This window comes from Nocardioides sp. DN36 (assembly GCF_055380375.1).
Genome location: NZ_AP043823.1, coordinates 504898 through 561227, shown reverse-complemented (window position 1 = coordinate 561227; position 56330 = coordinate 504898). Strand labels below are relative to the sequence as shown.

The following is a 56330-nucleotide window of genomic DNA, read 5'->3' as shown; positions in this document are numbered from 1 at the left end:
GCGCCACTTCGGCGAGCAACCGGCGCAGCAGGCCGAGCCGCGGGCCCAGGCGGTGGCGACCGGCCAGGACCACGACGCGGACCGGACCCACCCCGGCGATCGTCTCGCTGCCGTGGAAGACGGTCCGGGCCGTGTCGCCGAGCGCGCCGAGGCGCAAGGAGCCGGTCAGCCCGGCGACCGCGTCGGCGCGCCGGGTCCTGGTCTCCCGGGGCACGTCGAGCACCACGAGCGTGTGGCTGCCCTGCACTGGCACCCCCCGGGGGACCTCACCCCGGTAGAGGTCCCCCAGGCGTGCGCGCAGGTGGGCCTGGGTCGCCAGCCCCGTCAGCGGGTCCTCGCAGGAGAGCCCGTGCAGGTAGCCGAGCGTGGCGTCCGCCCAGCCCAGGGCGACGGCACGGGTGGCGCCGTGCCCGGGGCCGTGGCCGCGCACCAGCCGGTACGTCGCGACCAGGCCCGCCAGTCCCTCCTCCAGCGAGGTGCCCTCCCGGGCGAGGTCGCCGCCGGCCGCCGTGCAGGCCTCCTCGACCCCGGACCCCGAGCCGAGGGCCTCCCCCACCGCCTCGAAGTGCGGCGGCAGCGCCGGCCGCAGCTCCTCGGGCAGCCCTGCCCTCGCCCCGGGTCCGTCCACGGGTCGGCGCACCCTCGTCGCGAACCTGCCCACGCCGACCCTCCCTCCGCGGACGGTGTCCTGCTCCGTCACCGGCGTTGGGACGGGCGTCCCGGGGGCTCGTGATGCGGTCCGCCGGAACTCGTTCGTGATCTTTGGGCACCTCGCGCGTTGGACCTGCGTGAGCACCACGCTGCCCAGGCTCGACGAGCCCGCGGACGCCGAGCTGATCTCGGCCGTCCGGGGCGGCGACGTCGACGCCTACGGCGAGCTGTACCGCCGGCACGTGGAGTCCGCACGCCGGTTGGCGCGGCAGCTGGTCGGAGGGCCTGACGTCGACGACCTCGTGTCGGAGGCGTTCGCCAAGGTGCTGGTCGTGCTGCAGCGCGGCGGCGGCCCCGACCTGGCGTTCCGTGCGTACCTGCTCACCGCCGTCCGCCGGCTGCACGTGGACCGGTTCCGCGCCACGGCGCGGCTGCGCCCCACCGACGACCTGACCGCGTTCGATCCCGGGGTCCCCTTCCGGGACACGGCCGTGGAGGGCTTCGAGAGCGGCGCGGCCGCGCGCGCGTTCGCCTCGCTGCCCGAGCGCTGGCAGCTCGTGCTGTGGCACACCGAGGTGGAGGGGCAGAAGCCCGCCGAGGTCGCCCCGCTGCTCGGTCTCTCCCCCAACTCGGTGTCCGCGCTCGCCTACCGTGCCCGGGAGGGGCTGCGGCAGGCCTTCCTCACCATGCACGCGCAGGACACGGTCGACGCCGCGTGCCGCGAGACCCAGGGCAGGCTCGGTCCCTACGTCCGTGGCGGCCTCGCGCGCCGCGACGCCCGTCGGGTCGAGGAGCACGTCGCCGGGTGCCGGCGGTGCGCCGCGGTCCTCCTCGAGCTCAGCGAGATCAACTCGGGCCTCGCCGCGCTGCTGGCCCCGGCGCTCCTCGGCACGGCGGCCGCGGCGTACGCCGGGTCCGCCGGCGGGTCCGCCGCGCCCGGGGCGCTGCTCGGCCTGCTCGGTCGGGCTCGTGACCTGCTCGTGGCGCACGCACCCGCCTCGGCGGTGGCCGGCGTCGCGGCCGGATCGGTGGTCGTCGGCGTCGCCGTCCACTCGACCGACCGGCCCGAGGCGACACCCGACGCCGGCGCCGGAGGCCCGGCCGCGAGCGCACCGGCGCGTCCGCCACGGGCCGACGGCACCCGCGAGCACCACGTCGAGCGGCACCGGACCCGCCAGCCCCGAGACGGCGCCGCGGAGCCCGCGACGGTCTCCCCGGTCGCGGACGCTCCGACGGTGGACGTGCCCGGGCCGACCACGACGGCTCCGCCCGTGCCGCCCCTGCCCGCGGGGCCGGGGTCCCCGACGAGCCAGCCTCCCGTGCCGCCCACCGGCCCCCACACCGACGAGGTGGACCTGACCGTCGCCGCCGGCGAGTCCCGGTCCGCCGGCGCCGCCCACGTGGTCCGGGTGACGGTGACCGGTCAGGGCGACGGCCCGGCGCCCACCCTGGAGGTCGACGCCGACCGGGCCGTGGTGTCCCTGACGCCCGACCCGAGGTGCGGCGGCGTGCAGGTCGGCAGCGGTCGCTGCTCGGTGACCGGTGCAGCCGCGACGTACACGTTCGTGGTCGGCGCGCTGCCCGACGCGCCGACCACGCTGACCTTCACGGTCCGCCCCGGGCCGGGCAGCCGCGAGAGCGACCCGGCCGACAACACCGCCTCCGTGGTGCTGGCCCCCTGAGCGAGGCTTCGGCCGCGGAAGATCGGGTATGAAGGTGTCATGACCGTCAGCCGAATGATCGCCCGTCCGATGCTCGCGTCCATGTTCGTCGTCGGAGGGGTCAACGCCCTGCGCAACGCCCCTGCCCTGGCCCAGAAGGCCGGCCCCGTCGCGGAGCGCGTCGTGCCCCTGGCCAAGAAGGCGGTGCCCACCGCGCCGTTCCCGGAGGACCCGGTCACGCTGGTCCGGCTCAACGCGGCCGTCCAGCTCGGCGCCGCCGCCGCGCTCGCCACCGGTCGCGCTCCCCGCCTGTCCGCGTCGGTGCTGGCGGCGACGCTGGTGCCCACCACGCTCGCCGGTCACCGGTTCTGGGAGGCCGGCGACAAGCAGGAGCGCCAGCAGCAGCAGCTGCACTTCTTCAAGAACGTCTCGATGCTCGGCGGCCTGATCATCGCCGCGGGCGACACCGACGGGAAGCCGGGCGTCGCGTGGCGCGCCCGCCGGGCCGCGAAGGACGCCCGCCGCGAGGCGAAGCGCCTCGCCCAGTCCGCCCGCCAGGAGGCGAAGCTCGCCAAGGCCAAGGTGGGCTGACCCCGGACCCGGTTTGGGACCTGCGGTGCCGCGGCAGCGCCCGTCGCTAGGGTGAGACGGGTGACGACGCCTCCCTCGACGACTCCCCCGACGCCGGCCGACCCGTGGCCGGCCCCGCGCGCCGCCGCGCCGGTGGACGCCGTCGTGTCGCTGCCCGGCAGCAAGTCGTTGACGAACCGGGCGCTGGTGCTGGCCGCCGTCGCCGACGGCCCGTCCGTCGTCCGGCGGGCGCTGCGCTCCCGCGACACCACGCTGATGGCGCGGGCGCTCACCTCGCTCGGGTCGAGCGTGGACACCTCGACCGACGACTGGGTGGTCACGCCGGGGCCGTTCGAGGGCGACGCGCTCGTGGACTGCGGCCTGGCCGGGACCGTCATGCGGTTCGTGCCGCCCGTCGCTGCCCTGTCCCGTGGTGACGTGGGCTTCGACGGCGACCCGCACATGCGCACCCGCCCCATCGGCGGGGTGCTCGGTGCACTGCGCACCCTCGGGGTGGCGATCGACGACGGGGGCCGCGAGGCGCTCCCCTTCACGGTGCGTGGGCGTGGCGCCGTCCCCGGGGGCACGGTCGTCATCGACGCCTCGGCGTCCTCGCAGTTCATCTCGGCGCTGCTGCTGGCCGGCGCCCGCTACGAGCACGGGGTCGACGTGCGCCACGACGGCAAGCCCGTCCCGTCGCTTCCCCACATCGACATGACCGTGGCGATGCTGCGCGAGCACGGGGTGCAGGTCGACGACTCGGACGCGAACCGCTGGACGGTGGCACCCGGTCCGGTGCGTCCGGTCGACCACCTCATCGAGCCCGACCTGTCCAACGCGGCGCCGTTCCTGGCACTGGCCGCCGTCTCGGGAGGGTCGGTGACGGTGCGCGACTGGCCGCAGCACACCACGCAGGCCGGTGACGCGCTGCGCGAGATCCTGTCCCGCATGGGCTGCACGGTGGAGCGCGTCGACGAGGGCCTGCGGGTCACCGGCAGCGGGACGCTCGAGGGGATCGACGTCGACCTGCACGACGTGGGCGAGCTGGCACCGGCCGTCGCCGCGCTGGCCGCCCTGGCCTCCTCGCCCTCCCACCTGCGCGGCATCGCCCACATCCGTGGTCACGAGACCGACCGGCTGGCCGCGCTCGCGACCGAGCTCGGCGCCCTCGGCGCCGACGTGGTCGAGCACGCGGACGGGCTCAGCCTCGCCCCCAGCACCCTGCACGGCGGCGTCTTCCACACCTACGCCGACCATCGGATGGCCCACGCGGGCGTCATCGTCGGCGCCGCCGTGGACGGGGTGCTGGTCGAGGACGTCGCCACCACCAGCAAGACCTTTCCCGACTTCGCCGACTTCTGGTCGCGGCTCCTGGTCCCCGCGGACGCCCGTCGATGAGCGGGCGCTACTCCGAGCACGACCACGAGCACTACGAGCGTCCGCGCCGCCACACCCGCCCGCGCACCAAGGAGCGGCCGTCGTACGACGACGCCGTCGACGGCGTGGTCGTCACCGTCGACCGGGGCCGGTTCACGCTGCTGATCGACGGACGAACGGTGATGGCCATGAAGGCCCGGCCCCTGGGCCGCAAGGGCGTCGTCGTCGGGGACCGTGTCCGGGTCGTGGGCGACACCTCCGGATCCCCCGGCTCGCTGGCCCGCATCGTCGAGGTCAACGATCGCCTGACGACGCTGCGACGCACCGCCGACGACGACGACCCCGTGGAGCGGGTGATCGTCGCCAACGCCGAGCAGCTGGTCGTGGTGACTGCCCTGGCCGACCCCGAGCCGCAGCCGCGGCTGATCGACCGCGCCCTGGTGGCGGCGTACGACGCCGGCATGCAGCCGTTGCTGTGCCTGACCAAGTCGGACCTCGCGGACCCGGAGACGCTGCTGGGCACGTACCGGTCGCTGGGCGTGCCCTGGGTGGTGACCCGGCGCGGCGGCGACCTGTCCGCGGTCCGCGAGCGGCTCAGCGACAGGACCAGCGTGCTGGTCGGGTCCAGCGGCGTCGGGAAGTCGACGCTGGTCAACGCGCTGGTGCCCGACGCGGGACGCGACGTCGGCCACGTCAACGCGGTCACGGGCCGCGGCCGGCACACGTCGACGTCGGCGTTCATGCTGGAGCTGCCCGAGTCCCCCGAGGGCCACCGAGGCTGGATCATCGACACCCCCGGCATCCGCTCCTTCGGGCTCGCGCACGTCCAGCCCGAGCACCTGATCGAGGCCTTCCCCGACCTCGACGAGATGACCGAGGAGTGCCCGCGCGGCTGCACCCACGGGACCGACGAGCCCGAGTGCGGCCTCGACGAGGCGATCGCCGCCGGCCACGCCGACGCCGAACGCGTCGAGTCCTTCCGGCGCCTGCTGGCCGCCCGCAGCGCCCCGGCGTACTAGTCGCCCGGCCGGTTAGCCCCAGACCGAGCGGGCGCCGGCGTCGCCGGTCAGCACGACCAGCACCAGGACCGCCAGCGCCGCCGCACCGAGCAGGACGTCGAGGACCACGCGCAGGCCGCCGGTGCGGAGGTGCTGCCAGCCGGCGACCACGGCGAGAGCCGCGAATGGCAACGTCACCCAGAACAGGATCCGACCGCGGGTGCGGTGGGTCGCCAGGCTGGGCAGCTGGTGCAGGTCGGGTCGGCTGTTGTAGAAGCTGTTGCCGGTCACGAAGGCCGCCGCGATCGCTGCCGCCGCCAGCAGGGCCAGCGCGACCATGGGCCAGCGGAGCCGGTCCCGCCACCCCGGGAGGGCCACGTAGCCGAGGGCGGACAGCGCCCCGACCGGGCCGAACACCACGGCCGCGTGCACCACCAGCGGGTGCAGCGGGAGCCCGTTGATCTCCATGTACCGACGGTAAGCCCCCCGGGCCCGGATCGTCGCTGGGCATAGCCTGTGCGCATGCCGACCACCGGTTCGACCGACTACACCGACGACCTGCGCCTCGCGCACGTCCTGGCCGACGACGCCGACTCGCTCACCATGGCCCGCTTCAAGGCGCTGGACCTGCACGTGATGAGCAAGCCCGACCTCACGCCGGTCACCGACGCGGACCAGGCCGTCGAGGAGGGCATCCGGCGGACGCTCTCCCGCGTGCGCTCCCGCGACGCGGTCCTCGGTGAGGAGCAGGGGTCGACCGGCCACAGCCAGCGGCGCTGGGTGGTCGACCCGATCGACGGCACCAAGAACTTCGTCCGCGGGGTGCCGGTCTGGGCGACGCTGATCTCGCTGGTCGTCGACGACGAGGTCGTGCTCGGCGTCGTGTCCGCTCCGCAGCTGCAGCGGCGCTGGTGGGCGTCGATCGGCAACGGGGCCTGGACCGGGCGGTCCCTGCTCAAGGCCATCCGCTGCCAGGTCTCCGACGTGCGCCGCCTCGAGGACGCGTCTTTCGCCTACTCCTCCCTGTCCGGCTGGGACGAGCGCGGCCGGCTGGAGGACTTCGTGTCGCTGACCCGGCGCTGCTGGCGCACGCGGGCCTACGGCGACTTCTGGTCCTACATGCTCCTCGCCGAGGGGGCGGTCGACCTGGCCGCCGAGCCCGAGCTGGAGCTCTACGACATGGCCGCGCTGGACGTCATCGTGCGTGAGGCCGGCGGCCGGTTCACCTCGCTGGACGGCACCGACGGACCGTTCGGCGGCAACGCGCTCGCCTCCAACGGCCACCTCCACGACGCCGCGCTGGCCTTCCTCGGCTCGCTCCCCCACGACGAGGACGACCCCGACTCCCAACCCCACCGGCCCGGCTCGGTCCACGAGCTCCGGTCCCGGCGCCTCCGCCAGGAGGCGGCCGACGAGGAGCAGCCGCAGCTCGACTGAGGTCTCTCGCCACCCACCGGCGCGCACGTCTGTACGACCTAGCCACGGCGCGAGTAGCGTTTTCAGTGACCCCGGACACACCGGGGCCGACGGAGGTGGAGCGATGCGGATCGGCGACGTTCTCAGGGCCAAGGCCAGCCACGACGTGGTGACGATCAGCCCCGACTCCGGGGTGCGCGACCTGATCGCGATGCTCGCCGAGCACAACATCGGTGCGCTCATCGTCAGCACCGACGGTCGTGCCGTGGACGGGATCGTCAGCGAGCGCGACGTCGTGCGCCGCCTCCACCACGACGGCACCGTCATCAACAACACCGTCGGCGCGATCATGACCGCCGAGGTCGAGACCTGCGACCAGGACACCCCGCTCGACGACCTGATGAAGATGATGACCGAGCGCCGGATCCGGCACGTGCCGGTGATGCACGACGGCAGCCTGGTCGGCATCATCAGCATCGGCGACGTGGTCAAGCACCGCATCGACCAGCTGCAGTTCGAGCGGGACCAGCTCGACCACTACGTGCACCAGACCTGAGCCGCCCGCGCCCCGCTCGCTAGGGTGACGGCCATGGACAAGCCCGAGATCGAGTTCTTCGACCCCGAACCCCCCACCGACCTCGTCGTCACCGACATCACCGTGGGCGACGGCCCCGAGGCCGCCGCCGGCAACACCGTCTCCGTGCACTACGTGGGCGTCGCCCACTCCACCGGCGAGGAGTTCGACGCGTCGTACAACCGCGGCACCCCGCTGCAGTTCCGCCTCGGCATCGGCCAGGTCATCTCGGGCTGGGACCAGGGCGTGCAGGGCATGAAGGTCGGCGGCCGCCGCCAGCTCGTCATCCCGCCGCACCTCGGGTACGGCGACCGCGGCGCCGGCGGCGTGATCAAGCCCGGCGAGACGCTGATTTTCGTCGTCGACCTGCTCGGCATCAGCTGATAGGTCGTGAGCTGTAGCTGAGAGGACTCTGGACGGGTCCGCTCACAAGGAGGCAGCTCATGGGCATGTTGGAGGTTGCCCTGGATCCGGCGACGGTGGTCGTGGCCGTGGATCCGGGGAAGGTGATGAACCGGGTCTGGGTCAGCAATGGGACCGGTCTCCTGGAGGAACCGGTGTCGTTGCCGGTCGCCCGGTCGGGGATCGCGGCGCTGGAGAAGATGCTTGCCGCCCACGCTGGCGAGCGGGTGATCGCGATCGAGGCGACCGGCAGTCTGCACCGCGCATGGGCCGCCGAGCTCGAGCGGCTGCATCCGGGCTCGCTGCGGCTGTTCGCGCCATCGGAAACCAAGGCCGCCCGCACTCAGCTGGGGTCGGGTCGGTTCAAGACCGACGACCGAGACTGCGCCGCGCTGACCTACCTGGCTCGCCAGGGCGCCGGCCGACGCCAGGCCGAGCAAGCCGTGGCCGAGGAACTGCGCGCTGCGGTCAGGCATCGCCGCGGGCTGGTCGCTGACCGGAAGAAGGCCCAGCAGCGACTCCACGACCAGCTCAACGCCCTGTGCCCCGGCCTGTCCGCACCTGACGGCCACGCCGCGACGCTGGGTCGGGCGCTGCCGATCGAGACACCGACCGGCCAGGCAGTGCTCGCGTGCGCGGTCCGCTTCGCCGGGCGAGCACCGTCAACGCGTTCGCTGATCGCCAGGTCACCGGGCAGGCTGACCAAAGCGACCGCCGAGTACTGGGTCAGTCGGTGGCGCGATTGCCTCCCGCCGCCGCCGGACGCGGCTGCGCGAGCCGAGCGGATGGGCCGGGACCTGGATCGCTACCGCCGGCTGCTGGTCGACGTGGCGGCCGTCGAGGACGAGGTCGCGGCCCTGCTCGCTCGTACCGATGGCCAGGTCCTGACCAGCCTGCCGGGTGTGGCCGTGAACCGCGCTGCTGCATTCGCTGCGCACAGCCTGGCCATCAGCCGGTTCCCCGACGCCGAGCACCTCTACTCAGCCACCGGCCTGGCGCCAGCGATGTACGAGTCCGCCACGATCCGCCGCCGCGGCCGAATCTCTCGTCAGGGTCTGGCCGAGCACCGCGACGCCCTGATGGGCATCGCCTGGGGCCTGTCGCTGTACTCGCCCTCGTTCGCCGACCGCAACGCCGAGCTGCGTGCCCGCGGAATGACGCCGATCCAGGCCCGCGTCGCGCTCGCCCGCAACGCCTGCCGACTGATCTACCGCATGCTCGTGACCCAACAACCCTTCGACGAAGAGGCGTATCGTCGAGGAAGGCTCAGCCGCGGACGGTGACGGCCACGTTAGCTATGCCGCTCGACGGCGCAACCTAGCTTGCCGCCCGTGCGCGCTGGGCCGCCTTCTACGGCGAACACGAAAGCCTGCCGACCACGGCGCCTGATCAGCCTGCCGACACCAGCGGCCCGCACCGGACTCCTCGATCCCGCTTCGTCGCGAACCCAAGCCGAGGTCCCCATCGACGCCCTCGGCCGATCCCGCACGCCCGCCGTCACACTTGACCGCTCGCGCGAAAGCTAGGCGTCGCCCTGCGGGCGCCTGGCGGCGTTGTCGTCGCTCTACGGCCCGCTCCGCTCAATAGGCCGCCTTCGCTCCTCCGCCTTGCCAGGCATCCCGCAGGACGACGCCTCACCGGGACAGGTCGTCGCTCGACGGCCCTCCGCTCAAAGGCCGCCTTCGCTCCTCCGCCTTGCCAGGCATCCCGCAGGACGACGCCTCACCGGGACAGGTCGTCGCTCGAGGGCCCGCTCCGCTCAAAGGCCGCCTTCGCTCCTCCGCCTTGCCAGGCATCCCTCAGGACGACGCCTCACCAGGGCAGGTCGTCGCCCGCGCTCTCGTCGGAGACGCGGGCCGACTGGCCGCCGAGCGTGACGACGTCCCCCAGCACCAGCTGACGGCCGCGCCGGGTCTCGACCTCGCCGTTCACGCGGACGGCACCGTCGGCGATCACCGGCTTGGCCTCGGCGCCGGTCTCGACGAGGTTCGCCAGCTTCAGGAACTGCCCGAGTCGGATCGACTCGTCACGGATCGGGACGTCGAAGGGTTCGCTCACCCGCGCATTCTCCTCCATCGGATAGTCCGGCACGTTCTCGACGTCCCACGTCAGAAACGTGCCGGACTATCCGACTTGTCAGGCCCTAACCGCCGATCAGGACGCTGCCGGTGTGGATGAGCACGCCCACGAGGCCACCGACGATGGTGCCGTTGATCCGGATGAACTGCAGGTCGCGCCCGACGTGCAGCTCGATGCGGCGGGCCGCCTCCTTGCCGTCCCACCGCTCGATGGTGTGCGTGATGACGGTCGTGAGCTCGGTGCCGTAGCGCTCGACGGCGAACACCGTGACGTCGGCGATGAACCCGTCGAGCCGCCAGCGCAGCTCCTCCTCGGCCTCGAGCCGCTCCGCGAAGTGCCGGACCTCGGCGAGCAGGCGCTGGCGCACCGCCCCCTCGGGGTCGCCGAGCGAGGTCAGCAGCGCGCGTCGCAGGGCGTTCCACAGCGAGATGCTCGAGGCGATCACCTGGGGGTGGTCGAGCAACCGCTCCTTGAGCCGCTCGGTGCGCGCCTGGGTCTCGGGGTCCTCGAGCAGGTCGCTCGCCAGCTGGGCCAGCATCGAGTCCAGGGCCCGGCGGGCGTGGTGCCTCGGGTCGTCGCGGATGTCGCCCACCCAGCGGACCAGCTCGAGGTGGATCCGCGACGTGACCGCCTCGTTGAGCCGCGCCGGCGACCACCACGGGGCCCGCTCGCCCAGGATCTCCGCGACCGTCTCGGGGTTGCGCTCCAGCCACTCGTGCAGCTCGCCGAGGGCCAGGTCGACGAGGCCGTGGTGGAGGTCGTCGCGCACCACCTCACCGAGCAGGCCGCCCAGCAGCGGGGCGATCGGCTCCTCCCGGAACCGTGGCACCAGGGCCTCGGTCACCAGGTCGGCGACGTGCTCGTCGCGCACCTTGCCGAGGCCGATCGCGGCGACGTCGGCCACCTCGTCCACGACGCGGCGGGCGTGAGCGGGGTCGGAGAGCCAGCGGCCGACGCGCTGCGCGATGGTCGCGGCCGCGATCCGCTCCCGGATCACGTCCTCGGCCAGGAAGTTCTCCCCCACGAACTCCTGCAGGCCGCGGCCGAGCTCGTCCTTGCGCCGCGGGATCAGCGCCGTGTGCGGGATCGGCAGGCCGAGCGGGTGCCGGAACAGCGCGGTGACCGCGAACCAGTCCGCGATCGCACCCACCATCGAGGCCTCGGCACCGGCGTTCACGAACCCCCAGAACCCGGCGCGGTCGAGCGTGGCGACGTACACCACGGCGGCGAGCGCGAGCAGGCCGAGCGCGAGCGTGCGCATCCGGCGCAGGCCGCGCCGGCGCACCTCGTCGGCGTCGGAGTCGGGCATGGTCATCGACATGGTGGCGGTCATCCCGGCCGATTGTTCCGCACCGGCGGTCACCGCCCGCGAGTCGGAGCGCCGACGGTGGACGTGCCAGAATCCCGGGCATGGCTCGCACCGTCATCACGTTCGGCACCTTCGACGTCTTCCACGTCGGCCACCTCCGGGTGATCGAGCGTGCCGCAGCGCTGGGCGACCGGCTGGTCGTCGGGGTCTCCGCCGACGAGCTGAACCTGCGCAAGAAGGGCCGCGAGCCCGTCTTCAGCCAGGCCGAGCGGCTGGCCATCGTGGCGGCCCTCAAGCCCGTCGACGAGGTGTTCGTCGAGGAGAGCCTCGAGCTCAAGCGCGACTACATCCAGCAGTACGCCGCCGACGTGCTCGTCATGGGCGACGACTGGTCGGGCCGCTTCGACGAGCTCGAGGACATCTGCGAGGTGGTCTACCTGCCCCGCACACCGGCCATCTCCACCACCGCGCTGATCGAGAAGATCTCGGCCACCAGCTGATCACCCCGTCGAAGCCCCTGCGCCGGTCGGTTTAGGGTGGCCACTGGTCTGGGCAGGCTCGGGTCGGCCCACCGGCGGCCTCCTGCCGGACACACACGACATCAAAGGGGACACACATGCGTCGTTCGATCGCCGCCGCCGCGGCGGCCCTGGCCACGGCTCTGTCCGTGCTGCCTGCCACCGCCGCCATCGCCTCGGACGGGACCCTCCCACCAGTGGCGTCGGACCCGGGCCCGTCGGCGCGGGTCCAGGCGAGGCAGGCGCTCGAGCGGGCCCAGGACGTGCTGTCCGGGACCGTGCAGCCGGCCACCGGCGTCCGCCCGGAGGGCACCCTGGCGCTGCGTGACCTCTTCGCCGCGCTGCCCGACCTGGCACCCGCCGACCGGGCCGAGGCCGAGGACGTGCTGGCCCGCCCGACCGACGGCGCCAACGACCCCAACGGCGACGGCTACACCGTGCCGGCGCAGCGCAAGTGCCGCGGTCACATCTGCATCCACTGGGTCCCCACCACCGCGGACGCCCCGCCCAGCAAGGCGTGGGTGAACAAGAACCTCAAGACCATGAACAAGGTGTGGGCCCTCGAGGTCGGCAAGCTCAACTACCGGCACCCGGTCAAGGACGGCCAGCGCGGCGGCAACAGCAAGCTCGACGTCTACCTCAAGGACGTGGGCTCGGAGTACCTCTACGGCTACTGCGCCCCCGAGTACCTCAAGCCGGGCCGCAAGCGTGAGGCCTCGGGCTACTGCGTGCTCGACAACGACTTCTCCCAGAGCCAGTTCGGCGCCCCGCCGGCGAACAGCCTCCGCGTCACCGCCGCCCACGAGTTCTTCCACGCCGTGCAGTTCGCGTACGACTACCGGGAGGACCACTGGATGATGGAGGCGACCTCCACCTGGATGGAGGAGCGCTTCGCCGACGCGGTGAACGACAACCGGCAGTACCTCCCGGCCGGCCAGGTCGCCCGTCCCAGCACCCCTCTGGACACCTTCAACCCCAACGGTGTCGAGCAGTACGGCAACTGGGTCTTCTTCGAGTACCTCAGCAGCCGCTACGGCAAGGGGATCGTGCACAAGATCTGGAACCGCGCCGGCTCGTTCCCCGGCGCCGGTAGGGAGTACTCCACGCAGGCCGTCAAGGGCGCGCTGAAGCCCCACGGCGGGTTCGCCTCCGTCTTCGCCAAGTACGCCGCCGGCAACACCATCCCCGGGCGCACCTACGCCGAGGGCTCGGCGTGGCCGAGCGCGGCGATCTCGAAGAGCTTCGCGCTCTCCAAGGGCGCCCGCAAGGACCACACCAGGCTGCGGGTCAACCACATGGCCTCGCGCAACGTGGCGGTCTCCCCGGACTCCTCGCTCGCCGGCAGGAAGTGGCGCGCCCGCATCATCATCGACGGCCCCAACCGGGCCAAGAGCCCGCGGGTCGTCGTGGTGGTCAAGCGCAAGCACGGCCACCCGCTCAAGAAGGTCCTGAACCTGAGCCGCCACGGTCACGGCAAGCTGGCGGTGCCGTTCTCTGACGGCCGCGTCGGCCGGGTGACGGTCACGCTGGCCAACGCCTCGACCCGGTTCAACTGCAACGAGAACACCTACTTCTCCTGCCAGGGCAACCCGAAGGACAACGGCAGCCGCTTCAAGGTGAAGGTCGTGGCCTTCAAGCGCTGACCCGACCAAACTGCCCGGGGTCGGCCTCCCTCAGGAGGCCGACCCCGGGCAGTTGTCGTCCAGGAGCAGTTGTCGTCCAGGGCCCATGTCGCTCAGGGGCGGCGGGGTGTGAACAGCTGGTCGGGGCTGGCCACCCAGCGGCGGGTCCGGCCCTCGGGCGTCGACCGCCGCTCGAGCTCGTCGAGCAGCAGCGTGCGGACCTGCACGATGCGGGCCTTGGTCGCCACGTCCGTGGTCGTCTGCAGGGCCGCGTAGCTCGACTGCCACGCCAGCGCGAGGTCCCGGTCGCTGATCCGGGCGGCGAAGGACGGCCGCGCCTTCCACGACGGCCCGCGGCCGCCGTACCGCTGGTGGAACCAGGTCACGGCCGCCGGCGAGAGCGCCAGGAAGCCACCGAGCGGCACCAGCGACCCCGGACCGAGCGGGCCGAGCAGCCCGACGACGGCGGGGATCCCGACCCCGATGCGCAGCGCCCACCGGATCACGTGCCCGGGGCCGCCCCCACCCTCGGGTGCGTAGAGGTACGCGTACAGGCCGGCGATCCCGGCCAGGGGCACCGCGATCGCCAGGATGTCGGTGAAGCCGATCCGGTGGACGGCCAGCGACAGCCCGACGGCCACGAGCAGGCCGGCGACGGTGTTCCACACGGCCCGGTAGGCGTTCATGACCCGGACCCCGGGGCGACCAGGACGAGCACCTCGTGGACCGTCAGCGCGAGCACCTTGCCCAGCAAGGTGCCGACCAGGACGCCGATCGCGACCAGCCAGAGGACGGTGATCACCACGCCGGCCAGCGGCCTGCGCTCGCCGAACGTCGGCGCGGACGCCGCACGACGGGCGCGCCGGTGCACGACGGCCGGCAGCGGCAGGTGCGGCAGCACGTTGCGCCACTCGAGCCCGCGTCCCCCCGAACCGTGCCACGCCCAGCGATGGCGATGTGTCACGTGCGTCGTCATGGCGACCACCTCCCTGGTCTCCACGGTCGCCCGTCCCGCGGCCGGCCAAGCAGGGCCGGAGGTCCCCGCCGCCCGGTGCCGTGGGTCCCGCGTGGATGGCCCTCGGCGATGGCCCTTCCGGATACCCGGGCGATTGGTCCCTCGGCGTGGGCCTTTGGTCACTGTCAGGGCCCGCCCGGGCCGGGAAGTGTGGGCCCCGTCCAGACCAGACGACCGGTGAGGTGTGCCCAGTGCGTACTGACCTGCCCGTGCTCGTGGCCGTGGAGGACGAGTTCGAGCCCGCCGTGCGCCACGCCGTCGAGGCAGCGGTGCGGGCCGGCTGCCCCGTGCACCTGCTGCACGTCGTGGAACCCGGCGACGGACTGGCGGCGCACGCCGACGGCGAGCGGCTCCTGCACGACGTCGCGCTCCGGGCCGAGGAGCTGGCCGATCGCCGGGTGCCCGTGAGCACCGAGCTCGCGCACGCCGGTCCGGTGGTCGACGTGATCGTGGAGCGCGCCGGCCGGGCCCGCCAGGTCGTGCTCCAGCGGCACGACGGCGGTGGGCTCTCCACCACTCCCCCCTCGACCCGGCCCGGATCGACCTGCACCGAGGTCGCCCTGCGGGCCACCTGCCCGGTCGTGCTCGTCCCCGGCACCGCCCGCGCGGCCGCGGCACCACCCGAGGCCCACCCCGGGCTCGACGTGACGCCGGTGCTGCCGGGGGTGCTGCCGTGAGCGGCGCCGTCATCGTCGGGGTCGACGGCTCGCCGGCCAGCGTCCGCGCCCTGAGGTGGGCCGTGTCCGTGGCCGCCGGGCAGCAGTGGGACGTGGAGGTGGTGACGGCCTGGCCGCACACCGGGCCCGTCTTCGTCCGGGAGGTCCCCGGCCACCACAGCGATGCCCGCGAGCGCGCCCGCTCGGCCCAGCGCGACGCCGTGCACGCCGCGCTGGGCGACGCTCCCGCCGACGTCCGGGTCACGACGGTGCTCGAGAACGCCCGGCCCGGGGACGCCCTGTCCCTCCACGCCACCGGCAGCCCGCTCCTGGTGCTCGGTGACAGCGGCGCCGCGGTCGGCGCCCACGACCGGCCCGACAGCCTGGCCGGCTGGTGCCGGACCCGCCTCGGGTGCGCGGTCGCCCTGGTCCCCGCCGACGGGGCGGTCCACGTCCTCACCCCGTCCCCGGTCCGGTCCTGATGCGCGCGTGGGTGGTCGATCGGCCCGCCCCGGTCGAGGACCACCCGCTCGCGACCGCGACGCTCCCCCGCCCGGAGCCCGGCCCCGACGAGGTCCTGGTCCGGGTCCGGGTCTGCGGCCTGTGCCGCACCGACGTGCACCTCGCCGAGGGCGACCTCCCACCACGCGGGGCCCGGATGACGCCCGGGCACCAGGCCGTCGGAGTGGTGGAGGGGACGGGGAGCGCCGCCAGCCGCTTCGCGATCGGCGACCGTGTCGGCATCGCCTGGCTGCGCCGGACGTGCGGGACCTGCCGGTGGTGCCGGCGTGGGTCGGAGAACCTGTGTCCCGACTCGTCGTACACCGGATGGGACGAGCACGGCGGGCTCGCTGAGCTCGCGGTGGTCCCGCAGGGCTTCGCCTACCGGCTTCCCGAGGAGTACGACGACGTGCACGTCGCGCCGCTGCTGTGCGCCGGGATCATCGGGTACCGCGCCCTGCGGCGGGCCGCCGTGCCACCCGGCGGCCGGCTGGGGATCTACGGCTTCGGGTCCAGCGCGCACATCACCGCCCAGATCGCGCTGGCCCAGGGCGCCGAGCTGTACGTGATGACCCGCGGCGAGGGCAACCGCCGGCTCGCCGAGGAGGTCGGCGCGACGTGGGTCGGGGGTGAGGTCGACGCTCCCCCGGTGCCGCTGGACTCGGCGATCGTCTTCGCACCGGCGGGCACGCTGGTGCCGGTCGCCCTGGCGGCCCTGGACCGCGGCGGCACGCTGGCGCTCGCCGGCATCCACATGAGCGGGGTGCCCGCGCTCGACCACGACCGGCACCTGTTCCGGGAGCGGGACCTGCGCACGGTCACGTCGAACACCCGCCGCGACGGCGAGGAGCTGCTGCGGCTCGCGGGCCGGCTCGGCGTGCGGGTGCACGCCACGGCGTACCCCTTCGAGGAGGCGGACCGCGCCCTCGAGGACCTCGCGGCGGGCAGGGTCAGCGGGTCGGTGGTCGTGACCATGGACCCTGAGCCCGCGGGGGACCCTGAGCCCTCGGGCTGAGCACCCTCAGGAGGTCACGTACGGCTCGTGCGTGCTCTTCGGCGCCGAGGCGTTGCCGGCACGGTGCACGTGCGACGGGTTCGCCAGCAGCACCGGGCACACGGCGTCGCGCAGCACCGCGCGCGCCACCGGGCCGAGGTGGGACCCGACCGGGACCAGCGGGTCGTGGCGGCCCACCACGAGCAGGCTCGAGTCGCGGCCGGCGTCGATGAGGGCGTCGGCGGGATGGGCGTGCCGCGCCTCGATCTCGACGGACAGCCCCGCGACGGCGTCGCCGAGACCGTCGAGGACGACCTGGATCTCCTCGCGCGCCTTGTCGGCCCACGTGTCGTTCTCGACGCGGCTCATGATGATGTCGTCGTACACGCTGGGGAACCACCAGGTGTGCAGCACGTGCAGGCGGGCCCCCCGCGAGCGGGCGGCGGCCGCGGCGGTCGCGACCACGGGCGCGCACCGCTCAGGGATGTCCACGCCGACGGTGACGACGGGCTGCTCCCCCGGGTGGTCGGTCTCCTCCGACCAGCCTGCCGGGACCGAGATCACCGGCACGTGCGCGTGCGCGGCGACGCCGCTGGACACCGAGCGCGTCACCGTACGCCGCATCCGGGACAGGTCACGCCGCTGCAGCACCACGAGCCGGGCGTCCTGGGTGGCCTCGAGGATCGTCTGCACCACCGGCCCGCGGACCAGGGCGCTGGTCAGGGGCGCACGGCCGCGCAGCAGGTCCTCGGCCTTCTCCACCGCCGCGTGCAGGGTCGCGTGCCCGATCTGCTCGATCTCGCCGAAGTCGAGGAGCACCATCTCCGGGCCGGTCGGCTTGACGTGGATCGCGTGCAGGACGTGGACGCCGCACCCCTCGCGCAGCGCCTCGGCGACGGCGTACTCCAAGGCGCTGTCGACCGGGTCGTTGCCGACCGCCACCACGACGGGTTTCGTGCCGGGCGTGCTGCCGGCCTTGGTGCTGGGCTCGGGCATCCGACCTCCCAGGTCCGGGTGAGACTTCCGCTTCCAGACAAGCCCCGCGGTCCCGCCACACCTAGGGACCAACGTCCCGGCGACCACCGGTCCGACGCCCCTGAGTTGTCACCAGCGCGGACGACAGGCTGGGACCGCACCCGTCACCGACCCGAGAGGCCGCGGCCACATGAAGGCACTCCGCCTGAAGTCCTGGAAGAGCGAAGCAGTCCTCGAGGAGGTTCCCGTCCCCGAGCCAGGACCCGGGGAGGTGCTCGTGCAGGTGGGCGCGGCCGGTGCCTGCCACTCCGACCTCCACCTGATGCACGACTTCGAGGCCGGCGGGCTGCCGTGGTCCCCGCCGTTCACGATCGGCCACGAGAACGCAGGGTGGGTGCACACCCTGGGCGCCGGGGTCCGCGACCTCGAGCCCGGCCAGCCCGTCGCGGTGGTCGGCGCCTGGGGGTGCGGCACCTGCGCGCGCTGCCTCGACGGCCTGGAGACCTACTGCGAGCGCCCGGACCTGGCTCCCGTCGCCGGCGGGGGCGGCGGCCTGGGGCTGGACGGTGGCATGGCGGAGTACCTCCTCGTGCCCGCCGCCCGGCACCTGGTCCCGCTGCCCGACGGGGTGGACCCCGTGGACGCCGCGCCGATGACCGACGCCGCCCTGACGCCGTACCACGCCGTACGCCGCTCCAACGCCAAGCTCGGCCCGGACGCCACGGCGCTCGTGATCGGTGTCGGCGGACTCGGGCACCTGGGGGTCCAGGTGCTGAGGGCCACCACCGCCGCCCGCGTGATCGCGGTCGACTCGCGTGAGTCGGCCCGCGCGCTGGCGACCTCCTGCGGGGCCGACCTCGCCCTCGCGCCCGGCGAAGACCTCGTCGACCAGGTGCGCGAGGCCACCGGAGGCCGCGGCGCCGACGTCGTCCTCGACTTCGTCGGCTCCGACGAGACGCTGGCCGCGGGCGCCGCGAGCGCCCGACAGCTCGGCGACATCACCATCGTCGGGATCGCCGGCGGCACCCTGCCCGTGTCGTTCTTCGGCGTGCCCTACGAGGCGAGCGTGCAGACGACGTACTGGGGCAACCGCCGCGAGCTCGTCGAGGTGCTCGACCTCGCGTCGCGCCAGCTGCTGCACGCGGAGACCACGATCTACACCCTCGACGACGCCGAGCAGGCCTACCGGGACCTCGCCCACGGCACGGTCAGCGGCCGCGCCGTCGTCGTCCCCCACGACACCTACCGACCCTGAACACCACGTCGCCCCACCCGGATGGAGTGCCAGGAACCATGGCCAGCATGAAGACCGTCATCGTCTTCGAGTCGATGTTCGGCAACACCGAGCAGCTCGCGCGTGAGATCGGCGACGGCCTCGCCGCGGAGGGCGGCCAGGTCGCCCTCGCCGACGTGCGGCACGTGCGCCCCGCGGACTTCGCCGGCAGCGACCTGGTCGTCGTCGGCGCCCCCACCCACGCGCTCACCCTGAGCCGGCCGAGCACCCGGGCCGACGCCGTCCGGCAGGGCGCCTCGGAGTCGCGCGCCACCCTGGGCGTGCGCGAGTGGCTGGCGGGCGTGGACGAGGTGCTCCCCGCGGGCGAGCCACGGCCGTGCGTGGCCGTCTTCGACACCCGGATCGAGAAGGTCCAGCACTGGCCCGGCTCGGCTGCGCGGAAGGCCGCGCGGGTGCTGCGCGGCCACCGCTTCGAGGTGATCGACCACCCGACGAGCTTCTACGTCGTGGACGTCCGCGGACCCCTCGTCGAGGGCGAGCGGGAACGCGCCCGGGAGTGGGCGCGCCGATTGCAGACGATCGTGCGGACGCGTCCCGCGCGCAAGTCCGCCTGACCTGCGCGCGGGGCGACCGCCGGCCTCAGTCCTCGATCGTGTGGACCGCGGCCTCCTCGGCGCTGGCACCTGCGCCGTCGATGCCCTCGTCCGCGGCGACCAGGCCGTCGACGTCCTCGTGCGCCCCCTCGTCGGGCGCGAGCAGGCGCCCGGAGCGCTCGCTGCCCACCTCACCGCCGACGTCACCGTCGACGACCTCGGCGTCGCGCTCGGCCTCGGCCTGCTCCCAGACCTCCGGCTCCTCCTGGCCCAGCCGGTCGTCGATCGTCTCGCCCTCGGCGGCCTCGGCGGGCGTCACGCCCTTGGCGGTCACTCCGCGCGGGCGCTCCGGCGGGGAGATGCCCTCGTCGAGGACGTCGTCGACGCCGCGGTCGTCCAGCGTGTCCTGGGGCTGCAGCTGGTCTTCGCTCATGTCCCGAACGTAGCCCGCATGCCTGGGGGGCAAACCCGGGTGTGACATTTGCCGGCGGTGGCCTTGTTTCCGGCGGTGGCCTTGTTTCCGGCGGTGGCCGGGCTCTCCTCGGGCTGTGGCTCGCTGCTGGCTCGTGGGCGTCCCTCCGCCGCGGTCCGCGCGCCGTCGCTGGGCTCGCCGCGTCGCCGACCTTCGTTGCTCCCGATTGCGGCTCGTTGCGGCGCCGCGCCTCGCTTGACGCTCCTTGCGCGCGGTTCGCGGCTGCGGGCTCGCCCGGCCGGCTGCCTCGTCCTTCGCCCCTTCTCTGCTGGGTGGTGGTGGTCCCTGACCCTGCTCGATTCCTGGTGCTGCTCGCGGCCGGCGGCCCCAGCGATTGGTCAAAGACCGGCCCGAAACGGGCCCCGGACATGCAGTTGGTGACCAAACCGCAACCGAAGCCCGGCAGCCAGCCGGAGCCCCAGCCGACCCCACCCAATGGTCAAAGACCGCCCCGAAAACGCCCCCGGACATGCAGTTGGTGACCAAACCGCAACCGAAGCCCGGCAGCCAGCCGGAGCCCCAGCCGACCCCACCGATTGGTCAAAGACCGGCCCGAAACGGGCCCCGGACATGCGGTTGGTGACCAAACCGCAACCGCAGCCCGGCAGCCGACCCCCGACCCAAGCCGACCTGCCCCGTAGCCAGCCGGGACCGCAACCGACACCAGCCCGACAGCCGGGAGCCAGCCGGAGCCCCAACCGACCCCACCGATTGGTCAAAGACCGCCCCGAAAACGCCCCCGGACATGCGGTTGGTGACCAAACCGCAACCGCAGCCCGGCAGCCGACCCCCGACCCAAGCCGACCTGCCCCGTCGCCAGCCAAGACCGGAACCGAGAGCAGCCGGAGAGCCGGGAGCGGGCAGTAGCGGAGACCGACCCCCACCGCGGTGCGAGCGGGACCGGGAGCAGGACCGCATGCCCACCCGCGACCCGGGTACCGACCCGACGTCAGCACTCGCAACGACAGGGAGGCGACGACATGGCCGGCAACATCAAGAACGAGAAGCAGTACGAGGCGCTCAAGGACAAGGGCATGTCCAAGGAGCGCGCGGCGAGGATCGCCAACTCCCCCGACGCCTCGAAGCACGGCGGCCAGAAGAGCGGTTCGGGGGGCGACAGCTCCCAGGGCGGGACCACCGCGCAGAAGAAGGAGGCCGGCCGCAAGGGCGGCAGGGCGAGCCACGGATCGTAGACGTCGGAGCCGGTCCCGGTCAGGACTGGTGCTGGCCGACCCGCAGCGGGGCGGTGGCGATCGCGCGCTCCAGGTCGGCGGTCGAGAGGATGCCGACCGGCTGCTCGCCCGACGGCCCGCCGAGCACCACGGACGAGGGCGGTACGTCGGCGCCCGCGTGCAGCAGCGACTCGCTGAGCGCCCGGGCCGCGTCGACGACCTCGTCGTCGGGGTGCAGCGCGGGCAGCGCCGCGGCGGGGGTCATCACCTCGCCGACGCGTACGGCGTGCCGCCGGGACTCCGGCACCGCGCCGGCCCGGGCGAGCACCAGCGTGCCGAGGTAGCGCTCCCCCGCCACGACGGGGTACGCCGAGTGGTCGGCGAGCGCGTCCAGGCTCTCGGCCAGCTCGGCGATCGTCATGTCCGGGACGAGCGTGATCGGCGGCGCCGTCATCAGGTCCCGCACGTGCAGCCCCGTGAAGGCCTGCGTCGCCCTGGCGGAGAGCACCTCCTGCCGCACCGCCTGGAAGAGGAACCACCCGATGGCCGCGAACCAGACGCCGCCCACGGTGTCGCCGAGCAGCAGGAAGACCAGGCCCATCGAGATGAGCAGCACGGCGAAGACGCGGCCGGCGCCGGCCGCACGGATCGTGGCGACCTCGCTGTCCCCCGTGCGCCACCACAGGAAGGAGTGCAGCAGCCGACCGCCGTCGAGCGGCAGGGCCGGGACGACGTTGAACGCCAGCAGCAGCGCGTTGATCTGAGCCAGGTAGGAGAGCACGCCGACCCAGGGGTCGGGCACACCGGCGGCACCGGCACCCAGGGCCGCGAGCCAGAAGAGGCCCGCGAGGACCGCGGACGCCGCCGGCCCCGCGGCCACGATCCGGAACTCCGCGCCCGGACCGGGGATGGGCTCGTCGGCCTGCGAGACCCCGCCGAAGAGGAACAGGGTGATGTCCTTGATGTGCACGCCCTCACGGATCGAGCGCAGCGTGTGGCACAGCTCGTGGACGAGCAGCGAGGCGAACAGCAGCGCGGTCGCGACCGCGGCCATCGTGAGGTACTCCCACGTGGCGAGGTCGGCGTAGCTGGTCGGGAACAGCACCGTCGCCAGCGACCAGTAGACGAGCGCCACGATGACCAGCCAGCTCCAGCCGACCCGGATCGGGACGCCCCGCACGCGGAACACCACCACAGCTCCACGCTAGGAGCGCCGCACCGTCCGGGCAGGGGCCGTGCGGCATCACCGGGAGGACCTTGGGCCCGCGCCGAGCCCGTCCCGCTTCCTGGTCGGCGGCACGACGAGCACCGGGCGCTCGGCGAACTCCAGCACGTGCCGGGTCTGCGCCCCGACGTACGGCTCCCCGCTGTAGCTGCGGCGGGCCCGGCCGATCACGATCACGTCGGCCGCCCAGTGCCGGGCGTCGTCGAGGATCGCCTGCCCCACCGCGCCGTCGAGCACGGCCGCCTCGACCTCCACACCGGCCTCCTCGGCGATCGCGGCGACCCGGCGCAGGATCGCGGTGGCGGCCGGCCGGCCGCCACCCTCGCGACCGGACCCCGTCGCCGCCAGCAGCGCGGCGTCGAACTCGTGGTCGACGAGCACGTGCACGATCCGCAGCCGCGCCTGGACGCCGCGCGCGATCTCGACCGCGGCGCCGGCAGCGGCCATCGCGTCGGGTGAGTCCTCGACCGCCAGCAGGACCCGGCGGATCACGGTCCGCTCCTCCGCTCGCCGGAGCCGGCGCCGTCGGCCCCGGCGAGCCCCGCGGCCCCGGCGGCCCGCCGCAGGCGTACGCCGTCCTCCCGCTCCGCCTGCTCCAGCGCGGCCTCGCGCTCGGCGAGGGCCTGCCGCAGCCACGGTGCCCAGCGCCGCTCGAGGGCGCGCATCCGGCGTCGCGTGACCGCGATCTCGGCCTCGACCCGACGCACGGCCTCGTCCGCGACGGCGCTGCGCACCCCGGCCCGGAGCGCGGCCTCGAACGCCCGGGCGGCCGGCACGACCGCGGCGTTCGCGGGCGGGACCGTCGGCGTGCTCTCGGGTACGACGAGCTCCGCCCCGACCGGGTACCCGAGGCCCATGGTGCTCGCCCAGGTCACGTCGACCCGGGCCGGCTCGACGGTGCTCGCCGCGAGCACGGCGTCCTCGCCTCCGAGCAGCACGACGCGCAGCAGCCAGGTGCGGGCCTCGGCGCACGCGGTGTCCCACTCGCGTCCGAAGCGGTCGGCCTGCAGCCGGCGGCGCTGCAGCTCGGGGAGCAGGATCCGCAGCTTGCGGTCCAGCTGCTCGCGACCGCGCTCGGCGACGGCGAGCCGGCGGTGCAGCCACATCCGTCCGGCGCGGCCGGGCGGGATCCGCGACGCCTGGGGCACGGTTCACCGCCTCCCGTCGAGATGGGTCTCGAGCAACCGGGTCGGCAGCATCGTGAGCTCCCGCACCGGCAGGACCGAGGCGACCTCCCAGCACCGGTCCAGCGTGTCGTCGAGCGAGCGGACCTCGGTGCGTGACTGGTCAAGGAGCCGGCGCTCGAGGCCGGTCGCGAACTCCAGGTAGCGCTGGTCGGTCGCGTTGAGCGCCGCGGCGCCCACGATCTCGGCCAGCTCGGAGACCTGCCGTGCACGGGCGAGGGCGGCGAGCAGCTGGGCCGCGAGGTCGAGATGGTCCTCACGGGTCCGGCCCGGACCGGCGCCGCTGCGCATCAGGCGCGACAACGACGCCAGCGGGTCGACCGGCGGGTAGACGTCGCGGGCGTGCACGGCCGCCGAGAGGACCACCTGCCCCTCGGTGATGTAGCCCGTCAGGTCGGGCACCGGGTGCGTGATGTCCCCTGCCGGCATGGTCAGCACGGGCACCACGGTGACCGAGCCGGGCCGACCGCGGACCCGGCCGCAGCGTTCGTAGAGCGAGGCCAGGTCGCTGTAGAGGTAGCCGGGGTACGCCCGCCGGCCCGGCATCTCGCCGCGGGCGGAGGAGACCTCGCGCAGCGCCTCGGCGTAGCTGGTCATGTCGGCGAGCACGACGAGCACGTGCCGCCCGTGCGTGAAGGCCAGGTCCTCCGCCACGGTGAGAGCGATGCGCGGCGTCAGCACCCGCTCGATGACGGGGTCGTCGGCGGTGTTGAGCAGCAGCACCAGCTCGCCCGCCGCGGAGCGCTCCTCCAGCACCGAGCGCACCATCTCCGCGTCGGCGTGCGTCAGCCCCATGGCCGCGAAGACGACGCTGAACGGTTCCCCACCGGCGGTCGCCTGGGCGGCCACCTGCGCGGCGAGCTCGAGGTGGGGCAGCCCGGCGACCGAGAAGATCGGGAGCTTCTGGCCGCGGACCAGGGTGGTCAGCGCGTCGATGGCGGAGACACCGGTGAGGATCGGCTCGGCGGGTGGCTCCCGCCAGGTCGGGTTCAGCGGCAGCCCGGCCACCGGTGCGGTGGCGGGCGCGAGGATCGGCGGGCCCTCGTCCACGGGCTCCCCGCGACCGTTGCAGACGCGGCCGAGCCAGGCCGTCCCGACGGGCACCCGCAGCGGCCGTCCGGAGAACGCGACCCGGGTGGAGCCGGTGGCCAGCCGGTCGGTGCCCTCGAGCACCTGGACCACGGCGAGGTCCCGGTCCACCTCCAGCACCAGCCCGTGCCGGACCTGCGGACCGCCGTCGGCGTCCTCCACGAGCACGGTGGCGAACTCGTCCCACCCCACGCCGGTGGCGCCGCTGACCACGAGCAGCGGACCGCGCAGCTGCTCGACCCCGGTGCGCACGACCTCGAGGTCGGGGACCGGCCTCATCGCGGCACGCTCATCCCAGGGCCCCCAGGGTGCGCAGCACCACGTCACGGCGGATGTCGATCTCCTCCACGGCGTCCGGCGGCGTCTCTCGGGCGGCCCGCAGCAGCGGCGAGAGGTCGACCTCCTCGATCTCGGTGGCGATGACGCCTCGTTCCACCAGCGCCGTGCAGGCGTCGACGACGGCGAGCACGGCGTCGACCAGCGCGGTGGTCTTCCCCGCCGTGCAGTGGGCGTCGTCCGGGTCGACCGCGCTCTGCTGGAGCACGGCCTCGCGCAGCAGCCGCCCGCCGAGCAGGACGACCCGCTCCCGGCCGGGCAGCGACGCCGTGCCGACCAGCTCGGCGAGGTCGCCGAGCCGGTCGGCCTCCGCGAGCAGCGAGACCATCCGGGCGCGGCGCGACCCCCAGCCCGGATCACCGTTGCGGGCGTGCCAGACGGCCAGGCCCTCGGCGTCCCGGGCGAACGACCCCGTCCAGCCCACCGCCGGGTAGTGCCGGGCGTAGGCCAGGCTCCGGTCCAGGGACCACAGTCCGCGCACGAAGCGCTCGGTGTGGGCCGTGACCGGCTCGGTGGTGTCCCCGCCCGGCGGCGAGACCGCACCGATGATCGTCACCGAGGCCTCGGCCCCGCCGAGGGTGACGAAGCGCCCCGCACGCTCGTAGAACGCCGCGAGCGCCGACGGCAGCCCGGCCGGGTAGCCCTCCTCGGCGGGCAGCGCCCCCGAGCGCGAGGCGAACTCCCGCAGCGCCTCGGCCCAGCGCGAGGTGGAGTCGGCGATCACCACGGCGTGGTGACCCATGTCGCGGAAGTGCTCCGCGACCGTGACACCGGTGTAGATGCTGGCCTCCCGCGCCATCATCGGCATGTTCGAGGTGTTGGCGATGATCACGGTCCGCCCGGCCAGCGCCCGGCCGGTGCGGGGGTCGACCAGCCGGGCGAGGTCCTGGAGCACGTCGGCCATCTCGTTGCCCCGCTCGCCGCACCCGACGTAGACGATGACGTCGGCGCTGCACCACTTCGCCACCTGCTGGAGCAGCATGGTCTTGCCGGTCCCGAACCCGCCGGGGACGGCCGCGGTGCTCCCCCGCGCCACCGGGAAGAGCGCGTCGAGGACCCGCTGCCCGGTGAGCAGCGGCTCGGCGGTGCCGACCCGACGCTCGACCGGCCGCGGCCGTCGTACCGGCCAGCTGGCGCCCACCGCGACCGACGTGCCGGCGACGTCGACCACCGGCTCGTCCGCCCCGTAGGTCCCCGGGGCCGCGAGCCACCGGACCGGACCGCGTACGCCGGGTGGCGCGAGCACGCGGTACTCCACGCTGCCCGCGCCGGGGACGGTGCCGAGGACGGCCCCGGGGGTCACCTCGTCGCCCTCGCCGACGGCCGGCCGCCACTCCCAGCGCGACCCGGTCCCTCGCTGGTCGCTGTCGGGCTCCAGCCAGGTGGGCGCGGACGTCAGCGGCCGGAGCAGCCCGTCGAAGACCCCGCCCAGCAGCCACGGCCCCAGCCGGGCCGACAGGGGGCGGCCGAGTGCGGTGACCGGGTCCCCCACCGCCAGGCCGCCGGTGTACTCGTAGGCCTGCACCGAGGCCGCCGCGGTCCCGACGGCGACGACCTCGCCCGGCAGGCCCGCGACCCCCAGCGCCACCAGGTCCGCCATCGCGAGGTCGCCGAGCCCGGTCACCTCGACGAGCGGGCCGTTGACGCGGCGTACCCGCCCGGCGCTCACGGCGCCGACCACAGCCGCGTCCCGTCGACGGACGGCAGGGCCCGGTCCACCAGCGCCTCGGCCGAGGCGTCGATGCTGCGCCCGTCGGCGGTCCGGGCGGACAGGCCGCCGCCGTCGACGTCCCGCACCGTGGCTCCCGGAAGCAGGACCAGCAACCGGGCGGCCAGGTCGGCGCGCACGCGCGGGTCCGCGAGCAGGGCGCGCACGCCGTCCACAGACTCCCGCCGCAGCCGGTCGTAGGCCTCGCGCTGCGCGGACAGCACGACGCCCCGGGCGGTACGCCGCGCCTCGGTCTGCTCCGCGGCCAGCACCCAGCCCGCGTCGGCGGCGCCGCGGGACCGCGCCTCGGCCAGCAGCGCCTCGGCCTCCCGTCGGCCGGCGTCCACGCGACGCCCTGCGTCGGCCTCCGCCTCGGCCCGGACCCGGTCCGCCTCCGCCCGGGCGGCCGCGAGCAGGGCGGCGCGCACCGGCTCGAGCGCGGCGGCCCGGGAGGTGGTCCTCGGAGCGGTGGCCTCCGCAGCGGTGGCCGTCGGGGCGCTGGTCATCGCGGCAGCACCACCGTCAGCGGGGCGCCCGGCGCGGTGCGCTGCGGCCCCAACGCGTCGGCGGCGGCCCCCGTCAGGACGACGACGGCCACGTCGGAGGGCAGGGCGCCCCACGCCGCCCGCACCGCCGCGGGGTCGTCCGCCTCGTGCACCTGCGCGCCGGCGAGGCCGAACCCCGCCACCAGGTCCGCGGTCCCGATCGCCGCCACGCTGCCCATCTCAGGCCTTGCCGATCAGGATGATCGACACGATCAGCCCGTAGATCGCGATGCCCTCCGCGAGCCCCACGATCACCATGGCCCGTCCGAACAGCTCCGGGCGTTCGCTCATCGCCGCGAGCGCCGCCGAGCCCGTGTAGGCCACGGCGATCGCCGCCCCGATGGAGGAGCCCGCCACCGCGATGGCGGCCCCGATGAGCGCGGAGCCGTTGGCGTCGCTGCCCGAGGAGGACGCCGCCGCGGACGCCGACGCGACGTCCGCGGCCGGCGAGGGGTCGGCGGTGACCGCGACGACGAGGAGCACGAGCGACGCCAGCAGCAGCACCGCGCTGGTCACGAGCACGAAGCGCAGGATCCTGTTCACGGGGCGACCTCCTGGGTGGCGAGCGGGACGTGCCAGGGCTGGAAGGGTCGGCCCTCGAGGTCGAAGACCCGGGAGAACAGCTCGTAGTACTCCAGGCGCAGCGCCTGGATCGCCGCGACCACGCCCTCGAGGGTGAAGGCCAGCGCGTTGCCGACCACGAAGACCACGACCGCGGCCACGCCGGCGGCGACGCCCTGCCCCCACAACGCCGAGGTGGCCTCCCAGATCACCGCCCCGAGGGCGGCGTGGGTCAGGCCGAACGCGGCCAACCGGGCGAAGCTCACGACGTTGGACCCGAGCCGGACCACCAGGTCGACCAGCTCCACGGCTGCCTGGGCGCCGCCTCCCACGCCACCACCGGCGGCCGTGAACAGGCCCGCGTACGCCGTGGCCAGGCCGACCACCGCGACCACGCCGGCCAGTACCACGAGCCAGGCCAGGTCGAGGTAGATGCCGGCCGCGAGCAGGCCCAGGCCGAGGAAGACGGCCGTCCCGGCCAGGCCGGACGGCGCGTAGACCGCACGCCGCCAGCCGCCCTCGCGGAACCTGTTGACCGAGCCCAGCGCGTAGGCCGCGGCGAGCAGCACCCCGCCGGCCGCCACGGCCACGCCGAGCAGCGGCACCGGGTGCTCCAGCGGCGCCATCCACAGCACCGGGAGCACCCCGGTCGGCCCGAAGAACTCCCCGTAGAGCACGCCGAAGAAGACGCTCGCCGCCCCCGCCCCGACCAGGAACACCCACACCGGACGCAGCCGGGCCAGCCGCCAGACCTGCGCCCGCGCGGCCAGGCCGGCGGCCAGCAGCAGCGCCCCGTGGCCGGCGTCGGCGAACATCATCCCGAACATGACGACGTAGGCGACCCCGGCGAGCAGCGACGGGTCGAGGTCGGCGTACGGCACGGTCGCGTAGGTGCGGACGAGCGGCGCGAGCTCGTGGGAGGTCCCGCGCTCGGTGAGCAGCGTCGGCGGCTGCACGCCGCGCGGGGCCGGCAGCGGAACCGCGGCGGCCCCCAGCACGGCGAGCCGGTCGGCGAGCGGCGCGAGCGCCTGGACCGGCGTCCAGCCGACCAGGGCCGCCACCCGTCCCTCGGTCACCGCCCGGGCCGCGCGGTCCTCGAGCTCGGCCTCCCCCGCGACCAGGTCGAGCCGGCCGCGCGCCTCGCAGTCGTCGAGGTCCGGCGGCAGCGGCGACAGGGCCGCGGCCGGGGGCCGGGTCGGCAGCCGCTGCAGCCGGGCGGTCGCCGAGCCGGGCAGCGTGGGCTCGGTGCCGGGACGAGGGTCGAGCTCCACCGTGCCCGAGTCGCCGACGACGACCAGCGCGTCGCGCAGCGTCGCGCGGGGGGCCACCAGCGCCACCCGCTGCATGCCGACCGGGTGCAGGGCCTCACGCCAGCGCATCGCTCACCCCCGCCTCCAGGGCGTCGGCCGACGCGTCCGGCCGGGCCGCGATCTCCAGCGCCGCCCGGACGCGCCAGGCGTCCACGGCCAGCAGGCCCACCGCACCCAGCACGACCGCGTGCCCCGGGCGGGCACTGCGCGCCAGCGCGGCGGCGTCGGTCTCGACCCGAGCCCACCACCGGCGCTCGGCGGCCCACAGGTCCGTGCCCGCGGCCACCCCGTGCAGCGCCCACGAGGCGGTCCGGGACAGCGCCGGGACCAGGTCGCCCAGGGTCCCGGCGGATGCCGCCGCCGGGCCGACGACCCGGGCCGCCGACAGCCGGGCCCCGGACGTGAGGCCCGGGTGCTCGAGCGTGAGGGCGCGGGCCAGCAGCAGCGCGACGGCCCCGGCCGCCCACGGCGCGGTCTCCGGCGCCACGGCCATGGCCCGGTCGGCCAGCGCGAGGCGCATCGCCCACACGACCTGCTCCGGGGCCTCGCCCCCGGGGTCGCCCCAGGCCGAGGTCGCCAGGGCACGTCGTACGCCGGCCGCGTCCCCGGCCGCCGCCAGCCGGGGCCAGGCCGTGCCGAGGCTGCCCAGCTCGTACGGCGGGGGGACCTCCTCGCCCCGCAGCCGGCGCAGGTGGTCGGCGACGTCGGCGATCTCGAACGGCGCGAGCAGCACCCGGAGCAGGGCGGCCCCCGCGCGGGGCACCCAGCCCCCGACGACGCGCACGTTCCAGACCAGGGTGCCGTGGACGGCGCGCTGGGCCTCGGCCAGCGACGAGCCGGGGACCAGGTCGCGTCCGTACGGCGAGCGCGCCAGGGCCACCAGCGCGTCGTCGAGCGAGGGCTCGGACGCCAGTCGGCGTGCGCCGGCCCGGCCCAGCCGGCGCCGGGTCATCGAGCGGGCCCGGACGCTCCCGGCCACCCAGGCCGCGGTCATCCGGTGCCCCTGACCAGGGCGCGGACTGCCTCGACCACCTCGTCGACGCACCCCGCCATCCGTGCGTCGGCCTGCTCACGGACTGCGGCAGCGCGACGCTCCGCATCGGCCGCGGCGACGCCGGCGTCGGATGCTCGGCGCTCGCGCAGCCGGGCGACGACAGCCGCCCGGTCGGCACCCTGCCGCTCGCGAGCGGCGGAGACCAGGCCCGCCGCCTCCTCGTCGGCGCGCTGCCTGACCGCCTGCGCGTCGGCCTCGGCCTCCTCCAGCAACGCGGCGCAGTCGTGCTCGGTCGGGGCGAGCGCGGCCAGCAGCGGGGCGAGCTCGGCCGCGGGGCCGGCCTCCCGGTCCACGGGCACGCCGGCAGCCCCGGCGGCGCCGGGGGTGCCCGACGGCCGGAACCGGTTCAGCAGGTCGCGTGCACGCGGCACCCCGGCCTCCCCTCCTCCGACGCTGGTCCGAGGATCGGACGGCGCCGGAGGCGGGAGACAGGGCACAAAGGCCCGGAGGGCCGGCCGTGGGTCAGGGCTTGAAGACGACCTTGACCGTGCCGTCCTGCTTCTTCTGGAAGTTCTCGTACGCCGTGGGCGCCTCGTCGAGCGGGACCCGGTGGGTGGCGAACTCCTCGGTGCCGAGGGGGTCGGCGTCGTCCACCAGCAGCGGCATGATGTCGTCGACCCAGCGCTTGACGTTGGCCTGGCCCATGCGCAGCTGCGGCTGCTTGTCGAACATCGTCATGATCGGCATCGGGTCGGTCTGGCCGCCGTAGACCCCGATCAGCGAGACGGTCCCGCCGCGTCGTACCGCATCGATGGCCGTGTAGATCGCGGCCATCCGGTCCAGGCCCACCTTGCTCATCAGCGGCGCCGTGATCCGCTTCGGCAGCACGTTGAAGATCCGCTGCCCGACCTCGGCGACCGTCGACCCGTGCGCCTCCATGCCGACGGCGTCGATCACCGCGTCCGCGCCGCGGCCGGCGGTCCGGGAGCGCACCTCCTCACCGACGTCGTCGACCTCGCGGAGGTCGAGCACCTCCACGCCGCGGGCGCGGGCCCGGGCCAGCCGTTCGTCGACGCGGTCGACCGCGATCACCCGGAACCCCTGGTGGGTCGCGATCCGGCAGGCCATGTCGCCGATCGGGCCGAGACCCAGGACCAGCAGCGTCCCGTCCTTCGGCACGTCGGCGTACGCGACCGACTGCCACGCGGTCGGCAGGACGTCGGACAGGAACAGGAACCGCTCGTCGGGCGGCCCCTCGGGCACCTTGATGGGCATGAACTGGGCCTGGGGCACCCGCAGGTACTCCGCCTGCGCCCCGGGCACCTCGCCGTACAGCTTGCTGAAGCCGAAGAGCGCCGCGCCGGTGCCCCGGTCGCGGACCTGGGTGGTCTCGCACTGCGTGTGCAGGCCCTGCTCGCACATCCAGCAGTGGCCGCAGCAGATCTGGAAGGGCATCACGACCCGGTCCCCCACGCGCAGGTCGCCCGCCTCCGGGCCGACCTCCTGGACGATGCCCATCGGCTCGTGGCCGAGCACGTCGCCCTCGCCCATGAACGGGCCGAGCGTCTCGTAGAGGTGGAGGTCGGAGCCGCAGAGTCCGCTCGAGGTGATCCTGACGATCGCGTCGTTCGGCTCCGAGATGACCGGGTCGGGGACCTGCTCGACGCGCACGTCGCGCCGTCCGTGCCAGGTGACTGCCTTCATGCTCGCTCCTTCGTCGTGCGGACGTCGGTTCGCGAGTCACGTACCCGAGGCTCCCGGGGGCATGTGCCCCACCGGGGCGGGCGGGTCAGTCCGGGCGGCCGGTCGGGTAGACGGTGAACCGACCGAGCAGCACGGCCAGCGCGGCCAGCGCGACCCCGGCGACGTCGTCCATGACGAAGTGCCAGCCGAAGTAGACGGTCGCCACCATCACCGCGAGGAGGTACGCCGTCATCGCCAACGCCAGCCGCCGTCGGCGGTAGTAGAGCAGCATGAAGAGCACCATGCAGGTGAAGCCCACGTGGAGGCTGGCGAAGGCGGAGATGCTGACGAAGGAGTCCGGCGCCGACGGGTCGGCCAGCATCTGCGCCCGCTCCGCCATGTACTCCGCCTGCGTGCTCGTGATCCCGGTGTGCGGCAGCCCCGCGAAGACGTGCGGTTCCGAGGCGAACGGTCCGAGCGTGGGGATCAGGTAGTAGGAGCCGACGCCGAGCACCCAGACCCACATGGCCGAGGCGAGGAAGACGTAGCCCTCGCGGATCCGCGGCGTGAACACCAGCGCCGCCACCACCGAGAGCGGCACCAGGTAGGTGAAGGACTTGTAGACCACCATCAGGACGTACGCCGCGGTGTGCTGACCGAACACGTCGTGCAGCAGTGCCGCCGGGTCGTGCCCGAGGAAGATCCAGCGGTCGAAGCGGAGCATCTGCTCGTCCCGCACCGTGTTGAAGGCGTCCCAGCTCTTCAGGTTGCGGTAGCAGATGTAGACGAGGTGGTACGCGACCAGACCGGTCACGGCCAGCGCGAGCCGCCGGACGGTCCAGCGGGACCGCAGCGTGGAGAGGAACCGCCGCCAGGGCAGCCGCTCGCGGTGGGTGCGGACCACCGCCTCGAGCAGGACCAGGCCGGCGAAGAGGACCAGGGCGCTGGTCAGCCGACCACGGAACATCTGGCCGTCGGGGTCGCGCAGGGGGACACCCACGTGGTGGGACCAGATCGCCGTCACCACGGCGAAGACCGCGACCAGCACCCAGATCCCGGCGGCCCAGCGCACCTGGCGCGAGTCGTCACGAGCGGGTTCGGGAGCCGGCTGGGGGCGGGTCCGGCTGACGGAGGAGGACGAGGGCACGTTCGACTCTAGCAAGCCGAGGAGGCGGGATCCGCCACCCGGGCGTGACACGATGGGCTGCGAAGGTGCGTTCGACCGGGGAGGGTGCGATGTCGGCGGGGAGCCAGCTGCTCACCCGCGAGCCGGTGGTCCCGAGCCCAGCCGGCCGCGTGGCCGTGCTGGCGCGCCACCCGGTCCTCGTCACCGCGGTCGCGGCCGCGATCCTCCACCTGCTCTGGTGGTGGCTGCTCGCGACCAGCGGCGGCGACCTCGCCGCGCAGGACGCCTGGGCGGAGTTCGCCCGCACCCATCCCGGGAGCGCCTACAACCTCGCGTGGTACGGCGGCATGCACCCCGTCTCCTACAGCGCCCTGTCCCCCTACGTCATGGCCACGCTGGGCGTGCGCACCACGATGATGCTGGCCGGCACCGCCTCCGCGGCGTTGCTGGCGCTGCTGCTGGTGCGCAGCAAGGCGCTGACCCGGCCCCTGTGGCCGGCGCTCTTCGGCGCCGTCGCCTTCGCCGGCAACGCCGTGTCCGGCCGGGTCACCTTCGGCCTCGGACTGATGTTCGGGCTCGCCGCCCTCGCCACCGTCTTCGCCTGGCCGAGCAAGTGGCGCACCCACGAGCGCCGGCACCGGTGGCCCCGGGCCGCGCTGGCCTGCGCGCTGTCCGGCGCCGCCACCGCCGCCAGCCCGGTCGCCGGGCTGTTCCTCGGCCTGACCGCCGCGGCGCTCTGGCTCGGCCGCCGGCGCCCGGCCGCCTACGTCCTCGGTGTGCCACCGGTGCTCGTCGTCGCCCTCTCCTCGTGGCTCTTCCCGTTCTCCGGCCAGCAGCCCATGCCGTGGGCCTCGATGATCCTGCCGGTCGCGTTCGCCGCCGGGCTCCTGCTCCTCGCGCCGCCGTCCTGGCGGACCGTGCGCATCGGGGCGGTGCTGTACGCCGTCGGCGTGGTCGCGGTGTGGCTGGTGCCCTCCCAGATCGGCACCAACATCACCCGGCTCGGTCTGGTCTTCGGCGGCGTGCTGGTGGTGGCCGTGGCCGTGCGGAAGCCGTCGGCGCCGGTGCCGGGTCGCCGGCCCGCGGTGCTGCACGCCCACCCCCAGCGGTTCACGGCCCTGCTCGTGGTCGGCGTCCTCACCTCGTCGATCTGGCAGGTCGCGACCGCTGCCCGGGACACGATCGACACCCGCCCCGACGCGGCCTGGACCGTCGACGTCCGGCCGCTGGTGAGCCAGCTGCAGTCGCTGCAGGCCGGCCAGGCGCGGGTCGAGGTGGTCCCGGCGGCCAGCCACCGGGAGGCGTCCGCGCTCGCGCCGTACGTCAACCTCGCCCGCGGGTGGAACCGGCAGGCCGACGCCGAGCGCAACCCGATCTTCTACACCGACGGGCTGCTGACCAAGCGCAGCTACCGCGCGTGGCTCGACCGCTGGGCGGTGCACTACGTGGTCCTCTCGACCGGCCAGCCCGACGAGGCGGGGGTCGCCGAGGCAGCGCTCGTCTCCGGCGGCCTGCGCTACCTGCACGAGGTGTGGGCCGATGACAGCTGGCGGCTCTACGCCGTGCAGGAGCCCACCCCGCTGGCCGATCCCCCTGCCGTGGTCACCTCGTTCACCGCCGCCCAGGTGGTGATCCGGATGCCGCGGGCCGGCGAGGTCCTGGTGCGCATCCCGGACTCGCCGTGGCTGAGCCTGGTCGACGAGGAGGGGCAGCCCCTCCCCGGCCCGGTCTCCCCGGGGGCCGGCCTGCCCGCCGTCAACGTGAGCGGCTGCCTCAGCGAGGCCGAGCAGCCGCACCTGCCGGGCGAGGCGGTCGACAAGTGGACGGTGCTCCACGCCCCGCGCGCGGGCACCTACCGGATCGCCGCGCCGTACAAGCTCCCCCGCGGCACCGCCTGCCCGGAGGAGGACCAGGGCGGGGACACGCCGTAGCGGCTCACACGCGCGGTGCGGCCCAGGTGGTGGGCACGTCGGCACCGCCCTCGACGGTCACCCGCTCCCCCATCCGGACGTACGTCGCGCAGGGCACGACCTTGCCCGCGACCAGGGCCTCCCCCTTGGTGAACGCCGTCGCCCCCGCCAGCAGGCCCGACGGCACGAACGACAGCAGGCGTCCGAGGTCGATCAGGTCGGCCTGGCTGTTCATCCGCATCAGGAGCAGGTTGTCGCACTGCGACACGACGTTCTCGTGGACCTTGTGGGGGCGCTGGGTCGAGGTCAGCAGGTAGAGGCCGAACTTGCGGCCCTCGGCCGCGATCTGGACCGCCCGCTCGGCCGACAGGGCGGTGACCTCGTCGGTGGCGTGGGCCGGGCAGACGTTGTGCGCCTCGTCGATCACGACCAGGCACGGCCGGCGCGACATGCGGTGCCCCCAGAGCGTGGCCAGCACCGCGTCGGCCACCAGCCGCTGCTCCTGGGGCGTGTCGAGCGAGCCGAGGTCGACCACGGTGCAGCGGGACGTCGGGGCGCGCAGCTCGTCGACCAGCGACGGCTGGTCCGGGCCCCACACCCGCCAGTCGAGGACCCCGAGGTTCAGGGCGCGGGTGCCGAGCATCCGCGCGCCCGGGTCGTCGGAGCCGAGCAGGTCGTCGGGGCCGGTCACCAGGGGACGACCGCTCTGCTGCCTCTGGAGGAGGGACAGCAGCGCGGCGTACTCGTCCCGGTCGCGCATCGGGTCCAGGCCCAGGACCGCGGCCTGCGCGGCCTGGTCGAGGTCGCGGAACCGGAGGCGGAGCGGGTGGTCGGCCGTGTCGGCGTTCCCCCACACGTCGACGCCGGCCGCGACCAACGCGTACCGCTCGACCTGCGTCGGGTCGGCGCCCTCGCGGACCCTCCCCAGACCGACGTAGTCGGAGTTGGGGTCGAGCACCACGACCCGCAGGCTGGTCTCGGCCAGCACCCGCTCGAGCAGCACCCCCAGCGAGTAGGTCTTGCCCGAGCCGGACTGGCCGCACATGAAGGTGTGCCGGTCGAAGCCACCGCCGTCCAGGGTGGCTGGTACGCCGGGGGCGAAGCGGACCTCCCCGATCGTCAGCCCGGCCCGGTCCGGCCGGCTGCGCCGGAACCAGTCGTCCACCTCGGTGGCCGTGGCGAGCCGGACCGACGCGTCGTGGAACGGCTGGCCGTCCCCGTCGAGCACGACCCCGGTCCCACGGGCGAGACGGACCAGGACGCCACCGTCGCCTCCCGGCACGCCCTGGGCTGCGGCGGCGGAGGCGGCATCGGCCGCCAGGTCCGTCACCATGCCCAGCCGTGGACCACGGTCACCCTCGAGGACGACGTACCCGCCTCGACGCAGGTAGAGGTGGTGGAGCGACGCCTGCCACTCGAACGACGCGCCGTCGACCGACGTGGCCAGCGGCAGGACCGCCCGCTCCAGCTGCTCCCGGGTCTGCCGGTAGTCGGCCAGCCGCTGCTCGATGGTGCTCACGACGGGCTACACCGTCGCGCGCGGGCGGACCGGGTCCGCCCGGAGTGGGCCTCGGGAACACGACGTCGATCTGCGCATGGGGACACGGAACCAGCGGGGACGTGGGCGCAGCATCATCCGTCGGGGATGAGGCCCCGCGGCGGCAGATCGCGCACTGTCGGAGACATCCCGTCGAACTCCCTTCCAGCCCTCCGGACCACCTCAGGAGCGACCGTGTCCACCACCACCGACGCCGACGTCCACGGCCCCATCGACTTCGTCCTGCTCGAGTTCCCCCGAGAGAACCTGACCGGCGAGGCCGCGAGCGCGCTCATGGATCTCGTCGAGGCCGGCACCATCCGCCTCTACGACCTGCTCGTGATCAGCAAGGACGCCGACGGCGGCATCGAGGTGCTCGAGCTGACCGACCCGGGAGGCCCGGGCGCCGGCTTCTCCTACTTCGCAGGCGCCCGGTCCGGCCTGCTCGGCGACGAGGACGTGCAGGAGGCCTCCTCCGCCATGGAGCCGGACACCCTCGCCGCGCTGATCGTCTACGAGAACACCTGGGCGGCGCCCTTCGTCGCGGCCGCCCGCCGCAACGGCGGGGAGCTGATCGCCAGCGCCCGTATCCCGGCCACGGACATCATGGCCGCGGTCGATTCGCTCGAAGCCGCGAGCTGAGGAGGACACCATGCCCGGACTGATCCGAGGGGTCGCACGCACCGCCGTCGTCGCCGGCACCGCCAGCGCCGTGAGCGGACGGGTGCAGCGACGCCAGGCCGCGAAGTTCGCCGACCGCGACGCGCAGACGGCCGCCCAGCGCGACCAGGCCTACTACGACCAGCAGGCGCCCCCGCCGCCTGCCGCCCCGGCGGCTCCCGCCGTCGACCCGATCCAGCAGCTCAAGGAGCTCGGTGAGCTCAAGGCGCAGGGCATCCTCACCGAGGAGGAGTTCGCCGCCCAGAAGGCGAAGGTCCTCGCCAGCACCTGAGCGGCCACCCGCCGCGCCGGCCGCCCAGGTCGACACCCTCGTGAAAGGTCCGAGCCCGTGTCCGAGTACCCCCTGATCGCCGACCACGGCCTGATCGGAGACCTGCAGTCCTCCGCCCTCGTCGCCACCGACGGCTCCATCGACTGGTTCTGCGCGCCACGCTTCGACTCGCCCAGCATCTTCGGTGCCCTGCTCGACCACGACAAGGGTGGTCACTTCCGGGTGCGGCCGACCGTGGACGTCTTCACCACCAAGCAGCTGTACTTTCCCGACACCGCCGTGCTGGTGACCCGCTTCCTGACCGAGGAGGGGGTGGGCGAGGTCGTCGACTTCATGCCGATCGAGGACCCGACGACCGCGACCGACCGGCACCGGATCGTCCGGATGATCCGGTGCGTCCGCGGCCGGATGACCTTCGCCGTCGACATGGCCCCCCGCTTCGACTACGGCCGCGAGCGGCACCAGACCCACCTGGCCGAGGACGGGGTCGTCTTCGAGAGCGCGCACACCTCCGTCACCGTCAACCTGGTCCGGGAGCCCGACGACGCGCGGCTCGCCCACATCCAGGTCGACGCGGACGGTGACCTGCACGCGCAGGTCGAGCTGACCGCGGGCCAGATGCGCGGGGTCGTGCTGGAGACCGGTGCGGCCGGCCCGGTGCGCCAGGTCCGGCCCGCCGAGGTCAGGGCCCTGTTCGACGAGACCGTCCACTTCTGGGAGACGTGGCTCGCGCAGTCGACGTACGACGGCCGCTGGCGGGAGACCATCAACCGCTCGGCGATCACCCTCAAGCTGATGACCTACGCACCCACGGGCGCCCTGGTGGCGGCCCCGACGGCCGGGCTGCCCGAGCAGGTCGGGGGCGAGCGGAACTGGGACTACCGGTTCACCTGGGTCCGGGACGCCTCCTTCTCCGTCTACGCGCTGCTCGGGCTGGGCTTCACCGAGGAGGCCCAGGCCCTCGGGCGCTGGCTGGGCGCCCGCGTCGACGAGCAGGTCGGCGGCAACGGGTCGGGGCCGCTGAAGATCATGTACCGCGTGGACGGGTCCAGCGACCTGACCGAGGAGGTCCTCGAGCACTGGGAGGGCTACCGCGGCTCGAGCCCGGTGCGCATCGGCAACGCGGCCTCCGACCAGCTCCAGCTCGACATCTACGGCGAGGCGATCGACAGCATCTACTTCGCCGACCAGCACGGCCTGGAGGCCGGCCACCAGGGCTGGCGGCGGGTCTGCGAGCTGCTGGACTGGGTCACCGACAACTGGGACCAGCCCGAGGAGGGCATCTGGGAGACCCGGGGCGGCCGCCAGGACTTCACCTACGGCCGGCTGATGAACTGGGTCGCCCTCGACCGGGGCATCCGGCTGGCGGCGAGCCACGGGCGGCCGGCGCCGGTGGACCAGTGGCGGGCGCAGCGCGACGCGATCTACGACCAGATCATGGAGAAGGGCTGGAGCACCGAGCGGCAGGCCTTTGTGCAGCACTACCGGACCGACGTCCTGGACGCCTCGCTGCTGCGGATGTCGACGGTCGGGTTCGTGACGCCGACCGACCCGATGTGGACCTCGACGCTCGAGGCGATGGACGGCGAGCTGGTCACCGACAGCCTCGTCTACCGCTACGACCCGGCCGCCTCCCCGGACGGGCTGCGCGGCTCGGAGGGCACGTTCTCCCTCTGCACCTTCGCGTACGTCGAGTCGCTCGCGCGTGCCGGTCAGCTCGACAAGGCGCGGATCACCTTCGAGAAGATGCTGACCTACGCCAACCACGTCGGGCTGTACTCCGAGGAGATCGCGCTCACCGGCGAGCAGATCGGCAACTTCCCACAAGCGTTCACCCACCTGTCGCTCATCGACGCCGCGATCACCCTCGACCACGCCCTCGACCAGCAACGGGTGCTCGTCTGACCCTGAACCAGGGGCCGGTCGGCGACGTATGACCGGACATGAAGACACGCATCCTGACCGCTCTCGCCGTGCTGGTGTCGGCGTACGTCCACCTGAAGCTGTGGCTCGACGGGTTCCGGGACCTGCACGTCATCGGGCCCGCGTTCATGCTCAACGCCGTCGCCGGCCTGGCGATCGCCGTCGGCCTCGTGCTGTGGCGGCACTGGCTGCCGCCCCTGCTCGCGGTCGGCTTCGGCCTGTCCACCCTGGGCGCCTTCGTCATCTCGGCCACGGTCGGGCTCTACGGGATCCACGAGGTCTGGTCCGGCTCCTACGTGCTGGCCGCCGCGGTCTCGGAGGTCGTGGCGATCATCGGGGGTGCCGCCGTGCTGCTGCTGGAGCGCACCCCGGCCCCCGCGAGGGCGGTCCCGGTCCGGACCCGGGCGGAAGGCGTGCCGGGCGGGGACCTTCGCCCCTGACGGCTCCCCCGCTTGCGGCGGATGTTCGAAGAGGAACGAAGCCGAGGCGAGGGGACTCCGATGCGCCGACTGCACCGGCTGCCGGCACCGCCCACCGACGAGCCTCGGGCCGGGGATCCCCGGTCCGACCTCGACGTGATCGTCCGGGCGACGGCGGTGCGCAAGACCTACGACACCGGCCAGGTGCAGGTGTCCGCGCTCAACGGCATCGACCTGTCGCTCCGGCGCGGCGAGATGGTCGCGGTGATGGGTCCCAGCGGCTGTGGCAAGACGACGCTGCTCAACTGCCTCTCCGGCATCGACGACATCGACGGCGGCGAGGTGCTGATCGAGGGAGTCAGCCTCTCGGCCCTCTCCGACCGGGCGCGCACGCGCTACCGCGCCGAGCGGATGGGCTTCGTCTTCCAGTTCTACAACCTGATGCCGGTGCTGTCGGCGGTCGAGAACGTCGAGATGGCGCTGCTGCTCGCCGGGCACCCGGTGCGGGAGGCACGGGTGCGGGCGCTCGACGCGCTCGAGCTGGTCGGCCTCGCGGACCGGGCCGGCCACGTCCCCGAGGAGATGTCGGGCGGCGAGCGCCAACGCGTCACCATCGCGCGCGCCCTGGTCAACGACCCCGCCATCGTCTGGGCCGACGAGCCGACCGGCGACCTCGACAGCGAGACCGCGGAGAGCGTCACGACGCTGATGCGGCGCCTGAACCTCGAGCGTGGGCTGTCGTTCCTGATCGTCACCCACGACATCGCCGTGGGCCGGCGCACCGACCGGATCCTGCGCATGCTCGACGGCGCAGTCGTCGACGAACAACGGATGGAGTCCGCGGATGTACGCACGAGTCACCCAGCTTGAGATCGACACGCTGCGCATCGACACCGACACCGCGGTCGAGGTCTACGAGTCCGAGGTGGTCCCCGACCTGCGTCGGCAGCCCGGCTACGCCGGCGTGCTCGTCCTCGCGAACCCGGAGGGCACCGGCACGATCATCACGTTCTGGGACAGCCTCGAGGCGGCGGAGGACGCCTCCCCGACCGGCTTCTACGCCGGGGTGATCGAGAAGTTCGCGACGATCTTCAAGTCGCCCCCCGGTCGCGGTCGCTACGAGGTGAGGCTGGTCGAGCTGCCGAGGGCCGGGATCCCGGCGCCCGGACCATGAGCGAGCTGTTCGGCGCGCCGGTCGGCGCGCTCGCCGTGGTGCTCGGGGTCCTCGTCGTCCTCACACTCGCCACGGTCGCAGCGCTCGCCGCCCGGCACACCGTCCTGCTCAAGCTCGGCGTGCGGAACCTCACCCGCCGTCGGGGGCGCAGCGCGATCATCGTGGGCGGGCTGATGCTCGGGACGATGACCATCGGCTCGGCCCTCGGGTTCGGCGACATCATGGCCAACACCGTCCGCACGTCGGTCATCACCACCCTGGGGCAGACCGACGAGACCGTGTCGGCCCGGTCCGGCGACGAGCCCGACATCGCCACCCTCGGGGAGGCCGGCGCGGCCCGCTACCTCACCGCCGCCGAGGCCGACACCGTCGTCGCGGCGGCCCGCCGGCTGCCCTCGGTCGACGGCGCAGCCCCGGGGATCAGCGAGCCCGTCGCGGTCCAGGACACCACCAGCCGGACCAACGAGCCCCGCCTCGTGCTCTTCGCCACCGACCCGGCCTCGATGTCGGGCTTCGGGCAGGTCACCACGACGTCGGGCGACGCCGTCGACCTGGCCGACCTCCCGGACGGCGAGGTCTACCTCGACGCCGAGGCGGCCGACGCGCTCGACGCCCACGAGGGCGACGGCCTCGTCGTGTTCGTCCGCAACCGTCAGGTGCCACTCACGGTCCGGGGCGTGGTCCGGTACGACGGCACCGGGACGGACCGGGGCGCGTTGGTCATGCAGCTGGCCCAGGCACAACGGTTGCTCGGCGTCGGCGATCGGGTCCAGCACGTCCTCGTCTCCAACGACGGCGACGCGACCGGTGGCGCCGCGGCCACCACCGAGGTCACCGACGGGCTCGAGCAGACGACCGCCGACCTCGGCCTGCGGGTGGACCCCGTCAAGCAGGACGGCCTCGACCAGGCCGACCAGCAGGGGGCGACGTACCTCTCGCTCTTCTCGACCTTCGGGACCTTCACGATCTCGGCCGGGATCCTGCTCATCTTCCTCGTCTTCGTGATGCTCGCCGCCGAGCGGCGCGGGGAGATGGGCACGGCGCGCGCCATCGGCACGCAGCGCCGCCACCTGGTGCAGATGTTCCTGTTCGAGGGGGCGGCCTACGACGTGCTGGCCGCCGCGATCGGGGCGTTCCTGGGCCTCGCGCTCTCGGTGGTGATGGTGCGCCTCATCGCTGGGGCGCTGGCGGAGTCGGGGATCGTCACGATCCGCTACGGGCTGACGTGGACCAGCCTCGTGGTGGCCTTCTCTCTCGGCGCGCTGCTCACCCTCGCGGTGGTGACCGTCGCCGCCTGGCGGGTGAGCCACCTCAACATCGTGGCCGCCGTGCGGAACCTGCCGCAGCCGCCGCGACGGCGGCGCCGGCGCTACGGCTGGCTGCTGGCGGCCGGGCTGGCGGCGGCCGGGACCGCCCTGATCGTCTCCGCGTGGTCCTCGAGGAGCGCCGTCAGCCTGCTCGTCGGCGGCTCCCTCGTGCTGGTGGCCCTGGTCCCGGCGATCCGGTCGCTCGGCGGCAGCGAGCGTCTGGCCTACACCGTGACCGGCACCGGCGTGCTGGCCTGGAACCTGCTGCCCTTCAGCGTCTACAAGGCGATCGTCCCGGACCTGCAGATGGGGTTCGACGTGTTCGTGCTGGTCGGGCTGCTGCTGGTGGCGGGGGCCACCTGGGTCATCGTCTACAACCTCCGCCCGATGCTCAACAGCCTGATGTGGGTGGTCGGCGGCTCCCGGCACGCCGTCCCGGTGGTGAAGACCGCGATCGCGAGCCCGCTGCGCAACCGGTTCCGCACCGGCGCGACGATCGGTCTGTTCACGCTCGTCGTCTTCACGCTGGTCACCGGCGCGGCGACCTCGGCGTCCTTCCTCTCCGCCCTCGACGACGAGGAGACCTTCGGCGGCGGCTACGACATCACCGCGCAGACCTCTCCCCTGAGCCCGATCCGGGACATGCACTCCGCCCTGGCCGCCGCCCCGGGCATCAACCCGGAGGACGTCACGGGGTGGGCCGCCCAGTCCTACGTCCCCGTGGACGCCCGCCAGGCCGGGGACGCGGACTACGCCGGGTACGTCGTGCGGGGGCTCGACGCGAGCTTCCTGCACGAGAACACCTACGGGTTCGCGACCCGCGCCGCCGGCTACGGGTCGGACCGAGCCGTCTGGGACGCGCTGGCCGCCCACCCGCGGCTGGCGGTCGTGGACGCGTACTCCGTCCCGCGACGGGCCAACTGGGGCACCGGCGTCGTCTCGGACTTCCGCCTGCACGGTTTCTACCTGGAGGACCAGGGCTTCAACCCGGTGCCGGTCGAGGTGCGTGACACCCAGAGCGGGAGGACCCTGCGTCTGCGGGTGATCGGGGTGCTGGCCGACAACGTGCCGTTCGCCATGCTCGGCATCTCCACCGCCCAGCGGACCCTCGCGCCGCTGGGAGCCGCCGCCACCCCGACGGTGTGGTACTTCCGGGTGCGCGACGGCGTCGACCCCACGACCGAGGCCGACGCGCTCGAGGCGGCGTTCCTCGACAACGGGATGCAGGCGACCGCCCAGCGCGACGCCCTCCACGACGCCGTGTCGGCCTCGCTCACCTTCCAGTACCTCATCCTCGGCTTCCTCGGCTTGGGCCTCGTGATCGGGGTCGCCGCGCTGGGCGTGATCAGCGCCCGTGCCGTGGTCGAGCGGCGTCAGCAGATCGGGGTGCTCAGGGCGATCGGCTTCCAGGCACGGATGGTCCAGATGAGCTTCCTGGTCGAGGCGCTGCTCGTGACGCTGATCGGCGTGGTCGTCGGCAGCGTGCTCGGGCTCTGGGTCGCCTTCAACGTGGTCCAGGACTCCGCCGACCAGCCGGGCTACCAGAACCTGCAGCTCCAGCCGCCCTGGATCGCGCTCGCGGTCATCCTCGGCACCGTCGTGGTCTGCTCGGTGCTCACCACCTGGCTGCCGAGCGTGCGCGCGTCCCGCACCTACCCGGCGACCGCGCTGCGCTACGAGTGAGCGCCGCTCACGTCGTCAGCCGCAGCACCGGCTCGCCGTTCCCCGTCCGCACCTCCACCGACGCGATCTCCGCCTGCGACGCGGACGTCGCGGCCGTGAGCTGCATGCTCTTCCCGGGCAGGGAGCGCCACGTCGCGACCTGCTCGGTGCGGCCGTCCCGGGTGTGCACCACCAGCGCGTACGTCGCCTTGCCTGCCGGCTCGTCGTGGTAGCCGGCGGCGGGGCCCACCGCGTAGCTGCAGGTCAGGTCCAGGCGGGTGCCCCACGGCACCGGGGCCAGCGCCACGCTCGCCTGCATGCCGGCGTCGGCCGCCACCGGGGTCATCGGTCGCCCGGCGGGCACGCTCGTGGACACCGAGGCGGAGGGGGCGCGGTCCGGACCGCCGCTCCCGGGGATCCCCAGGGCGAGCCCGGCGCCCACCGTGACCACGACCGCCGCGGCCGCGGCCAGGCCGGCCGTCAGCGCCGTACGCCGTCGGTCCACCCGCCGCACCTCGCCGAGCAGCCGCGGCAGCAGCGTGTCCGGCAGCGGTGGCTCGTCGGGGTCCTCCTCGAGGACCCCCGGTCCCACCCGGGCGAGCAGTCCCGGGATCCCGGCGATCTCCTGGACCGCGCGCGAGCAGGACGGGCAGCCCGGCAGGTGCTCCTCGAACGAGCGCCGCTCGGCCGGCGACAGGGCGCCCAGCACGTAGGCGCCGTCGAGCCGGGAGAACTCGCAGCTCATGCCCCCACCCCCATCTCCTCGAGGACCAGCCGCAACGCGCGCAGGGCGTAGTGCGTGCGGGACTTCACCGTGCCCTCGGGGATGCCGAGCCGGCGTGCGGCCTCGGCGACCGGGAGGCCGCGGTAGTAGCACTCCAGGAGCACCGCACGGTGCTCGGGCGAGAGCCTGGTGAGCGCCTCGGCGACCATCCAGGACAGCAGCAGCTGGTCGGTGTGGTCGACCGGGTCGACGGCCTCGGGCACGTCGGCGACCGCGAGCTCGGAGCGCGACCGCTTGGTGCGCCAGTCGTCGATCACGATGTTGCGGGCCACCGTGAACAGCCAGGCCCGCACCGAGCCGTGGCTCTCGTCGAGGTTTGGGAAGTGGCGCCAGGCCCGCAGCAGCGTCTCCTGCACGACGTCCTCGGCCCGGGCCCGGTCCTGGCCGGTCAGGCGCACGCAGTAGCTCCACAGCGCGGCTGCGTGCTCGTCGTGCAGCTGCTGCATCAGCGCGGCCTGGTTGCCGACCATTCGGACCTCCTGCACCAGACACGGCGTACGTGCCCGGCTGGTTCAGTCTGCGCCCGATCCGGTTCACAGCGGCGCAGGTCGGCGCCTCAGGTCCGCATCAAGTGAGGGGCAAGCCACCTCCAAGCGGGTCGGCGCAGGGTCAGGTCAAGAACCGGCCACCCGGCCAGACCCCCCACAGGAGACACCCCCGATGAACACCACCAGCACCTCCCTCGCCCGCCGCGCCGCCGTCACCGCCGCCGCCCTCGCCGCGGTCGCCACCGCCTCGGTGGGCGTGGCCGGCCCGGCCCTCGCCGACGGCCCCTACACGCCGAGCACCGCGACCCCCTCGACCGAGACCCCGACCCAGGTCGCGCCGCTGGTGCAGCCGTCGGTCGTCTACGAGACCGTCACCTGGTCCGGCTACGTCTACGACCGCTACAACCGGCAGTACCTCCAGGACAAACCGTTCACGGTCACCATGCAGTGCACGGGCTTCGTGGTGAACCCCGACGGGTACGTCGCCACGGCCGGCCACTGCGTCGACCCCGACGGCGGCAAGGACGCGATCCGCCGCCAGGCCGCCCAGTGGGCACTCAAGAACTACTACGACTACGGTTCGGCGCTCACCGTCGACTCCGTAATCGGTGACTACCGGGTCGACATCCTCGGCGACGGCAACCAGGTGCTCCACAACCAGGTCCAGCGCCAGGTCGGCGTCTCCTGGGGCGCCTCCGTCTCGGGGGTGAAGGTGCAGAAGCAGAAGCCCGCCCGGGTGCTGGCCTTCCAGCAGTTCGACGAGGGCGACGGGGCGCTGCTGAAGGTCGACGAGACCGACCTGAACGCCATCGAGCTGGCCGACACCTCCGACGTCGAGATCAACTCGGGCGTCGTGGCCATCGGCTACCCCGCGGTCATCGACTCCTTCACCGACCCCGACCTGACCCCGACCTTCGACTCCGGCAACGTCAGCTCCATCAAGACCGTGGCGCACGGCCTGCTCTCGGTCTTCCAGCTGTCCGCCGAGCTGTCGGGCGGCATGTCCGGCGGCCCCACCGTCGACTCGGAAGGCCGCGTGATCGGCGTGAACAGCTCGCACTTCGTCGGTGAGCCGTTCAACTACGCCGTCCCGGCGGAGCGGATCAAGGAGCTGCTCGACAGCGCCGGTGTCGACAACACCGTCTCGGAGACCACCCGGACCTACCGCGACGGGATCCGCGCCTACTTCCAGGGCGACCGCGACACCGCGGTGACCGACCTCGAGCAGGTGCTGGAGGACCAGCCGGCCAACGGCCTGGCCGAGTCCTACCTGGCCAAGGCCAAGGACCTGCCCGCCCCGGCCGAGGACTCCGGCTCGACCGGCTGGGCGCTCTGGGCGGGGGTCGCCGCCGGTGTGGTGGCCGCGATCGTCGGAGGGCTCGCCGCGCTGATGCTCCTGGTGCGACGCCTGCGTCGCCGGGCCGCGGTCACCGTAGCCGGTACGCCGGCCGGTCCGGCCGCTCCCGCTGCCCCGGTCACTGCGGCGCCCGCCGCCGCGCAGGCCGCCGCCCCGGCTGCGACCCCGACAGCGACCCAGGCCCCGGCGTGGGTCCCGGAGGCCGCACCGCGGCCGGCCCCGACCGGGTTCGCCCCCGCGCCTGCACCGGCCGGTGCACCCGCCCCCGGCGGCGTCGCCACGGCGACGGCCACCACCGCGACGGCCACCGCTGCGGCGTACTGCTCGGCGTGCGGCCACCCGGTGGACGCCGGTGACCACTTCTGCGGATCGTGCGGAGCGCGCCACGCGTGACGCCCACCCCGCCCCCGCCCTCGAGGGCCTGCCGACCGGACCGGTCGGCAGGCCCTCGGCCACGGTCAGGGGGTGATGGCGTCGACCAGCACCTGGTGCAGCTCGGTGTTGTCGAGGTAGCGGCCGCGCACCGGGTCCTGCTGGTCGGCGTGCCCCCGCAGCAGCCGGGCCGCGTCGCCCTTGGCGAACACGGGCACGAGGCTGTTGGTGTGCGCGACCAGGTTGAACTGCATGCCCGGGACCGCGCCCGCACCGTTGTCGACCAGCGGTGTCCAGACCGGGCCGGCCGGGGTCGGGCCGGAGCCCGGACCGGTCAGGTAGCCGGTCTCGTGGTCCGACACCACGACGACCATCGTCTCGCCCCAGTTGCTGTTCTGGTCCACCCACGCGAGCGCGGCGTCGACGGTCCGGTCGAAGGAGATCTCCTCCTCGATCATCCGGCCCTTCAGGTTGTCGTGCGATGCGAGGTCGGTCGCGCCGCCCTCGATCATCACGAAGAACCCGTCCGGGTCGTCGTCGAGGACGTTGAGCGCGCCGGTCGCCATCTCGGGCAGGGTCGGCACCGTGTCCAGCCGGGGCACGACGTAGGGGTCGGCCTGCGCGTCGCCGCCCCGGTCCACCTGCAGGCTCCGGCGCACCTGTGCCATGCCGAACACCCGCTTCGGCGTCGGCCCGGTCATCAGGGCCCGGAACTCCGCAGGCGTCTGCACCAGGGTCCAGGGGTCGGGGGTCTGGTCGCCGTCGGCGTCGGCACCGGCCGTGCCGGCCGCCAGCGCCTCCCAGTCCGGCTGGGCGATGAATTCGTACCCGGGGTTCTTCGCGGGCGCTCCCTTCCGGGTGAACAGCGGGTGCCCAGCCCCCATGACGACGTCGGTCGCCGCCTGCTGGATCATCTGGTGCCCGATGCCGTCGAAGTCGTCACGGGCCGTGTCGTGCGCCACGAACCCGGCCGGGGTCGCGTGGCTGAACGGCACGCTGGTCACCACACCGGTGGCCTTCCCGAGCTTCTCGGCGACCTCGGACACGTTCTGCTGCGGCGTGCCCTGGCAGTCCACCCCGATCGCCGAGTCGTAGGTCTTCACCCCGGTCGCCATCGCGGTCGCGGCCGCCGCCGAGTCGGTGGGATCGTGCTCGACATAGGCGAAGTCGGACCAGGCCTGCTGCGGGTCGTAGCCGACGGTCTGCTCCGGGCACTGGCCCTGCGCGACGTCACCGAACGAGTACGTCGACACCGCGAACCGGAACGGGAAGCCGTCGTACGCCTCGCCGTGCCGCAGGCCCTTGTCGTAGAGGCTGCCCGCCTCGTGGTGGTTGTAGCCCGCCCCGTCGTCGACCAGCACGATCACGTTGCGGGCCAGCGGTCTGCGAGCGTCGGCGGGCCCGGCGCCCGCGGCGTGCGGACCGGCCACGGAAGCGGCGGCCAGGAGCCCCGCGGTGGTCGTGGCCGCGATGGTCAGGGTTGCTCGTCTCATCGTTCTCACACCGTTCGTGACCGGCGCCGCTGGCGCGTGCGTCGGCCCGTCAGGGGGAACGAGCTGCGGGCCCGCCGGCCGGGTCGGCCGGGCGCGTGCTCCCCGAGTGGTGCGCCACCGTGGTGAGACCGACGCGAGCCCCGTGCTCCCATCCTGAACGGTGCGCGCACCCCGCCGGCAGGGCCGAAGGTCGGGGCGGGTGCGGCCGAGGTCCCGGCGGCCCGCCCGAGCCGGCCGCCACCCGCAACCATCGGCGCTCCCACGGTGACGAACGACCCTAGGCCGCCCCGAGCACCCACCGGAGGCTGGAGCCATGGTGGAGAGCGCGCCCCCCTCGACGGTGGCACCCGTGACGGACCTGCCCACGACCGACCTGGTGGCCTGGTTCGGCGAGATCGGCAGGGCCGACGTCCCCCGGGTCGGCGGCAAGGGCGCCAACCTCGGCGAGCTGGCCGGTGCCGGGCTGCCGGTCCCGCCCGGCTTCGTCATCACCGCCGACGCCTACCTGCAGGCCATGCAGATCGGCGGCGTCCGCGAGGCGCTGCGCGAGAGGGTGGCGGCGGCGGACGTGGACTCGCCCGAGGACCTCGCGCGGGCGACGGCCGACCTGCGGGCGCTCGTGCACGCGGCGGGCGTGCCCGACGACCTGCGCAGGGCGGTGCTGGAGGCGTACGCCCGGCTCGGCGACGAGCCCCGGGTGGCGGTCCGGTCCTCGGCGACCGCCGAGGACTCCGCCTCGACCTCCTTCGCGGGCATGAACGAGACCTTCACCAACGTGCACGGCGGCGAGGAGCTCCTGGTCCGGGTCGTCGACTGCTGGGCCTCGCTGTGGAGCCCCCGCGTCGTCGCCTACCGGGCCGCCCAGGAGCTGGCCGAGGAGCCGGCGATCGCGGTCGTCGTCCAGGCGATGGTCGACTCCGACAGCTCCGGCGTGATGTTCACCGTGGACCCCTCGACCGGCGACCGCGACAGCATCATGGTCGAGGCGGCGTACGGCCTCGGCGAGGTGGTGGTCGGCGGGCAGGTCGAGCCCGACACCTACGTGCTCTCCAAGAACACGGGCGCCGTCGTACGCGCCCACCTGGGCACCAAGGCGGCGCGCATCGTCCGCGGACCCGACGGCCACGACCGGCGCCTCGAGGTGCCCGCCGAGGACCGGTCCCGGTGGGTTCTCGACGAGGACGTGCTGCACGGCCTCGCCGGGCTGGCCCTCGACATCGAGCGGCACTACGGGAGCCCCCAGGACGTCGAGTTCGCCCGGCAGGGCGACCGGCTCTGGATCGTCCAGTCGCGTCCGATCACCACGCTGTCGGAGGTCGCCGCCGCGGGCGCGCCGACTCCGGAGGAGGGTGCCGGTGACCTGCTGCTGAACGGGCTGGCCGCCGCTCCCGGCCTGGTGTCCGGGCCGGTGCGGATCCTGCGCAGCACCGCGGACGGCGACCGGCTGCAGGCCGGGGACGTGCTCGTCGCCAGCATGACCAGCCCAGACTGGGTGCCGATGATGCGCCGCGCCTGCGCCCTGGTGACCGACGGCGGCGGGGTCACCTGTCACGCCGCCATCGTCGGACGTGAGCTGCACCTGCCGACCGTGGTCGCGACGCGGACGGCGACGACCGTCCTGCGCGACGGCGAGATCGTGACGGTGGACGGCACCCGCGGGGTGGTCCGGGCCGGCGCCGTCACCGCTGCCCCCGCCGGCACGACGCAGGGCGTCGTGGGCGTGGCCGCCCCGGGAGCACCCGTGCGCGCCACCGAGACGACGGGGACCCTGCTCTACGCCAACCTCGCGATCGCCGAGCACGCGGAGGAGGTCGCGGCCCTGCCTGTCGACGGGGTGGGCCTGCTGCGCGCCGAGTTCATGATCACCGACGCCCTGGCCGGCGAACACCCCAAGCACCTGCTGGCCACCGGCCGGCGCGAGGAGTTCGTGCAGCGGATGGCCGACTCGGTGCTGCGGATCACCCGGGCCTTCGCCCCGCGCCCGGTCGTCTACCGGGCGGTGGACTTCCGCACCAACGAGTTCCGCGGGCTCGTGGGCGGCGAGGAGTTCGAGCCGCTCGAGGCGAACCCGATGATCGGCTACCGCGGCTGCTACCGCTACATCCGCGACCCCGAGATCTTCGCCCTCGACCTCGACGTGCTGGCGCGGGTGCGCGAGGAGACGCCGAACCTGCACCTGATGATCCCGTTCGTGCGCACCCGCTGGGAGCTCGAGGCCTGCCTGGAGGCGGTCGAGGCGCACCCGCTCGGCCGCCAGCGCGGGATGCACCGCTGGGTGATGGCCGAGGTGCCGTCGGTCGCCTACCGGATCCCGGAGTACGCCGCGATGGGCATCGACGGGGTCTCGATCGGCTCCAACGACCTGACCCAGCTGATGCTCGGCGTCGACCGGGACTCCGAGATCTGCGCCGAGCTGTTCGACGAGTCCGACGCGGCGGTGCTGGACGCGATCTCCCGGATCATCCGGGCGGCCGCCGACGCCGGCATCACCTCGTCACTGTGCGGGCAGGCGCCGTCGAACCGACCGGAGTTCGCGGAGTTCCTGGTCCGCCAGGGCATCACGTCGGTGTCGGTGAACCCCGACGCCGTCGACCGGACCCGCACGGTCATCGCGCGCGCCGAGCGCCGGATGCTGCTCGACCACGCGCGCGGATGAGCGCGCCGATGGATGTGGAATCAACCCAGGAGGTGTGGTGCCGTGGCACAGACGAACGAGACGAGCTCCTCAGGCGTGGTCTGCCCCGACTGCCATGCGCTGGTGGCTGACCTGGCCGCCCACGCGCACTGGCACTCACGGCTGGTCGCGGACCTCGCGAGGGCCGTCGAGGAGGAGATCGGCCGACGCGCCTAGGCAGCCACCGGTCCTGGCCTGGGTGCCGGGCTACCGCAGGGAGCTGCTGCGCGGCGACGTCCTCGCCGGCGTGACCGTCACGGCGTACCTCATCCCCCAGGTGATGGCGTACGCCGAGGTGGCCGGCGTCCCCGCGGCCGTGGGCCTCTCGGCCGCCGTCGGCTCGCTGCTGGCCTACCTGCTGGTCGGCAGCTCACCGCAGCTCTCGGTGGGACCCGAGTCGACGACCGCGCTGATGACGGCGGCCGCGCTCGGCTCGGTGGCGGGCCTGGCCGGCGACCGGTACGCCGAGTTCGCGGCCGCCCTCGCCCTGGTGGTGGCCGCAGTGTGCGTCATCGGGTGGGTGGGTCGCCTGTCGTTCCTCTCCGAGCTGCTGTCCCGGCCGGTCCTCGTCGGCTACATGGCCGGCATCGCGGTGATCATGGTCGCCTCCCAGCTCGGCAACTTCACCGGCATCTCGGTCGACGCGCAGGGCTTCCTGCCCGAGCTGGCCTACGTGGCACGCCACCTCGACGAGGTCGAGGGCGCCACGCTCGCCGTCGGGCTGGTGACCCTGGCCGGCATGCTCCTGCTCGGCGCGGTCCGCCCGCGCGCCCCCGTGGCCCTGCTCGGGATGCTGGCCGCGTCGGCCGCGGTGGCCCTGCTCGACCTGCAGGCGCAGGGCGTGGAGGTCATCGGATCGGTCCCCGCCGGTCTGCCGGCACCGGGCCTCCCCCACGTGTCGCTCGACGACGTGCTGTCCCTGGTGCCGGCTGCCCTCGGCGTCGCGTTCGTCGGCTACACCGACAACATCCTCACGGGTCGCGCCTTCGCCCATCGCCGCGAGCACCGGATCGACGCACGGCGGGAGCTGCTCGCCCTGGGCGCGGCGAACGTGGGCTCCGGGCTGATGCACGGGTTCCCGGTCAGCAGCAGCGGCAGCCGGACCGCGATCATCGACGCCGCGGGCGGCCGCAGCCAGCTCGCGGGGCTGGTCACCGTCGTCGCGACCGTCGTCGCCGTGCTCACCCTGCGCCCGGTGCTGGAGTCGTTCCCGACCGCCGCGCTCGGTGCGGTCGTCGTGTACGCCGCGGTCCGGCTGGTCGACCGCGCGGAGTTCAGCCGGCTGGGGCACTTCCGGCGGAGCGAGCTGCTGCTGGCCCTCGGGACCACCGCCGCCGTCCTCGTGGTCGGGGTGCTCACCGGCATCCTCGTGGCGGTCGGGCTGTCGGTCCTCGACCTGATGCGACGGGTGGCGCGGCCCCACGACGCCGTCGAGGGGTTCGTGCCCGGCATCCCCGGCATGCACGACATCGCGGACTACGCCCACGCGCATCCGGTGCCCGGGCTGATGATCTACCGCTACGACTCCCCGCTGTTCTTCGCCAACGCCGAGGACTTCCACGCCCGCGCCCTGGCTGCGGTCGCCGGCTCCCCCGACCCCGTGCGGTGGTTCGTGCTGAACACCGAGGCCATCGTGGAGGTGGACGTGACCGCCGCGGATGCGCTGGAGAAGCTGCGGCGCGAGCTCACCGGGCACGGCGTGGTCTTCGGGCTGGTGCGGCTCAAGATGGACCTGCGCGACGAGCTGGCGCCCACCGGCATCCTCGAGCGGATCGGCGAGGACCACCTGTTCCCCACGCTGCCGACCGCCGTGGCGGCGTACGAGGCGTGGTGCGAGGACCACCCGGGCGCCGGGCCCTCGTGAGGGACGGCGCCCGGCCGGTCACTCCGCGGCAGCCTCCAGCGCGTCCGTCAGCAGCGCCACCAGCGCCTCGAGCTGGACGTCGACCGAGGACGCGACGTCCTCGCCGGCGCCGTCGAGGGCGCGGGCAGCCAGCCCGGCCTTGCTGTCGATCAGCTCGGCGATCTTGGTGTCGATCGTCTGCGCCGCGATGATGCGCCAGGCCGTGACCGGCTGGTCCTGGCCGATGCGGTGCACCCGGTCGATGGCCTGGGTCTGCTCCGCGTCGGTCCAGGAGAGCTCGGCGAGCACCAGGTCGGAGGCGACCTGCAGGTTGAGGCCGACACCGGCGGCGGTCAGCGAGCAGACCACGACGCTGACCTCGGGGTCGTTGACGAACGCGTCGATGCTCTTCTGCCGCACCTTCGGGGTCTGGTCGCCGCGGATCGAGGAGTAGCGGATCCCCCGCTTGGCGAAGAGCTCCTCGGCCGCGTCCATCACGTCGACGTGCTTGGCGAAGAAGACGACCTTGCCGACGCTGCGGGCGAGCTGGGCCGCGTAGTCGGCGGCGAGCCCGGCCTTGGCCTGACCGATCCGGCGCATCATCCCGAAGACGTTCTCGCCGGTCTCGGAGGTGGTGTCCTCCCGCTCCCACGTGGCCACCCGGCGCACCAGCTCGTGGTCGATGCCCTCCACGACGCGACCGGAGGTCCGGGTCTCGAGCGCGGTCTCGTAGCGCTGGACCAGGCGACGGGCCAGCTCCCGCTCGGCCTCCCGGATCGAGCGGCCCATCTCGTCGTCGAGCTCCACCGGGAGGTCGGCGACCCGGCGGGCCGGGATGTCGGCGGCCACGTCGACCTTGCGACGCCGCACGATGCCCATGTCGACCACGCAGTTGCGGGCGACGGGGTAGAACGCCGGGTCGGCCGGCGTCAGGCCGGTGTCCTCGAGCCGGTCCATCAGCTCGCCGAGCGGCTTCTTCTCGTCGATCCAGCCGAGGAACTGCCAGATCGCCCGGAAGTCCTCGATGTCGTTGATGAGCGGGGTGCCGGTGAGGGCCATCAGCAGCGGCCGGACGGTGCGCGACCGGATCCGCTCCGAGAGCTGGAGGACGTGCTGAGAGCGCTGCGAGGACTTGTTCTTGATGAAGTGCGCCTCGTCGACGACCATCCCGCGGAACCCGTGGGTGGCGATCCAGCCGACGTGCCGGTCGAGGACCTCGTAGTTGACCACCACGATGTCGGCGAAGCCGTCGATCGTCTCGCCGTCGCCGTGGATCACGGTGGCGGTGCGGTTCGGGGTCCAGATGCCGACCTCGCGCGCCCAGTTGGTCTTGACGACGTTCGGGACGACGACGAGCAGCGGGTAGGCGTCCGCTGCCTGGGCGGCCAGCAGGGCCTGGGCGGTCTTGCCCAGGCCGGGCTCGTCGGCGAGCAGGAACGTGCGGTGGCCGGTGGCCGCGGCGGCCACGACCTGCGCCTGGTGCGGCATCAGCTCGAGGTCGCCGGGCAGCCGGACCGACGAGGGCTCGGGCAGCGTCATGCAGGACGAGGCGCCCTTGCCGGCGTACTCGAAGGACCGGAAGAGCGGGCCGAGCAGCTCCCAGGTGGCGAGGCGACGCGGACGGCTCGCGCTCTGCTGGGCGGCGGAGAAGTCGGGGACGAGGAACGGGTTGGCGAGCTGGCGCGAGATCACCGACTGGGGCACCACCCGGCGCTCGGTGCCGGGGGCCGGGGCGGCCGGCTCCTCGGGGGCTGCTTCCTCGGCGGGCGCCTCCAGCCCGGCGGCCTCGAGCATCTCGCGGCGCAGGTCCTTCGCGGAGTCGGACATGACCGCGTCCTCGGCGAGCAGCGTGAAGAGCGAGGGCTCCCTGGCCGCGGTCTTGGCGAGGATGGTGGCGACCCCGTCGAGCCGCTTGAGCTGCCCGGCCCGCTGGGTGTCGTTCACGGTCTGGTCGGCCTTGACCCGGGCGCGCTCCTCGCGCACCAGCATGGCCACGACCTGGAACTTCGTGCGCACCGAGGGCCGGATCTGCCCGCGCTCGACGGCCGTCTCGACCTCGCGCACGGCGCGCGCGAGGACCGGGATGATGCCGTCGTTGTCGACGTTGCGTCCACGACGCTGGGTGGACGCGGTGCCACGGCGAGCACCCGACTGGCGCTGGCCTCGTCGAGCCAAGAACCCTCCTCTGGAGAGCCCCGCACGGTCGTCCGCGAGCACCCGCTCACGGCCGCCCCGTCGGGGCGAACAACGGTACGTCGAGCTGGGCCCGGGCCAAGCAGCCACTGCGCGACGCGACTCGGACCCCGAGTCTGCGAGAGACGTGTGCCGGGCCGACGGCCCGCCACGAGGTGAGGTCCACGACCGTCAGACGACGGCCGGTCACGACCATGGTAGCGCGTCGGGTCAGAGGAGCCGCGAGGTGAGGCGGCACAGCGAGTTGCGCAGCCGCGCCCACCGCCCCAGAGCGGCCAGGTCGGCGAGGGTGAACTCGGAGCAGTGGGTGAGGTCCTGCTCGTACTGCGCGGCGCAGGTCCGGGAGATCTCCTCGTCGTAGAAGACCGCGACGACCTCGTCGTGCAGGATCAGGCTGCGGATGTCCCAGTTGCAGGTCCCGATGATCGTGACCTCCTCGTCGACGGTGACCGTCTTGGAGTGCAGGAACCCGGCGTCGTACATGAACACGCGCACGCCCGCCGCGAGCACGGTCGGGAAGTAAGCGTGCGCCGCGTTGAACGGCAGCTTCTTGTCCGGGTGCCCGGTCATCATCAGTCGCACGTCGACGCCGCTGGACGCGGCCACGCACATCGCGGTCAGCAGCGGCTCGTCCGGGACGAAGTACGGCGACTGGATCCACACCCGGCTGCGCGCGGTCGTCAGCCCGACCATGAACACGTCGCGGATCGTGGAGAACGGCGTGGAGACGCTCGAGTGGAGCACCTGCACGGGCACACCCAGACCGACGACGTGAGGGGCGGGCGGCTCCGGGTAGCCGGCGTACAGGTCCTCGTCGCGGCCGTTGAGCTGCCAGGTCGCGGCGAAGAGCTGGAGGTACGGCGCCACGACGGGGCCGGTCATCCGGAAGTGGGTGTCGCGCCAGACGTCGAAGCGGGGCCCGCCGTCGATGTACTCCTGGCCCATGTTCATGCCGCCGGAGTACACGACCGCCAGGTCGATGATCGCCATCTTCATGTGGTTGCGGTAGTTCAGCTGGCGGGGCTTCTTGTAGCAGGGCACGACCGTGGCGCCGGCCGCGGCGAGCGCCTTCAGCTCGCTCTTCTTGTAGGGCAGCGAGCTCAGCCAGTCGTAGAGGATGTGCACCTGCACGCCGGCTGCCAGACGGTCCATCAGGATCCCGGTCACCTCGGCGGTGAGCTCGTCCCGCTCCCAGATCAGGTACATCAGGTCGATGCGCTCGCGGGCCGTGCGCAGGTCGGCCAGCAGGTCGCGGAACTTGTCCGCGCCCGCGAAGTAGAGGCGTACCTCGTCGGCCGGCAGCGGGACGGTCCCGCCCTCGCGCCGGCCGGCGGACTCCAGGCGCTGTCCGGGCGCACCCTCGAGCGAGCGCACCGTGGCGTCGGAGAAGCCGCTCGCCGCCGTGAGCACGGGCGCGAGCTCGCGGTCGACCACGGCATGGGCGCTGCGGTCGTGCTCGGCGCGCACGCGGGTCTCGCGACGGAGGTTGCGCCCGACGAAGAAGTAGGCGACGACGCCGAGGATCGGCACCAGCAGGATCACGAACAGCCAGGCCAGCACGACGGTCGGATCGCGGTCGTCGGTCAGCAGCGCGAACACCACGCCGAGGATCGCGACCAGCACCACCACCGAGGCCAGGGTGGTGAGGACGGCGGTGATCACCTGTCGAACACTTCCGCGACAGGTCCACCG

55 protein-coding genes (1 of these 55 running past the window's edge) are annotated in these 56330 nt (G+C 73.8%); 28 read left to right on the top strand and 27 right to left on the bottom strand.

The features are described 5' to 3' along the window. A protein-coding gene (locus tag ACZ43H_RS03565; RefSeq protein WP_464587814.1) for a hypothetical protein crosses the window boundary here: on the bottom strand, positions 1–628 show its 5' portion. Its footprint begins 83 nt before the window's first position; only the first 628 of its 711 coding nucleotides appear in the window; it begins with the start codon at positions 626–628; its stop codon lies beyond the left edge, outside the window. A 160-nt stretch (positions 629–788) separates the two neighbouring features. On the opposite strand from ACZ43H_RS03565, the gene ACZ43H_RS03560 reads away from it, so the two are divergent. Genes ACZ43H_RS03560 through rsgA form a run of 4 tightly spaced genes read left to right on the top strand, consistent with a single transcriptional unit; the run spans position 789 to position 5278 of the window. Then, positions 789–2333 carry a sigma-70 family RNA polymerase sigma factor gene (locus ACZ43H_RS03560; RefSeq protein WP_464587813.1) on the top strand — a complete coding sequence of 515 codons (1545 nt, stop codon included), beginning with the start codon at positions 789–791 and terminating at the stop codon, positions 2331–2333. A 39-nt stretch (positions 2334–2372) separates the two neighbouring features. Beyond that, a complete protein-coding gene (locus ACZ43H_RS03555; RefSeq protein ID WP_464587811.1) occupies positions 2373–2903 on the top strand; it encodes a DoxX family membrane protein in 531 nt (176 codons plus the stop codon). Between the two features lie 60 nt (positions 2904–2963). Then, positions 2964–4280, top strand: coding sequence for a 3-phosphoshikimate 1-carboxyvinyltransferase (aroA, locus tag ACZ43H_RS03550; protein WP_464587809.1), 1317 nt, complete (start codon positions 2964–2966; stop codon positions 4278–4280). Beyond that, positions 4277–5278 (top strand): ribosome small subunit-dependent GTPase A, encoded by a 1002-nt coding sequence (rsgA, locus tag ACZ43H_RS03545; protein ID WP_464587807.1) that lies wholly within the window; start codon positions 4277–4279, stop codon positions 5276–5278. The genes aroA and rsgA overlap by 4 nt, the downstream gene beginning before the upstream one ends. 12 nt (positions 5279–5290) lie before the next feature. Here the strand turns inward: rsgA and ACZ43H_RS03540 are convergent, their stop codons facing one another. Continuing rightward, positions 5291–5725 (bottom strand): DUF2231 domain-containing protein, encoded by a 435-nt coding sequence (locus ACZ43H_RS03540; RefSeq protein ID WP_464587806.1) that lies wholly within the window; start codon positions 5723–5725, stop codon positions 5291–5293. Positions 5726–5779: 54 nt separating this feature from the next. Here ACZ43H_RS03540 and ACZ43H_RS03535 point away from each other — a divergent pair, with 54 nt between their 5' ends. The 4 genes from ACZ43H_RS03535 (at position 5780) to ACZ43H_RS03520 (ending at position 8932) form a co-directional block, all read left to right on the top strand. Next, positions 5780–6694 carry an inositol monophosphatase family protein gene (locus ACZ43H_RS03535; protein ID WP_464587804.1) on the top strand — a complete coding sequence of 305 codons (915 nt, stop codon included), beginning with the start codon at positions 5780–5782 and terminating at the stop codon, positions 6692–6694. A gap of 103 nt (positions 6695–6797) precedes the next feature. After that, positions 6798–7229 (top strand): CBS domain-containing protein, encoded by a 432-nt coding sequence (locus ACZ43H_RS03530; RefSeq protein WP_464587803.1) that lies wholly within the window; start codon positions 6798–6800, stop codon positions 7227–7229. A 33-nt stretch (positions 7230–7262) separates the two neighbouring features. After that, a complete protein-coding gene (locus ACZ43H_RS03525; protein WP_464587802.1) occupies positions 7263–7631 on the top strand; it encodes an FKBP-type peptidyl-prolyl cis-trans isomerase in 369 nt (122 codons plus the stop codon). 95 nt (positions 7632–7726) lie between these two features. Next, entirely contained in the window at positions 7727–8932 is a 1206-nt protein-coding gene (locus ACZ43H_RS03520; RefSeq protein WP_464587801.1) for an IS110 family RNA-guided transposase, read from the top strand. Positions 8933–9461: 529 nt separating this feature from the next. Here ACZ43H_RS03520 and ACZ43H_RS03515 read toward each other — a convergent pair. Continuing rightward, a complete protein-coding gene (locus ACZ43H_RS03515; protein ID WP_464587800.1) occupies positions 9462–9725 on the bottom strand; it encodes an RNA-binding S4 domain-containing protein in 264 nt (87 codons plus the stop codon). A gap of 67 nt (positions 9726–9792) precedes the next feature. Further along, a complete protein-coding gene (locus ACZ43H_RS03510) occupies positions 9793–11061 on the bottom strand; it encodes a DUF445 domain-containing protein (protein WP_464587799.1) in 1269 nt (422 codons plus the stop codon). Between the two features lie 77 nt (positions 11062–11138). On the opposite strand from ACZ43H_RS03510, the gene ACZ43H_RS03505 reads away from it, so the two are divergent. Both ACZ43H_RS03505 and ACZ43H_RS03500 read left to right on the top strand, forming a co-directional pair. After that, complete coding sequence (locus ACZ43H_RS03505; protein WP_464587797.1) at positions 11139–11537, top strand: FAD synthase family protein; 399 nt, start codon at positions 11139–11141, stop codon at positions 11535–11537. A 116-nt stretch (positions 11538–11653) separates the two neighbouring features. Further along, complete coding sequence (locus ACZ43H_RS03500; protein ID WP_464587795.1) at positions 11654–13198, top strand: MXAN_6640 family putative metalloprotease; 1545 nt, start codon at positions 11654–11656, stop codon at positions 13196–13198. A gap of 92 nt (positions 13199–13290) precedes the next feature. On the opposite strand, the gene ACZ43H_RS03495 is transcribed toward ACZ43H_RS03500, so the two are convergent. Next, positions 13291–13863 carry a hypothetical protein gene (locus ACZ43H_RS03495; protein WP_464587794.1) on the bottom strand — a complete coding sequence of 191 codons (573 nt, stop codon included), beginning with the start codon at positions 13861–13863 and terminating at the stop codon, positions 13291–13293. Next, positions 13860–14153, bottom strand: coding sequence for a hypothetical protein (locus ACZ43H_RS03490; RefSeq protein ID WP_464587792.1), 294 nt, complete (start codon positions 14151–14153; stop codon positions 13860–13862). The genes ACZ43H_RS03495 and ACZ43H_RS03490 overlap by 4 nt, the downstream gene beginning before the upstream one ends. A gap of 230 nt (positions 14154–14383) precedes the next feature. Here ACZ43H_RS03490 and ACZ43H_RS03485 point away from each other — a divergent pair, with 230 nt between their 5' ends. Genes ACZ43H_RS03485 through ACZ43H_RS03475 form a run of 3 tightly spaced genes read left to right on the top strand, consistent with a single transcriptional unit; the run spans position 14384 to position 16364 of the window. Then, entirely contained in the window at positions 14384–14869 is a 486-nt protein-coding gene (locus ACZ43H_RS03485; protein ID WP_464587790.1) for a universal stress protein, read from the top strand. Then, positions 14866–15330, top strand: coding sequence for a universal stress protein (locus ACZ43H_RS03480; RefSeq protein WP_464587788.1), 465 nt, complete (start codon positions 14866–14868; stop codon positions 15328–15330). The genes ACZ43H_RS03485 and ACZ43H_RS03480 overlap by 4 nt, the downstream gene beginning before the upstream one ends. An 11-nt stretch (positions 15331–15341) precedes the next feature. Beyond that, positions 15342–16364, top strand: coding sequence for a zinc-dependent alcohol dehydrogenase family protein (locus tag ACZ43H_RS03475; protein WP_464587786.1), 1023 nt, complete (start codon positions 15342–15344; stop codon positions 16362–16364). 6 nt (positions 16365–16370) lie between these two features. Here the strand turns inward: ACZ43H_RS03475 and ACZ43H_RS03470 are convergent, their stop codons facing one another. Further along, entirely contained in the window at positions 16371–17339 is a 969-nt protein-coding gene (locus ACZ43H_RS03470) for a universal stress protein (RefSeq protein ID WP_464587785.1), read from the bottom strand. A gap of 169 nt (positions 17340–17508) precedes the next feature. On the opposite strand from ACZ43H_RS03470, the gene ACZ43H_RS03465 reads away from it, so the two are divergent. Continuing rightward, the gene (locus ACZ43H_RS03465) at positions 17509–18573 is read left to right on the top strand and encodes an NAD(P)-dependent alcohol dehydrogenase (RefSeq protein WP_464587783.1); all 1065 of its coding nucleotides are present in this window, start codon (positions 17509–17511) and stop codon (positions 18571–18573) included. Between the two features lie 47 nt (positions 18574–18620). After that, on the top strand, positions 18621–19166 hold the full coding sequence (locus ACZ43H_RS03460) for a flavodoxin domain-containing protein (protein ID WP_464587781.1): 546 nt from the start codon (positions 18621–18623) through the stop codon (positions 19164–19166). A 25-nt stretch (positions 19167–19191) separates the two neighbouring features. Here ACZ43H_RS03460 and ACZ43H_RS03455 read toward each other — a convergent pair whose 3' ends face one another. After that, the gene (locus ACZ43H_RS03455) at positions 19192–19578 is read right to left on the bottom strand and encodes a DUF5709 domain-containing protein (RefSeq protein ID WP_464587779.1); all 387 of its coding nucleotides are present in this window, start codon (positions 19576–19578) and stop codon (positions 19192–19194) included. 1019 nt (positions 19579–20597) lie between these two features. Between ACZ43H_RS03455 and ACZ43H_RS03450 the strand changes: the two genes are divergently transcribed. Beyond that, positions 20598–20810, top strand: coding sequence for a DUF7218 family protein (locus tag ACZ43H_RS03450; RefSeq protein ID WP_464587777.1), 213 nt, complete (start codon positions 20598–20600; stop codon positions 20808–20810). A 19-nt stretch (positions 20811–20829) separates the two neighbouring features. On the opposite strand, the gene ACZ43H_RS03445 is transcribed toward ACZ43H_RS03450, so the two are convergent. The 13 genes from ACZ43H_RS03445 to ACZ43H_RS03385 all read right to left on the bottom strand — a co-directional run bounded on the left by ACZ43H_RS03445 (position 20830) and on the right by ACZ43H_RS03385 (position 32571). Beyond that, the gene (locus ACZ43H_RS03445; RefSeq protein ID WP_464587775.1) at positions 20830–21984 is read right to left on the bottom strand and encodes a site-2 protease family protein; all 1155 of its coding nucleotides are present in this window, start codon (positions 21982–21984) and stop codon (positions 20830–20832) included. A gap of 48 nt (positions 21985–22032) precedes the next feature. After that, complete coding sequence (locus tag ACZ43H_RS03440) at positions 22033–22506, bottom strand: universal stress protein (RefSeq protein ID WP_464587774.1); 474 nt, start codon at positions 22504–22506, stop codon at positions 22033–22035. Continuing rightward, complete coding sequence (locus ACZ43H_RS03435) at positions 22503–23162, bottom strand: V-type ATP synthase subunit D (RefSeq protein ID WP_464587772.1); 660 nt, start codon at positions 23160–23162, stop codon at positions 22503–22505. Before ACZ43H_RS03435 ends, ACZ43H_RS03440 begins: the two co-directional genes overlap by 4 nt. 3 nt (positions 23163–23165) lie before the next feature. Beyond that, a complete protein-coding gene (locus tag ACZ43H_RS03430) occupies positions 23166–24566 on the bottom strand; it encodes a V-type ATP synthase subunit B (RefSeq protein WP_464587770.1) in 1401 nt (466 codons plus the stop codon). Between the two features lie 10 nt (positions 24567–24576). Then, entirely contained in the window at positions 24577–26292 is a 1716-nt protein-coding gene (locus tag ACZ43H_RS03425) for a V-type ATP synthase subunit A (RefSeq protein WP_464587768.1), read from the bottom strand. After that, positions 26289–26837, bottom strand: coding sequence for a hypothetical protein (locus ACZ43H_RS03420; protein WP_464587767.1), 549 nt, complete (start codon positions 26835–26837; stop codon positions 26289–26291). Before ACZ43H_RS03420 ends, ACZ43H_RS03425 begins: the two co-directional genes overlap by 4 nt. Continuing rightward, positions 26834–27046: a V-type ATP synthase subunit F gene (locus ACZ43H_RS03415; RefSeq protein WP_464587765.1), complete on the bottom strand. Its 213-nt coding sequence runs from the start codon at positions 27044–27046 to the stop codon at positions 26834–26836. Before ACZ43H_RS03415 ends, ACZ43H_RS03420 begins: the two co-directional genes overlap by 4 nt. A gap of 10 nt (positions 27047–27056) precedes the next feature. Continuing rightward, the gene (locus ACZ43H_RS03410; protein ID WP_464587763.1) at positions 27057–27419 is read right to left on the bottom strand and encodes an ATP synthase subunit C; all 363 of its coding nucleotides are present in this window, start codon (positions 27417–27419) and stop codon (positions 27057–27059) included. Continuing rightward, complete coding sequence (locus ACZ43H_RS03405; protein WP_464587762.1) at positions 27416–28816, bottom strand: V-type ATPase 116kDa subunit family protein; 1401 nt, start codon at positions 28814–28816, stop codon at positions 27416–27418. Before ACZ43H_RS03405 ends, ACZ43H_RS03410 begins: the two co-directional genes overlap by 4 nt. Beyond that, complete coding sequence (locus ACZ43H_RS03400; protein WP_464587760.1) at positions 28803–29741, bottom strand: hypothetical protein; 939 nt, start codon at positions 29739–29741, stop codon at positions 28803–28805. Before ACZ43H_RS03400 ends, ACZ43H_RS03405 begins: the two co-directional genes overlap by 14 nt. After that, positions 29738–30172, bottom strand: a complete 435-nt coding sequence (locus ACZ43H_RS03395; RefSeq protein ID WP_464587758.1) for a hypothetical protein — start codon at positions 30170–30172, stop codon at positions 29738–29740. Before ACZ43H_RS03395 ends, ACZ43H_RS03400 begins: the two co-directional genes overlap by 4 nt. Positions 30173–30263: 91 nt before the next feature. Continuing rightward, positions 30264–31445 (bottom strand): zinc-dependent alcohol dehydrogenase, encoded by a 1182-nt coding sequence (locus ACZ43H_RS03390; protein ID WP_464587756.1) that lies wholly within the window; start codon positions 31443–31445, stop codon positions 30264–30266. An 85-nt stretch (positions 31446–31530) separates the two neighbouring features. Continuing rightward, positions 31531–32571, bottom strand: a complete 1041-nt coding sequence (locus ACZ43H_RS03385; RefSeq protein ID WP_464587755.1) for a phosphatase PAP2 family protein — start codon at positions 32569–32571, stop codon at positions 31531–31533. A 65-nt stretch (positions 32572–32636) separates the two neighbouring features. Here ACZ43H_RS03385 and ACZ43H_RS03380 point away from each other — a divergent pair, with 65 nt between their 5' ends. Next, positions 32637–34481, top strand: a complete 1845-nt coding sequence (locus ACZ43H_RS03380) for an MFS transporter (protein WP_464587753.1) — start codon at positions 32637–32639, stop codon at positions 34479–34481. A gap of 4 nt (positions 34482–34485) precedes the next feature. Here the strand turns inward: ACZ43H_RS03380 and ACZ43H_RS03375 are convergent, their stop codons facing one another. Further along, a complete protein-coding gene (locus ACZ43H_RS03375; RefSeq protein ID WP_464587751.1) occupies positions 34486–35979 on the bottom strand; it encodes an ATP-binding protein in 1494 nt (497 codons plus the stop codon). A 213-nt stretch (positions 35980–36192) separates the two neighbouring features. Between ACZ43H_RS03375 and ACZ43H_RS03370 the strand changes: the two genes are divergently transcribed. From ACZ43H_RS03370 to ACZ43H_RS03340, 7 genes are read left to right on the top strand one after another with little or no spacing between them, the layout of a single operon-like run. Next, a complete protein-coding gene (locus ACZ43H_RS03370; RefSeq protein ID WP_464587749.1) occupies positions 36193–36639 on the top strand; it encodes a DUF6325 family protein in 447 nt (148 codons plus the stop codon). A gap of 10 nt (positions 36640–36649) precedes the next feature. Further along, positions 36650–36949 (top strand): SHOCT domain-containing protein, encoded by a 300-nt coding sequence (locus ACZ43H_RS03365; RefSeq protein ID WP_464587748.1) that lies wholly within the window; start codon positions 36650–36652, stop codon positions 36947–36949. A gap of 57 nt (positions 36950–37006) precedes the next feature. Next, positions 37007–38854 carry a glycoside hydrolase family 15 protein gene (locus tag ACZ43H_RS03360; RefSeq protein ID WP_464587746.1) on the top strand — a complete coding sequence of 616 codons (1848 nt, stop codon included), beginning with the start codon at positions 37007–37009 and terminating at the stop codon, positions 38852–38854. Positions 38855–38892: 38 nt separating this feature from the next. Then, positions 38893–39312 (top strand): hypothetical protein, encoded by a 420-nt coding sequence (locus ACZ43H_RS03355; RefSeq protein WP_464587745.1) that lies wholly within the window; start codon positions 38893–38895, stop codon positions 39310–39312. A gap of 60 nt (positions 39313–39372) precedes the next feature. Continuing rightward, complete coding sequence (locus ACZ43H_RS03350; RefSeq protein ID WP_464587744.1) at positions 39373–40161, top strand: ABC transporter ATP-binding protein; 789 nt, start codon at positions 39373–39375, stop codon at positions 40159–40161. After that, entirely contained in the window at positions 40136–40465 is a 330-nt protein-coding gene (locus tag ACZ43H_RS03345) for an antibiotic biosynthesis monooxygenase family protein (protein ID WP_464587742.1), read from the top strand. The genes ACZ43H_RS03350 and ACZ43H_RS03345 overlap by 26 nt, the downstream gene beginning before the upstream one ends. Continuing rightward, complete coding sequence (locus ACZ43H_RS03340; RefSeq protein WP_464587741.1) at positions 40462–43455, top strand: ABC transporter permease; 2994 nt, start codon at positions 40462–40464, stop codon at positions 43453–43455. The genes ACZ43H_RS03345 and ACZ43H_RS03340 overlap by 4 nt, the downstream gene beginning before the upstream one ends. Positions 43456–43462: 7 nt before the next feature. Here the strand turns inward: ACZ43H_RS03340 and ACZ43H_RS03335 are convergent, their stop codons facing one another. Both ACZ43H_RS03335 and ACZ43H_RS03330 read right to left on the bottom strand, forming a co-directional pair. Then, positions 43463–44179, bottom strand: a complete 717-nt coding sequence (locus ACZ43H_RS03335; protein ID WP_464587740.1) for an anti-sigma factor family protein — start codon at positions 44177–44179, stop codon at positions 43463–43465. Continuing rightward, positions 44176–44688, bottom strand: coding sequence for a sigma-70 family RNA polymerase sigma factor (locus ACZ43H_RS03330; RefSeq protein WP_464587738.1), 513 nt, complete (start codon positions 44686–44688; stop codon positions 44176–44178). Before ACZ43H_RS03330 ends, ACZ43H_RS03335 begins: the two co-directional genes overlap by 4 nt. A 190-nt stretch (positions 44689–44878) precedes the next feature. Between ACZ43H_RS03330 and ACZ43H_RS03325 the strand changes: the two genes are divergently transcribed. Next, entirely contained in the window at positions 44879–46456 is a 1578-nt protein-coding gene (locus ACZ43H_RS03325; RefSeq protein ID WP_464587737.1) for a trypsin-like peptidase domain-containing protein, read from the top strand. A 65-nt stretch (positions 46457–46521) separates the two neighbouring features. On the opposite strand, the gene ACZ43H_RS03320 is transcribed toward ACZ43H_RS03325, so the two are convergent. Continuing rightward, complete coding sequence (locus tag ACZ43H_RS03320; RefSeq protein ID WP_464587736.1) at positions 46522–47928, bottom strand: alkaline phosphatase; 1407 nt, start codon at positions 47926–47928, stop codon at positions 46522–46524. A 349-nt stretch (positions 47929–48277) separates the two neighbouring features. On the opposite strand from ACZ43H_RS03320, the gene ppsA reads away from it, so the two are divergent. Genes ppsA through ACZ43H_RS03305 form a run of 3 tightly spaced genes read left to right on the top strand, consistent with a single transcriptional unit; the run spans position 48278 to position 52466 of the window. Next, on the top strand, positions 48278–50584 hold the full coding sequence (ppsA, locus tag ACZ43H_RS03315; RefSeq protein WP_464587734.1) for a phosphoenolpyruvate synthase: 2307 nt from the start codon (positions 48278–48280) through the stop codon (positions 50582–50584). 42 nt (positions 50585–50626) lie between these two features. Next, a complete protein-coding gene (locus ACZ43H_RS03310) occupies positions 50627–50779 on the top strand; it encodes a hypothetical protein (protein ID WP_464587733.1) in 153 nt (50 codons plus the stop codon). 22 nt (positions 50780–50801) lie between these two features. Then, a complete protein-coding gene (locus ACZ43H_RS03305) occupies positions 50802–52466 on the top strand; it encodes a SulP family inorganic anion transporter (protein ID WP_464587731.1) in 1665 nt (554 codons plus the stop codon). A gap of 18 nt (positions 52467–52484) precedes the next feature. Here ACZ43H_RS03305 and ACZ43H_RS03300 read toward each other — a convergent pair whose 3' ends face one another. Continuing rightward, positions 52485–54620 (bottom strand): DEAD/DEAH box helicase, encoded by a 2136-nt coding sequence (locus tag ACZ43H_RS03300; protein WP_464587730.1) that lies wholly within the window; start codon positions 54618–54620, stop codon positions 52485–52487. Positions 54621–54848: 228 nt separating this feature from the next. After that, the gene (gene cls / locus ACZ43H_RS03295) at positions 54849–56300 is read right to left on the bottom strand and encodes a cardiolipin synthase (protein ID WP_464587729.1); all 1452 of its coding nucleotides are present in this window, start codon (positions 56298–56300) and stop codon (positions 54849–54851) included. Positions 56301–56330 lie beyond the last annotated feature (30 nt).

What these genes read in the sequence shown, in the direction of transcription:
- ACZ43H_RS03365 (WP_464587748.1), top strand. Translation starts at nt 36,650, where the DNA reads ATGCCCGGACTGATCCGAGGGGTCGCACGCACCGCCGTCGTCGCCGGC.
- ACZ43H_RS03455 (WP_464587779.1), bottom strand. Translation starts at nt 19,578, where the DNA reads ATGAGCGAAGACCAGCTGCAGCCCCAGGACACGCTGGACGACCGCGGC.
- ACZ43H_RS03490 (WP_464587792.1), bottom strand. Translation starts at nt 14,153, where the DNA reads ATGACGACGCACGTGACACATCGCCATCGCTGGGCGTGGCACGGTTCG.
- ACZ43H_RS03460 (WP_464587781.1), top strand. Translation starts at nt 18,621, where the DNA reads ATGAAGACCGTCATCGTCTTCGAGTCGATGTTCGGCAACACCGAGCAG.
- ACZ43H_RS03355 (WP_464587745.1), top strand. Translation starts at nt 38,893, where the DNA reads ATGAAGACACGCATCCTGACCGCTCTCGCCGTGCTGGTGTCGGCGTAC.
- ACZ43H_RS03400 (WP_464587760.1), bottom strand. Translation starts at nt 29,741, where the DNA reads ATGACCGCGGCCTGGGTGGCCGGGAGCGTCCGGGCCCGCTCGATGACC.
- ACZ43H_RS03320 (WP_464587736.1), bottom strand. Translation starts at nt 47,928, where the DNA reads ATGAGACGAGCAACCCTGACCATCGCGGCCACGACCACCGCGGGGCTC.
- ACZ43H_RS03330 (WP_464587738.1), bottom strand. Translation starts at nt 44,688, where the DNA reads ATGGTCGGCAACCAGGCCGCGCTGATGCAGCAGCTGCACGACGAGCAC.
- ACZ43H_RS03470 (WP_464587785.1), bottom strand. Translation starts at nt 17,339, where the DNA reads ATGCCCGAGCCCAGCACCAAGGCCGGCAGCACGCCCGGCACGAAACCC.
- ACZ43H_RS03340 (WP_464587741.1), top strand. Translation starts at nt 40,462, where the DNA reads ATGAGCGAGCTGTTCGGCGCGCCGGTCGGCGCGCTCGCCGTGGTGCTC.
- ACZ43H_RS03500 (WP_464587795.1), top strand. Translation starts at nt 11,654, where the DNA reads ATGCGTCGTTCGATCGCCGCCGCCGCGGCGGCCCTGGCCACGGCTCTG.
- ACZ43H_RS03525 (WP_464587802.1), top strand. Translation starts at nt 7,263, where the DNA reads ATGGACAAGCCCGAGATCGAGTTCTTCGACCCCGAACCCCCCACCGAC.
- ACZ43H_RS03335 (WP_464587740.1), bottom strand. Translation starts at nt 44,179, where the DNA reads ATGAGCTGCGAGTTCTCCCGGCTCGACGGCGCCTACGTGCTGGGCGCC.
- ACZ43H_RS03555 (WP_464587811.1), top strand. Translation starts at nt 2,373, where the DNA reads ATGACCGTCAGCCGAATGATCGCCCGTCCGATGCTCGCGTCCATGTTC.
- ACZ43H_RS03345 (WP_464587742.1), top strand. Translation starts at nt 40,136, where the DNA reads ATGTACGCACGAGTCACCCAGCTTGAGATCGACACGCTGCGCATCGAC.
- ACZ43H_RS03540 (WP_464587806.1), bottom strand. Translation starts at nt 5,725, where the DNA reads ATGGAGATCAACGGGCTCCCGCTGCACCCGCTGGTGGTGCACGCGGCC.
- ACZ43H_RS03390 (WP_464587756.1), bottom strand. Translation starts at nt 31,445, where the DNA reads ATGAAGGCAGTCACCTGGCACGGACGGCGCGACGTGCGCGTCGAGCAG.
- ACZ43H_RS03505 (WP_464587797.1), top strand. Translation starts at nt 11,139, where the DNA reads ATGGCTCGCACCGTCATCACGTTCGGCACCTTCGACGTCTTCCACGTC.
- ACZ43H_RS03325 (WP_464587737.1), top strand. Translation starts at nt 44,879, where the DNA reads ATGAACACCACCAGCACCTCCCTCGCCCGCCGCGCCGCCGTCACCGCC.
- ACZ43H_RS03495 (WP_464587794.1), bottom strand. Translation starts at nt 13,863, where the DNA reads ATGAACGCCTACCGGGCCGTGTGGAACACCGTCGCCGGCCTGCTCGTG.
- rsgA (WP_464587807.1), top strand. Translation starts at nt 4,277, where the DNA reads ATGAGCGGGCGCTACTCCGAGCACGACCACGAGCACTACGAGCGTCCG.
- ACZ43H_RS03420 (WP_464587767.1), bottom strand. Translation starts at nt 26,837, where the DNA reads ATGACCAGCGCCCCGACGGCCACCGCTGCGGAGGCCACCGCTCCGAGG.
- ACZ43H_RS03465 (WP_464587783.1), top strand. Translation starts at nt 17,509, where the DNA reads ATGAAGGCACTCCGCCTGAAGTCCTGGAAGAGCGAAGCAGTCCTCGAG.
- ACZ43H_RS03535 (WP_464587804.1), top strand. Translation starts at nt 5,780, where the DNA reads ATGCCGACCACCGGTTCGACCGACTACACCGACGACCTGCGCCTCGCG.
- ACZ43H_RS03515 (WP_464587800.1), bottom strand. Translation starts at nt 9,725, where the DNA reads ATGGAGGAGAATGCGCGGGTGAGCGAACCCTTCGACGTCCCGATCCGT.
- ACZ43H_RS03530 (WP_464587803.1), top strand. Translation starts at nt 6,798, where the DNA reads ATGCGGATCGGCGACGTTCTCAGGGCCAAGGCCAGCCACGACGTGGTG.
- ACZ43H_RS03350 (WP_464587744.1), top strand. Translation starts at nt 39,373, where the DNA reads ATGCGCCGACTGCACCGGCTGCCGGCACCGCCCACCGACGAGCCTCGG.
- ACZ43H_RS03450 (WP_464587777.1), top strand. Translation starts at nt 20,598, where the DNA reads ATGGCCGGCAACATCAAGAACGAGAAGCAGTACGAGGCGCTCAAGGAC.
- ACZ43H_RS03510 (WP_464587799.1), bottom strand. Translation starts at nt 11,061, where the DNA reads ATGACCGCCACCATGTCGATGACCATGCCCGACTCCGACGCCGACGAG.
- ACZ43H_RS03405 (WP_464587762.1), bottom strand. Translation starts at nt 28,816, where the DNA reads ATGCGCTGGCGTGAGGCCCTGCACCCGGTCGGCATGCAGCGGGTGGCG.
- ACZ43H_RS03430 (WP_464587770.1), bottom strand. Translation starts at nt 24,566, where the DNA reads ATGAGGCCGGTCCCCGACCTCGAGGTCGTGCGCACCGGGGTCGAGCAG.